Here is a 48,123-nt window from a genome sequence, read left to right on the forward strand (position 1 = left end):
ATGCGGTATTAGCAGTCGTTTCCAACTGTTATCCCCCTCGACTGGGCAGATCCCTAGGCATTACTCACCCGTCCGCCGCTCGCCGGCAAAGATAGCAAGCTATCTTCCCGCGGCCGCTCGACTTGCATGTGTTAGGCCTGCCGCCAGCGTTCAATCTGAGCCATGATCAAACTCTTCAATTAAAGTTTTGTTGTTTGACTTACGTCAAACGGCTCAACGAATTCTGTTCGACTCCTATTTATTCGAAAATAAGTAGTAAGTCTTTGTACATATTGCTATGAACACTCATCACTCTCGTGAAAGAATTGGTTGATTTAAATTTTTGACTGCCAACCCGAAGGTCAAGCAGTTTCGATTAACTCAACACCTGTGAGTGTCCACACAGATTTGCTTGATAAATTGTTAAAGAGCATGGTTAGCAGCTTATTCAGCGTTTAACCGTTGACCCCGCTGGGTCAGTGGATGCGCATTATAGGGATGTCAGATTTTACCGCAACCCCTTTGACGCGAATAATTACGAAAAACGATTCAAGCGCACACTTTTTAAACTAAAAGTGTGTTTTAACGCCAATATTATCGAATTTGTGCTGAGTTATGGGAAAAGATGAGGCTAACCCAGCGCTAGAAATGACAAGAGCCAACCTATTGGTTAGCTCTTTATTCAATGTTGGATCGCTTTTAACGCAAACTCTTATCCAACAAGAGCGGCAACTCGCGCTACTGGTTACTATGATAGTTGCTGCTTGAGATGAACTTATCAGCAAATGTTTATCTGCTTATAAGTAGTAGCGTAGCAACTAGCCTAGGCTTTTTATGTAAGCCGGCACATCGGCAATACTGTCCAGTACCACTGTGGCATCACTGTCATCAGCAATAACCTTACCACTGCGCACTAATATGCGAGTGGTCACGCCCGCCGCTTTCGCTGCCTGCATATCTTCGGCTTTGTCGCCAACCATGACTGAGTACACTAAGTCGATTTTCAAGAATTGCGCCGCATCATTGAGCATACCCGGCTTAGGTTTACGGCAATCACAGTCGACCTTATATTCCCCGATGCCATTTTCAGCATGGTGCGGGCAATAGTAGATACCGTCGAGTTCAACGCCTTTGTCCGCAAAGTTCCAATCCATCCACTCCGTTAAGCTGTGGAATTGATCTTCTGTATACATACCACGGGCAATACCAGATTGATTTGTGACGACAACTAACTTGTAGCCCATTTCCTTCAAAGAGAGGCAAGATTCAAACACACCTTCGATATATTCGAAGTCATCCACTAAGTGGACATAACCATGATCTTTGTTAATCACGCCATCACGGTCTAAAAATACTGCTCGACTCACTGTAATACTCCAAAATCGCCTAAGGCGTTATCGCGCTATTATTCCATTCATTATCAGAAATTGCACCGCGAAGTTGTGCTTTTAGCGCTAAATTGAGCGTTAGTGATGCTTATCGCTAGATGCGGATAACACCTTGCCCCGAGAGTCTCAATGCTGCATAGCCTTTATCCTGCGAAATCAACGCCCTCAGGCAAAATGTTTAACCGGTAAGCCTAATTTAATCGACTAGTCGAAGTACTTCATTGCAGTAGATAAACAGCGCACTTAGGAAAATGATGGCTGTCGCATTAAAGATTGTTTCCAAGAAAGGCGCATAATTGAGAGAGCCAAAACCATCAAAACCCCTGCCGTTTGGGCATTGTTAATCCCTAAGATGCCGCACTCAATCAAGCATTCCCCTTTATTTGTGGTGTTTTTAACGGTAATCTTGGGCAGATAACGAGAAAATACCCGAAATAGACGGAAATAATGAGTCGAACTACGCCTATAGTCCACAAAACCCGCACCCAGTTAGTTGTTGAAGTGCTCAGAGAGAGAATTCTTTCAGGTGACATAGCCGCAGGAGAACCACTCAGACAAAGTGCCTTGGCTGAAGCGTTAAATGTCAGCCGCATTCCGGTGAGAGAAGCCTTATTGCAACTCGAAGCCGAAGGACTCGTTAAGTTTGAGCCTCATAAAGGTGCAACGGCGACCGTGTTATCCGTCGAGCAAGTCACCGAACTTTTTGAATTACGTGCCATGATCGAAACCGATCTGCTCGCTAAGGCGATCCCACTGCTTCAAGAAGCTGATTTAGAAAAAGCAGAACGTGTACTCGAACAATTGGAGTCGGCCTTCAAACATGAAGATGCCGTTGCCAGTTGGAGCGAGTTGAATACGCAATTTCACACTTGCTTATATCAGGCGGCTAATCGCCCACACACCCCTGAGGTTGTTCACGGCCTCAATACTAATTGTGATAGATACATTCGTTTGCAGTTATTGCTCGCGGGGGGGGATTCCTGCTGCAGAGCATGAGCACAGAGCTTTACTCAACCACTGCAAACTGAGAGAAACAGAAAAAGCGACGGCGCTACTGCGTCATCATATTCTGCATGCCGCAATGACAATTCGAGATCTCGTCGCCAAACAGGTGGTCTAGATCACGGACGGCCATTAGAGTTGCCGATAAGCTTTGTTGTCGATTCAAGGCAGCGCTCAGGTTCTGCCTTTTTTATTTGAGAGAAACCACCATGCAGTACGCCACTATCACAGGTTGGGGCAAATGTGTTCCACCAGCCACGCTGACCAACGATGATCTTGCGACCTTTATCGAGACATCCGATGAATGGATTAAATCTCGCACCGGCATCAGCCAGCGCCATATCAGTCATGTTAACACCTCTGAACTCGCTTCAGTTGCAGCACAACGCGCGCTCGCAGCTGCGGGTATCGATGGCAGTGAAATCGACATGATCATTCTGGCTAGCGCCAGCCCAGACACTTTGATCCCGAATATCGCATCAACTGTACAAGCTAATATTGGCGCCAGTTGTGCCGCGTTCGACATCAATGCAGCCTGCAGTGGCTTCTTATATGGCTTAGGTTTAGCCAGCTCACAAATCAAGAGTGGTCAGAGCAAGAAAGTATTGGTGATTGGTGCCGAGCGTCTCTCTTTCTATTTAGATTGGTCACGCCGCGAAACTGCCGTGTTATTCGGTGATGGCGCTGGTGCCGTTGTCGTTGAAGCAACAGATGTTGCCGGTGGCGTGCTTGGTTATGAACTGAATAACGATCCTGAAGGTCGTGACATTCTTAAAGCGGGCTTTGGCACGGCGATGGACAGATTCTCTGCCGAGTCATTGGATTTCTTTATTGAATTCGATGGCCAAGAAATCTTCAAGCGTGCGATTAACGGCATGAACAAGTTGAGCACTAAAGTGCTTGAAAAATGTGGCGTTGATAAAGATGAAGTGGATCTTGTTATCCCGCATCAAGCCAACGAGCGCATTATCGATACCTTAGTCAGTCGGATGAAAATTCCGAAAGAAAAAGCCTTCGTTAACATTGCCAACTATGGCAATACCTCAGCGGCAACTATCCCAATTGCGATTTGTGATGCATTAGAGCAAGGCGTGATTAAGCCGAATCAAACCATACTCTCTTGTGCCTTTGGTGCCGGCTTAACCTCTGCCGCACTCTTGCTGCAATGGGGCGATCGCGTGACGCCTATCAATATCAGTGATGCCGAGTTACCGCCTTGCGATAAAACGGGCATAGAGTTAGTTAAACGCGCTGTGGATTATTTTTGTAAGCCATAAACGGTTTCTGCAAAACAATAACATCTTGTTTTACGAAGAAAAAAAGCCATCTTAATCGATGGCTTTTTTAGTTTATGACGACAGATCTTATTCATTCAGCTTGCTCATGATCATCTCATCCCAATAGATAGCTTGATTAAAATGCTCGGCGAGTTTTTGATTTAACTCATTAAAACCTTTAACCACCTCTTCGCCCTTTTGACTAATACAAGACCAGACAAATCGATGGCAGTTATTGTCAAATAAATCGTACTCACGATATTGATAAATCGCCTGCTCGGCGCGGGTCAACACAGCATCGGCGATGAGCGGTTGATGCAGATGATTACAGGCAAGATAGATTTGGCTGCCAGTTCGCCCCGCCAAGAAACGCTTTACCGACACCGCCCGCACCAACCCTGAACCGTGTAACTCTACTAAGCAATCGTCACCCAGCCAGATACCCGTATGTTCAATCACGCCAAAAACATAACAACAGACGATACTGCCTGGGATTGGCGCAACTTGTTTTAATCCCTTTTGCCATTGACTCGGCGCCGCCACCATAGCGCGATTGGCAACGGGATACTTAGGAGCCTTACCGAGTACTCTGTCGCGCTCAAGTTGCTGACGCTTCTCGCGCTCATCGGCCAACAAAACCGCGCCAATTACGGCACTGCCCATCCAAAGCAAAGGTAACGGCATCATGTTCTCCTACACACTCAGTTTATTAGAGTGAAGTACAAGTTGGTTGGATTGCCAAGTTGGCGGCATTGAATTTAAGCTTTAAAGTCAAGCTTAGGATTGGGTTTCAAGTCTAGCCTGTCAGTGATTAACCTAAGATGAAATCAGAGTGAGATCAGAGTGAGATTAAAGTTAAATCAGCGTAAAACAGCATCACCCCAACTCAATTAACTCATCCACAAAGAGTGAGTTAAAACTGAAACAGCTAAGTCGATTGCCGCAATAAATCTGCCACAGTTAGTTGCCCCGCCCCGCCCATAGCCGCCATTTGTGCCAGTAATAATTCCCCGCAAGCTAAAGCATCGGTCAGCGCGCTATGGGCTGTATAAATGGGTAAACCGTAACGTTCGCGGCAAGCGCCAAGGCGCAAACTGCCCTCTTTAATCACTGAGTGTTCCCGTAGCAAACGATGCCTTTCAAGCATGAGTGTATCAATGGCGGGTAGGATGAGGGCTTGATGATAAATCGCCAATAAATCCTGCTGCAGAAAGCGACAATCTAGCGGAGCATGATGCGCGACCAGCACCCGACCATAGGTTTGATTGATAAACCAGCCCATGGCTTCCTCAATCGTTACCGCCTGCACCAGATGATTATCGAGGATCCCGTGGATCGTCGCGCTTTGGCCAACACTACCGCGAATTTGCACTAATTTTTGCTCGGCGCGCGCTAAAGGGATCTCGCCGCGCTCAATCGGCACTAAGCCAATACTGAGGATTTGATCTTGCTGCGGATTGAGACCTGTCATCTCTAAATCCATCGCCACCAAAGGTGCTTCGGATAACGGCATCGCCAGCAGAGGTAATAGCGAGTGATAATAGCCCTTAAATAACTGATGTTGGCAACGCAGCGCCCGCCAATTAAGTTTCGTTTTCAGCAGCAGTGTATTCATATCAAAAACTTCGCATGAACTTCATCTTCATCCCCGCCTGCGCCTCATGCACCACTTTAAAGGCATCACGTAGCTGATGGCGGACCAGCGAAGATAAATGTGCGGGTAACAGATAATTGCTCACCTCTAGCCCGAGATTATGTTGATAACCTTGGTTCGATAACCGCATATGGGCGATAAACTCGTGGGCATCGGCAAGATTAAGCGCATCTTTACGATTGAGAATGTTTGCGTCCATCAAGGCACGGATACGTTTCGCAGTATTCACTTCCTTGATCCCTGCCGACAGGGCATAAACGCGGGCAATGTCGTTGATTAAAGCATTGCCCTTATGCTTCAAATCTATGCCTTTGACTTCGCTGCCATCACGTTCGAGGACAAATTTGCGGAAAAAGCCCAGCGGTGGCGACTCCACCAGCGAATTACCTGTCATGCCCGCGAGGAAAATATCGTTATCACGGGTTTGAGCCAAGACTTTATCCTGCAGCGCATCAAATAAGGTTTGTGGGCCGTACACCGAGCGCATATCAAAGAAGATACTGGCGTGCAGTAACGCCTTAGGCTCGGGCGTTATTACCCATTTTTCAAATACTTGTTGCCACTGTTTAAGCGACATTCGCCACTGTGGGTTTTGCGCCATAATGTTGCCGGGGCAAAACTCATAACCGCATTGGTCAAGCCCAGCGCACACCGCATGGGTTAAGGCATCGAAATAACCTTTGGCAAAATCATCCATCTCTTCTGCGACTAACAGACCATTATCTTGATCCGAACAAGCTGCTTGATCTTGGCGTCCCTGCGATCCAAACGCCAACCAGCAAAAAGCCATGGGCGGCTCGCCGAGCAATTGTTGATTGAGCACGATTAACCGCCGTGTCAGCGCATCGGTGACTGACGTTAATACTCGGCCAATTTCTTCGGCTCTGGCATCCGCACTGATCAAATTTTGCAGTAACAGCGGAATTTGCTTACTGACGCTAATTAAACTGGCAAGATCCTGCTGACGTTCAATCTCGCCAATCAACAGCAGCGGTTGCGAGCCCTGCCCGCGCAAGATGTCAGTACTGGTCACCATGCCGATAGCTTTATCTTGGTCGATAATGGGTAAGTGATGAATGTTATGTTCGCTCATCAGCAACATGGCTTCAAAAATCAACGCATTGGATGAAATTGAGATCGGCGAAACCGTCATGGCTTGATGCACTGCGATATGGCCGTCGAGCCCCGCCGCTAACACCCGATTACGCAAATCCTTATCGGTTAAAATCCCAACTAGCTTGTGATTATCCGTGACCAACAGGGATGACACTCGGCTGTTTCGCATTAAGAGTGCCGCCTGCGTCACGCTCGCGTGGGCATCGATAACAATAGGCGCGGATGACATTAACGTGCTGATCCGACTAGTAGTCGTCAGATCTTTCGCCTTAAAGCGAGCCTCATGACGTAAACGTTTAGCAAATGCGCGGGTAAAAAACTTATCGAAGTTGCGGCTCTCGCTTCTGAGATGATCGAACAAGCTTTGGGGCAAATGATAAACCAAACCGTCTTCGAGAATAGCGACCTTGTTGACGACTTTCTCCCCCGATAACAAGGTCGAAAAACCAAAAAACTCCCCCTCGCCGACTCTATCGACCAGCACGCCTTCAGGATCGCGCACCTCAAAGGCGCCGCTACGCACCATATACAACTTGGGCGAATTAGCATCGAAATTGACATAACCAGAGGCTTTACTGTAATACCCGACAGTGACAGCCTTAGCACAGCGCACCACAACATCTTCAGGCAGAGTATCAAAAGGCACTAGCCCTTGTAGAAATTGCACTACGGGTTGTAACTCACTGGCATTCATAGGCAACACCTTCTGTTAGGCGAAACTTTTACTTATATGTCATCACTATAGCCTGCATTGTCGCTGCGCTACATTCGACTAAAGTCAGCCTTAGGATGCTCCCGTTAACTCCTCAATAGACTCATTCAACTACAGGGCAAAATACTTTCCAAATGCGCAATAAAAAAGAGCGCCGAAGCGCTCTCTTGTGTTGATGCAATGATTAAGCGATGAGCTTAGTGACCGCTCGCTTCACCCGAACCTTTAGGGAAACGAATAGATTCGACCATCTCCTGAACATGTAATGGCGTTGCCGTAGTCACACGACTCACTAACGCTGCCACACCGAAGTTCACTAACATACCCACCATACCGATACCTTCTGGTGAAATACCGAGGAACCAGTTAGCGGCAACGTTATCCGCTGGATTCACAAACTTAAAGTAGATGATATAAGCCGCAGTAAACAGTAGACCCGTTAACATACCGGCAATCGCGCCTTCTTTGTTCATTGTCTTAGAGAAGATGCCCATGATGATCGCAGGGAACAGTGATGATGCAGCTAACCCGAAGGCGAACGCTACCACTGCGGCCACAAAGCCTGGTGGATTCACCCCAAAGTAACCCGCAATCACAATGCCCACACCCGCCGCTAAACGAGCAAACATCAGCTCTTTTTTATCGGAGATATTTGGCATCAGGTTTTTCTTGAGTAAATCGTGTGAGACCGAGGTTGAAATCACCAACAACAAACCCGCAGAAGTCGACAAGGCCGCCGCTAAACCACCCGCTGCAACCAAGGCGATAACCCACGCTGGCAAGTTAGCGATTTCTGGCGTCGCTAATACTATGATGTCGTTATCGATCTTCATTTCGTTTTTGCTAGCAGGATCTTCCATCTTGCCGGCGGCATAGTAAAGTTTGCCATCGCCGTTTTTGTCGTTCCACTTGATTAAGCCGGTTTTTTCCCAGTTTTTAATCCACTGCGGCGCAGACTCATAAGCCACACCTTGCGAATCAGCACCGTTAATGGTTTCAATCATGTTGACGCGAGAGAACGCTGACAACGCAGGTACTGTGGTATACATGATACCGATGAACACTAACGCCCAACCCGCAGAGATACGCGCATCTTTCACTTTAGGTACAGTAAAGAAACGCACGATAACGTGGGGTAAACCCGCAGTACCCATCATTAACGCGCCAGTAATACAGAACACATCAATCATGCTCTTAGAACCGTCGGTGTAAGGGGCAAAGCCAAGTTCAGTTGACACATTGTTGAGTTTTTCAAGCAAGTAAACACCACTATTATTACCGGCGGCATCGAGCAATTCAGCACCGAAACCCACTTGTGGAATAATGTGGCCTGTCATCATCACAGATAAAAATATGGCTGGCACCATGAATGCGAAAATCAATACACAGTACTGAGCAACCTGAGTGTAAGTAATCCCTTTCATACCACCGAGTACGGCGTAGAAGAACACGACCGCCATACCGATATACACGCCCGTGTCGACTTCCACTTCTAAGAAGCGCGAGAACACCACGCCCACACCGCGCATTTGCCCTGCAATATAGGTAAAACAAATAAAGATGGCACAGATAACTGCGACAGTACGTGCGGCCTGTGAGTAATAACGCTCACCAACGAAATCTGGCACAGTGAACTTACCAAACTTACGTAAATACGGCGCCATACACAGAGCCAACAATACGTAACCGCCCGTCCAGCCCATTAAGTACACGCTACCGTCGTAACCGACGAAAGACACAATACCCGCTAATGAAATAAACGACGCCGCTGACATCCAGTCCGCCGCCGTCGCCATACCGTTAACTACTGGGTGAACACCGCCACCTGCAACATAGAATTCTTTGGTTGAACCCGCTCGGGTCCAGATTGCAATCCCAATGTAGAGCGCAAACGAGAGCCCTACGATAATATACGTTAGTGTTTGAACATCCATCTCAACGCTCCTTAGTCTTCTTGTACGTTATATTTTTTATCTAAGGCGTTGGCTTTTGCCGCATAGACAAAAATAAGCGCAACGAATACATACATAGATCCCTGCTGTGCAAACCAGAAACCTAATTTGAATCCCATGAAATGGACTTCATTGAGTACATCAACCAATAAAATGCCGCATCCAAAAGAGACTGCCGCCCAAATGGCTAGTAAGCTCAGAACGAGACGAATATTCTCGCGCCAATAACCTTTTGCCTTGTCATTGTTTTCAAAACCCATAGTGACTCCCCTGTGCTGTTTTAATTTTAAGTCTTGTTTAATCTAGCAACAGCTGGTGTGAGCACAATCACGACTTTCGTCTAACTCGTGATTCAAAACGCTGTCCATTAATAGTGAATAGAAATAAATTCAACAAGTTAACAATGATTTTACATTTAGATACAGTTTCAACTTTTTCAACAGGTTAGACCAATGTCGAACAAGAATGAGTGGGATTTAGGTAGATAAGGCGGGAAAACAAGCAAGAAACAGGAATAACGTGTTGTCTGAGCAGGAAAAATTAGAAGTTTAATCAGCCTTAAAGATGACTTTAGACTGACTGCACGTCACTTGATTTAGGATTTTCAATGCTGAGGATTGATGAGATATCAGCATTCGTTCTTCAATCAATAGGCGATTTCAAATCACTCATCCAAGTCACGTTAGGCTGGCAGCAAAGCCGTTTCATTTCAGCATTTCACTTAATAGTCATCGCGTAGTTTGATTCACAACTGCTGTTTCAATTTCAGGCAAAAAATAACCCAACCTAGGTTGGGTTATTAACGCTGGATTGGCGAATAGCGGGATAAGTTTCCCAATGCGGCTCGCAAGGCGCTTACTCGTTAGCCGCGATGAGTCTAGTCTCCATTTATTAAACGCGGTTACTTCGCGGCTAAAAACTTAACTAATGCAGCTAACTCTTCTGGCGTGTGCGCGGTCGACGTCAGCATATAACGGCCATTAACCAGTAATGAGGGTACGCCCTTGATCCCCGCAAGCTCAGCTTGAGAGTCATAATTCATTAGGGTGAATTTGGCATCGACGGAATTCATTGCGGCATCAACATCATCCACCTTAGCGCCTTGGGCAACAAAGAAGGCTTTAACCTGTTCAGGTGCTGTAAATTGCTCACCTTTCTCATGGATTTGCTTGAAAATAGCGCCATGGGTTTGCTTAGTCATCTTTAATTTTTGCGCCACATAGTAGGCAAGCTGACTCAGTTCCCAAGCAGGACGGCCGGCGCCCACAGGGGTACGTTCAAAAGCCACATCTTTGCCGAGCAGTTGCACTGTCAGGTCCATAAGCGGTTCTTGCTTATAGCAATGTGGGCAGTTATAGGAGAAAAACTCTCGCAGTACTGGTTTTTGTGCTTCGGTAATCCCCGCCACAGTGACGTAATCTTTGCCTCCTTCGAAACTTGCGGCCTGCAGTGCAAAGCTGGCACTCAGCATTAATCCGCACGCCAATGCGGCTATAGGTCGAACTCGATTAAACACGCTCATTATATTGTCTCTTTTTATTCGTCATTGGTTTAAATAAGGATGACACATTCGCTCAAGCAAAACTTGGAACCCAAAGATAACCTAAAAGTTCGGCTTTTACCTTTAACAATAATTAACCTTTCTCAACATGCCGCTAGCATATCCAGCGGAGAAGCATACTGATATCGAAAGCCTAAATCTGAGACAATTGCGTCACCTTGGATGACTTTACTCGGCATGGATTGTTGATTAAATTCGGGTGCGACTAAACCAAGGGACTCGGCGGCGGCGTGATAAAACTCAGCTTTAGTGGGGTGTGTCGGCGCGCAAAGATTATAAATCGGTGCCACAGATAAACCTGAACCCGTTGCCGCGAGAATCCGACTTACCGCGCTGACGCAATCACTTAAGTGGACTAAATTCACTGCCACATTGGCGCCACTGACATCGGTTTTTCCGGCAAGGAAACGTCCAGGGTGGCGTTTGGGGCCTACGAGTCCAGCAAAGCGGACAATACAGGCATGTGGCAAGGCTTGAAATAAAGCTTCTGCATCTAATAGCACTTGGCTGTCGCTAGATTCTGCCAAGGCATCGGCTTCGGTCATCACTTTATCTTGGGCCGGATACACGCCCGTTGTGCTGATAAACACAATCTGCTGATATTGCCAGCCTTGGGTTAATGCGATGAGTTGTTGCAGTTCTTCAAGATACGCGGCGTTACCGCGCTTTAATCGGGGAGGAATATTGACCACCAGATAATCGGTTTGAAATAAACCGCTTAACGCTTGAGCATCGGGGGCAGAGGGTGCTTCGCTACCCAATTGCAGCGGATAGGCTTCAATCCCGACCTCAGTTAATACCGATAATTCGTCGGCGCTGCGCTTACAGCCTGTGACTCTATAGCCCTCATGGACGAGCTGCTTTGCTAAAGCAAAACCAAACCATCCACAACCGACTAAGGCAACACTGGATTTTACTGCGCCGTTTTCTGCTTTTATATTCGCCATATTAGCCCTAAGGGAATCATATCAGCGGATAGAATACGGAACTTAGCGCATAAGATTCAAGTTTGTAGCGAACTAAAATAAAAACTAACCCCTTTATCGACTTGCAAGGTACGAATAGCGCCCTCGGACAATTCTTCCGCTTTGATGGCTTTTTGCACTGTCACGCCTTCGTCACTTAAGAAACGCAGCGATGCTTCACTCCCGTCCTCTTTACAAGCCCACACTTGGGGCTGACTCACTTCTTTAGTGGTCATCATGACTTTTGCCACGCTATCATCCGATAACCTGACAATTGTCCCAGGGGGGTAGATGCCGAGAATTTTAACCAACACAGAAATCAGTGACTCTGAATGTTTACTCGCACGGTTTTTAAACAAATAACCTAATGCCACTTGAGGAGATGTCACTTGCTGACCACTGAGCTGCTGATCGTAATCATTTGCTAAACTCACGATCTGCGTAATGATTGGGATCTTATGCCCCGTCAATCCATCAGGAAATCCTGAACCATCAACAAACTCATGGTGGTGTAAAATGATATTCAACACCTCTTTGGGGAATAATCCCGACCGATTCAACATGTCAAAACCAAAATTAGGATGCATTTGCAAATAGCTGGCTTCGTGTGTCGTCAGCGCGCCACGCTTTCGGCGGATGACATCGGGCACTTTAAGCTTACCGATATCATGCAGCAAACTGCCAAGAGCGATATCACGCAACTCTCTTGGGGTTAAATCCAGTGCATGACCTATCATCATTGCCAACACAGCCACAGAGACGCCATGTTGGGTCACACTCACATCTTTCTCATCCATCCCAACCAAGGTAAGGAACGGTGTTTCAACTTCCTGCAAATGGCTTAGCAAGTCTTCGACCAGTGCCGCCGATAATCGATAGGCGCCTTCAGGATCGCTGACTATTTTACCAAACACATTACGTGAGTTATTCACATTCATTAGAAAACGTTTCTGACTCAAACGCATCGCCTTACGGGTATCGGCCTTGAGATCCCGTTCGGGTTCGACTGCTATCTCGTCTTCAATGTCTTCGTCTTCTTCAACAATATCCAGTTCTGCATTCGATTCCGATAACAAAAACACATAGGGGACGCCTAGGCCACGGATCATTTCGATTTGAGCGGCACTGCTGATATCAACGCGGTTAAATAAAAAGGGGTGATTCGTCCATGACAAGGGCAACTTGACTCTCATGCCAAGTTGAATTTCTGATAGTGATAATTTTTTTTGAGGTACTTTTGCCACGCAGTATGACTCCTTTCAAATGTGATGCAGGACATAAACAGATGACCTCATCTGCGTATCCAACAGGGCACATTCAAGCTAAGTACATATAACTATAGATGATTCAAAGCGTTCGATGCAGAGTACAAATGAAAAATCCTTATCAAACTGAGGCATAAGACACATTAATTTGTGCCCTGCGCCTCAGAGTTAAATAAAGAGACTAAATAACAATAGGATAGGATCTTAAGGCTGAAGCTCTTTTTGTTCTATTTTTGGCTCTTCTTTTGGCCAGTCACGGAGATAATAACTGAGTCGCTTCGATTTAATGAGATAAATGCCCGACCAGAACAAGACTAACGCGTCTAAAGCGAGGCTCCAATGGAACAAGAACTGACCATGGATCAGCCGCTGCCCCAGCAAGACACCATCAATCATCAGCAGCAACCACAGGCCCCATTTTAAATGCACAAAAATAGGTCTTAACCATTGAGGCGAACGGCGACGTTCTGCAATCACCACAAGATAAATCAAAACCGCGCCAAGTCCCGCCCCAAGTGCTAGCAAAAAATCTGACTTTTCAGGGTAGAAAATCCGCACTAACTCAGAACGGTCACCCATCTGGGTCAGCGAGGCGATAAAAATGCACCAACCGCGCGCAAGATAAGCCAAGAGTGCATATAAAAAGATCGGCGGTTTAATATGGCCTTTATCATCGAGCCAAGTGATGTGACTAAAATTCAAATAGGTTTCCAATTAGCAAAATCTAAAACAGCATATCAAGGAGATGGTGCCAATCGCGGCTAATTCAATAGCCAAAGCAGACTATCTTTCCATGTCGTCATTTTTGCTATGCCACATAAAAATAGCGCCTTGGGCAAGGCGCTATTTAATGCTCACTATTCAGTGGTTTTTAAACTGTAGATGCGAAACGCCAGACAAAAGCCAACGGCCTATTTCAGCCCACAGCAATCAAGCGCTCGCGGCGAGGAGTGCCAATAACTCATCCTCATCCATCACTTTAACGCCAAGCTCCTGCGCTTTCGCAAGTTTTGAACCTGCCGCCTCACCTGCCACTAAGCAATCGGTATTTTTCGACACACTGCCAGCAACTTTTGCACCCAGTGCCTGCAGCTGCGCCTTAGCATCATTACGATTGAGCTGATTTAAGGTCCCGGTCAATACCCAGGTTTGGCCTTTAAGCGGCTGTGCATCTGCACTTGGCGCCTCAATGGCGGGCCAATGCACACCAGCAGCGATTAAGGCATCGATAACCTCAAGGTTATGCGGCTGAGCAAAAAAGTGGGCCACATGCTGGGCCACCACGGCGCCAACATCTTCCACTTCAGTTAACTGCTCCACAGTTGCCACCCGCAGCGCATCTAAACTGGCAAAGTGCGCCGCAAGGTTTGCCGCTGTCGCCTCGCCCACTTCGCGAATGCCCAAGGCATATAAGAAACGCGCAAGTGTTGTGGTTTTGGCCGCTTCAATCGCCGCCGCTAAATTGGTTGCCGACTTCATCCCCATGCGGTCGAGCATAGTCATCATAGAGGCGGTGAGCTTAAACAGATCCGCAGGACTTTGGACGAGTTCTTTATCAATCAATTGCTCGACGACTTTATCGCCCATGCCATCAATATCTAAAGCCTTGCGGGATGCGAAATGCTTAATCGCTTCTTTACGCTGCGCTTCGCAGAATAAACCACCGCTACAGCGCGCTACAGCCTCACCTTCTAGACGCTCGACTAAACTGCCACACACAGGGCAATTATGCGGAAATACAATGTCAGTCGCCGTTTCAGGACGTCTTTCTGGCACTATGGCAACTATTTGTGGGATCACATCGCCAGCGCGGCGGATGATCACAGTGTCACCGACTTTAATGCCTAAGCGGGCAATTTCATCGGCATTGTGCAGCGTCGCATTCGATACCGTCACGCCACCAACAAACACTGGCTTTAAGCGCGCCACTGGCGTTACTGCGCCGGTACGGCCCACTTGAAAATCAACCCCTTCGAGCAGGGTCATTTCTTCCTGCGCAGGGAATTTATAGGCAATCGCCCAGCGGGGAGATTTAGCCACAAAACCTAAACGTTGCTGCTGGTCAATGTCGTTAACTTTCATCACGACGCCATCGATTTCAAAGGCTAAATCGCCGCGACGAGTAAGAATGTCTTTGTAGTAATCATAGACTTGGCTTAATTCAGCGCAGACTTTGATTTCGCTACTAACAGGTAAGCCCCACGACTTAAGCTGCTGTAACTGCTCGAAATGGGTTTTAGCTAACGGATGAGAATCCGGCTCAACAACGCCCAACGCATAAGCATAAAAAGCCAATGAGCGGGCGGCGGTAATTTTACTGTCAAGTTGTCGCAGGCTACCGGCAGCAGCGTTACGTGGATTAACAAAGAGTTTTTCATCCTTGGCGCGCGCCCTGTCGTTCAGCGCTTCAAAGGCGGCTTTCGGCATAAAGGCTTCGCCGCGCACTTCAACGAGTTCAGGGAAATCATTACCGCGTAATTTAAGCGGTATCGATTTAATGGTTTTAACGTTTTCAGTGATGTCTTCACCCACAGCACCATCGCCGCGGGTCGCAGCGCGCTCAAGCACGCCATGGCGATACAAGATACTCACGGCAAGGCCATCAAGTTTAGGCTCGCAGCAAAAACTCACCTCACCGACTTTATCGGTGACACGTTTGTGGAAAGCACTGAAATCAACCTCATCGAAGGCGTTATCCAGACTTAACATAGGCTTAAGATGAGTGATCTGATCAAACTTGGCGAGCGCCAATCCGCCCACCCTTTGAGTCGGTGAATCAGCCACAATCAAATGGGGATATAACGCCTCAAGCTTGAGTAAACGCTGCATCAACCTGTCGTACTCGGAATCGGTAATGCTCGGCGCATCATCCACATAGTAACGAATGTTGTGCTCGTTCAGTGATTGGCTGAGCACCTGCATCACCTGCGATGCGTTTTCTGGGGTAACGTCTTCAGATAGAAGTGTATCGAGTTGAATGTCTTGCATATTCTTTATCCAGAATGCTTTAGATCACAAAAGTAGATCATAAAAAATGAGGCCGCAATTAGCGGCCTCATCAATATATAAACCGCCAAATTGCGGCGTCGACTAAGCGTTAGCGCGAATGCGGTGTAAATAATCTTGCTTAGTAAACTCACCCCAAGGCAGACGTTGACCGTCGAGCACTACGGCATCGATATCGTCTGCAAGTTGGCGCGCAGAGTTAAGCATAATCGAGAAGTTCATTAAGGCATCGCCGTAACAAGGTAAAGTCATAAAAAATACCACACCTTGGGTACTGAACTGCTCCATGTTATCAGGGTCAAATACGCCAGGTTTCAGCATGTTAGCAATAGAGAACAAGACTTTACCATTGCCCGCGTTATCCACATGGCGATGGAAAATGTTCATATCGCCATATTTAAAATTCAAGGTTAAGAAACAAGGAAGCAGTTCGGCGCCGTTCAGCTGTTGGCCATCTTTTGCGACCACATGTAAAACCAGCACGTCGCGTGGCTCACCTAATTCATCTTCAGCGGCATGTTCGACAAAAGCCTCTTCTTGATGGTCTGCTTGATGTTCATTTTCTTCAAACAAGGCGGTTTGCTGCGGCGCGGCACGTAGCGCTTGTTCTTGCTCAGCGGCTTTTTGCGCCACGATAGCAGCATGGGATTGACCCATTTGCGGCGCTGGCGTACTAGTGTGAACATTCGTGAGAGTGTTCGCTTGCGTGCTCAAGACAGGCTCATGGCGCGAAACTTTAGGACCACGGTGTTGCTCTTTTGCCACAGGTGGCTGCAAGCTAAAATCTGGCTGAGCTGGAATAGGTTCGTGTTTCGCTTCTACTTTGAGCTCTGGTTTAAGCCCTTGTTTAAGTTCTGCTTTAAATTCTGGCGATGTCAATTCTTGCGGCTTAGCGTCTAGCTTTACTTCTTGTTTCAAATAAGGATTGGCCGCGGGAGTCTCGTTGTTAGGCGCAAGTTCGCCAGCTTTACGCACTCGCACAGCGCCAATACCGTCGGCATCAAATCCTTCGGCATCAATTCGCTTAGGGCTCGACTCACCTTTCTCTGCCTGTTTCTTATAAAAATTGCCCATTGGACTATCTTTCAATGACTTAGGTTGTTGTCTTCTGATAGACCAAAATCCATGCACCAGCACAGCAACTATGGCTATGGCGCCTAAAACAAACAATACTAGTTGCAAATCTTCCATTGGTTACCCTGTCTTTGTTCTAGTTATCCAGCGTCAGCCATCGCCACCGCTTGCTCTATGTCTACCGCGACTATACGAGACACACCGGGCTCGTGCATAGTCACGCCTATAAGTTGATCAGCCATTTCCATGGTTATTTTGTTATGGCTGATATAAATAAACTGTACGCTCTGTGACATTTCTTTCAGTAATCGACAGAAACGTTCTACGTTGGCATCGTCTAATGGCGCATCCACTTCGTCTAGCATACAGAAGGGAGCAGGATTCAGCCTAAAAATTGCGAATACCAATGATAAAGCGGTTAAGGCTTTTTCACCACCCGAAAGAAGATGGATTGTGCTGTTCTTCTTACCTGGCGGCTGCGCCATGATAGTGACGCCAGTTTCCAGTAAATCATCGTCCGTTAACGCTAAGTAAGCTCGACCGCCACCAAACACCTTTGGAAATAAGCGTCCGAGATCTTCATTGACTGAGTCAAATGTCGTCTTAAAGCGGCTTCGGGTTTCTTTGTCTATCTTACGGATCGCTTCCTCTAAGGTCGCCAGTCCCTTATTTAAATCGTCATCTTGATGATCAAGATAGGATTTTCGCTCACTTTGCTGTTCAAATTCTTCGATAGCCGCAAGGTTAATCGCACCTAAGCGAACAATTTTCTGCCGTATTTGATCTAAATCACTCTGCCACTTGTCAGGCATGCCCTCCGCGGGCAGGTTTCCAAGGATTTCAGACAGAACAATTTGCTGTTCCTGTAAGGCTTCCAGCTGACTATTGGCTTGGCCTTTTATTCCTTCACGACGTAACTTTAACGTGCTCAGGCTTTGAGTCAAGCCCTCAAGCTTACCAAGCTCTTGTTTTTGCTTTATTCCTATACTGTTTAATGTCTCTGTGAGCCCACTTTGCTGCTGACGGACGTTTTTTAAGCCCTGTTGTTGCTCATGTTGTTGCTGCAATAACTGCGTTAACTGCTCAGTCAGCTGCACACTATTTTGTACGCCACTCAATTGGGCGACTTTGGCAAGTTCAGTTAACACTGACTCACGAGTGTGGATAAGTTCATTGACTCGCACTTGCTGTAATTCAATTTGTTCGGTACTGACGGCCATGCGCATCGTTACAGCTTGTAAGGCAGAAGCTGTGGTCGATAACTGACGTTCAACCTCAGTAATACGCGCTTTCAATGCTTGATGGCGCACGCTATCGGCCTGCGTGTCTTGGGTGAGTTGTCGCTGGATATCTAGACTCGCCTGCAACGCATCATCAAGCTCTGTTTCTTGTTCTGCCAATAATTCGAATTGCTCGCTCAAGCGTTCAATGTCAATCAAGCTCGCGCTTAATGCCGCTTCAAGTTTGCTCTGCTGCTCAGCGCGCGCCTTCACTTGCTCAGTTAAGCCTCTGAGCTGCATCGACTTTGTCGCTTTATCCAACTGTAATTGATGCAATTTTTGCGCGCCAGCAGTCAATTGTTGTCTTTGCTGCTGCAAGGTAGCCGCAAGTTCCGTCATCTTATCTTGCTGTAGGTGCAAGGATTGCTGCAAATCGAGGATGTTTTGCGCTAACTGGGCTTGCTCTTTGCTGAGCTGTACCAGTGACTGAGCACCCTCTGTCTTAGTGATTAAAAAACCTTGCCCGAGGAGATACCCGTCAGCGGTGACTATCCGCTCATCGGTCTTTAACTGCCGCAGTAGCTGTTTTGCCGCGTGAATATCTTTTGCCCACTTAAGCCCCGCTAACCAAGGGGCAAGATTCACCTCAGCCTGTAAATACTCACTCTGGGTGGATTGCGACGCTAAAGCTTGAAACCCCACTTCGGTCTCAGTGACGCCAACGGGCAAGGTCAACAAGCCATTGAGGGCGAGTTCGGCCGCGGTTTCCCAACCATTTTCAACGGTTAGACTCTGCCATAACTGCGGTTTATCACTTTGCTGTTCCTGCTTAGTCAACCACTGTTCAACCAGCTCATGGCGCGCTTTAGTCGCGGTTAATTGCTGCTGAATGTGCTCGGCGCTATGGCGGGCGTCATCCAAAGCTTGCGTGCTTGCGCTAACAATTTGTTCTTGCTGATGATTAATCTCGGTTTGTAGCCTAGTGGCGTCAGCAAGAGACGCTATTTCTTGTTGCAGTGGTGTGATGTTTGAGGCGAGGTCGCTGTCCACTAAAGCGACGAGCTGCGCTTGCTGCTCACTGCTTTGCTGCTGTTTATGCTGTAATAATTGCTGCTGATGCGCTAACTGACTGCGGCGCAGTTCAAGCTGTAACTTATGCTGCGAAACATCCACGGCCTGTTGGCGCGCCACTTCGGCCTGCTGCTGACTGCGCTCTATGCTCATTTCCCATTGGGATTGCAGCTCATCCATGATTTCTTGCTGTTCATCATGCTGCGGCCCAAGCTTGGCAAGCTCAAGTTCTAACGCGCTAAGACTCGCTTTATAGCCGTTGAGCTTATCGGTGTTTTGCAGGATCTGCTCTTTCACTTGCGCCAACTGGGTTTCGAGCTGGGCATCACGCTGCTTTTGATTCTGTAACTGTTGTTCTAACTTAGCGATTTCGGTGCCCGTCAGATAATAGGCTTCGACCGCGCGTTGTTCTTGCTCCGCTAATTGGGCGAGTTGCACTTGCAATTCAGTGGTTTGCAATTCATCGGTTTGCGCCAGCGACTGCGCCGCCGCTTGCTGCACTTCGATGGCGCGGATTTGCTCAGACAGACTCGCCATCTGATCTTGCAACTCTTGATAGCGCATCACGAGGAGTTCAGCATGGGTCTTGCGCTCGGCCTGTTTAAGCTCGCGATATTGCTTCGCGGCCTTGGCCTGCTGCGCCAGTTTATCTAACTGTTTGCCGAGTTCACTGCGAATATCGCCTAAACGCTCGAGGTTTTCGCGGGTATGGCGGATACGGTTTTCGGTTTCACGGCGGCGTTCTTTATAGCGAGAAATCCCTGCGGCTTCTTCAATAAAAGTGCGCAAGTCTTGGGGTTTAGATTCGATAAGGCGGGAAATGGTGCCTTGCTCAATAATGGCGTAACTGCGCGGACCAAGGCCTGTGCCCATAAACAAGTCGGTAATGTCTTTACGGCGACACTTTTGGCCATTGAGAAAATACCAAGACTCACCGTCTCGACTCACCTGACGCTTAACGGCGATTTCTTCGTAACTCGCATACTGGCCCGCGAGGCGACCATCTTTGTTTTCAAAAATAAGTTCAACACCCGCCACAGACACAGGTTTTCGCGCGCTTGAGCCGTTAAAGATCACGTCGGCCATCGAATCACCGCGCAGATGTTTCGCCGAACTCTCACCCAATACCCAACGCACGGCATCGATCACATTCGATTTACCGCAGCCATTTGGGCCAATAATGGCGGTTAATGCCTGTAAAAAAGGAATTTTAGTGGGATCGACAAACGACTTAAAGCCGGCAAGTTTTATCTGTTTTAATCTCATGGTGCCAGTTAGCGCGTCTCTGAAGTCTGGCCCGAAAATGAGCCCAGTGGTGCAAATACATTTATCGGCCAACTTTAACAAAGCAGGCAGCATTTTGTAACGCTTTTTATTGAATTCATGCGGCTTTTAGCTTGTCATCTGCCCATGAGTTGATCACAATCGCAGTTATCTTTATATCAGGCTGTCTCTCAAGCTGTAGCCCAACTTTTTGGAAAGACGATATGACACAGAAGAAAACCTTGCCCTTCCCAGCCAAAAGCGGCGTTAATTATTTTCTCGATGGCTTTGGTTTAATTACACGTAAAGGCCTGCGCACTTTCGTGTTTATTCCCTTGATGATCAACCTGCTGCTGTTTGCGGGCGTCATTTATGTAGCAATAGGCCAGTTAGATACGCTATTCACTTGGATGAATGCCCAGTTGCCTGACTACTTAAGCTGGTTAAACTTTTTACTTTGGCCACTCGCCGTCACCACTATGCTGGTGATGCTCGCCTTTGTGTTCAGCTCGGTAATGAACTGGCTCGCCGCCCCCTTTAATGGTCTGTTGGCTGAAAAAGTCGAGCAGCTGTTAACTGGCAAGCCGCTGAATACCGGTTCTGGTATTGATTTAATCAAAGACTTACCGCGTATCCTTGGGCGTGAGTGGATAAAACTCAAATACTATCTGCCCCGCGCATTGGTATTTTTATTGCTGTTTTTAGTGCCTATGGTGGGCCAAACGCTGGCGCCAATCTTATGGTTCCTGTTCAGCGCTTGGATGATGGCAATTCAGTACTGCGATTATCCCTTTGATAACCATAAGGTCAGTTTTAAGGATATGCGCTTTGCCTTGAATCAAACCCGTGGCACGAGTTTTAGCTTTGGCGCCACTGTGACACTGTTTTCGATGATCCCTATCGTCAACTTTATCGTGATGCCTGTGGCGATTTGTGGCGCAACGGCCATGTGGGTCGACAAGTATCGTGAAGCCTACCGCAATCATGTAATAGCCCCAGAATAATCAAAGATACAAATACTTATCTAAAATGATGTGGGTTTGATATTGATTCCTGCAACATAAAAACAGCCTCAATTGAGGCTGTTTTTATTGATAGGCTTTTTATTAAAAAATTTTCTATGGAGAGATTTTTTATTGATAAAGATCGCAGAACAATCTGCGCTGCCAAGTTCAGCTTAGCACTTCTGCAAAATCACACTGCCGATGGAATATCCCGCGCCAAAGGAGCTTAACAAGCCTAAATCACCCGCTTTAAAGTCGCTGGAATACTTGTGAAATGCAATAACAGAGCCCGCGGATGCGGTATTGGCGTACTCGTCTAACACGACAGGCGCTTGTTCCGCTGACACATCATCCCCAAGCAGCTTTCGCACCACGAACTGATTCATGTTGATGTTCGCTTGATGCAACCACAAACGCTTGAAAGACTGCGGCGTTAACGCTTGTTCGGCCAGATATTCATCCAAATGTTGGTAAATCATCGGCAGCAGCTCTTTAAACACTTTGCGCCCTTGTTGGTGGAACAGTTTATCGGCCTGATGGGCAGCACTGGGATCGCAGCGATTCAAGAAACCAAAATTACTGCGAATATTATTCGAATAATCAGTAAAACAGCGGCTTGAGAGGATTTTAAACACATTGTCAGATTGAGCTAGGCTTTGCTCTTCCAGTACCAGTGCGGTCGCGACATCACCAAAGATAAAATGGCTGTCACGGTCGCGATAATTCACTTGCGCCGAACAAATCTCAGGGTTGATGACTAACACTCTTGAAGCTGAGCCCGTCGCAATCGCATTAGCAGCGGCAACAATTGCAAAGGTTGCCGATGAACACGCCACTTGCATGTCGTAACCATAACCGCGCGTTCCGAGTGCACGTTGAATTTCAATCGCCATCGCAGGATAGGCACGCTGAGTATAAGCACAGGCGACAATCACCAGATCAATCTGCTCAGCTTTGAGATTGGCATTGTTAAGTGCCATCAATGCGGCTTCAACCCCAATTTCAGCCTGCATAGATAACTCGTCGCTGCTGCGCTCTGGAATTAACGGCATCATGACTTCGGGATCGAGAATGCCCTCTTTCACCATCACATATCTGTGCTTGATGCCCGAGGCCTTTTCAATAAATTCGCTCGAGGAATAGGACAAAGCCTCGACATGGCCTTGCTCGATTAAGCCTGCATTTTCAAGATTGTAAATATCCACATAGGCATTGAAGCTCTCAACTAAGGCTTCATTAGAAATACTGTGGGGCGGCGTAAATAAGCCACTCCCCGAAATCACGACCTGTTTCATAGGTGCTCCGAACGGGTGCTTGTTGTAAGGTGAGCAGAGGCGGCATCATCACTCGTAAGCGCGGGCGCTAACTCACTTTGCCCCTGTACTTGCTGCTCTAATCGTTGCTTTTTATGCATTTGTGCTAAGTCTATCACGACTGTTGAAGATATTTTATCTTGGATCCCCTGCCGATTGGCATCCCAAAATATTTGCATAAAGCCAAGTAAGCCAGTAGTGAAGCCTGCAGCGTAACCACCATAACGGCCAAAGGCGGACCATAAACTGATTTTAGCGCCATCGAGCTGGATCACCCGAATGCCAAGCATCTTCTTACCTAAGGTTTGACCATCAAACCGCGCGGTAAAGACGGTAAAGTAAAACGCCGCCCAACCAAAGCCCAGCCCCATATCACTCATAAAGCCTTTAACCCAAGCGATAACACTGTGGGTGGTGGATTCCTCTTCATCATCGGTGCTTTTCACTCTTGTGCTTGGCGAAGGTACTTTTTTGGTTGTGTCTGTCGTTTCGGTTACTTTTGCAGTGTTAGCCGCAACACCTTGCGCGGGGTCAGTTGGTTCAATATTTTCAATGGCTTGTGTCGACTTAGGCTCAGACTGAGTATCAGGCATTTGCAACTCAGCTTGGGGCGCGATAACTGGCCACAAGGTGCCATCAAGCACTTCCGTCTGGAGCTTTTCGCTGTCTGCGGCAGACAAACTACTGTTGGCGATGGCGCTAAGGACTATCTCCCGTCGCTCAATCTCTGTCATGCCCTTTGATGCTGAAGCGTTTTCTATCACCTCGCGCAGGGATTGAACTTGAGTTTTACCACAAGCGTAATTATCACAAAGGCTCAACGAAATGATGGCAGGAAGCGAGGTAATAATTTGTTTACCCAAGGCAGACCCCTCAACTGCCTGCTCATTATCGGTATTGTTTGAGCCATTAACATTAAGCAGGTTATCGGCGGTCGTGAGCAACATAAAAGCTAACATTGCGGCATAAAGTCCCCATTTGAGTAAACGACCCAATTGATGACTGCGTTTCTCAATATAAATGATACCGACCACCAGCAATACAAACATCCAATCCATCTGCTCCGCTAACACTGTGATCAGTAAACCATCAATCAACATGGCTAAAGCACGTTTTAAGGGCGCCGCCAATGGCGTATAAAGTACAGTGTCTGCAATGGTAAAAGCATGGGGAGTCACCATAGTTTTTGGGTCTTTGCCCAAATCCGTTTGCTGTTGTTTCATGTTTGCGTCTTGTCCGATACGAGTGATAGGCTTGTTTTACGATTGACACATCAAGAAGTTATCCTTGCGAATGCAACAATCTTTTTTATGTTAGCAAGAGGTTAACACAGTTAAACTGGCTGCCAATCAGGGTTTGCGAATAACAGCACATCCTTTAATAACCAAATCGAATAAAGAAGAACAAACAATCACTTCTAAAAGCGCCACAGCAGATTATGATTCAATAGTGCCAACATAGGAGCAAGCAATCCATGAGCAAAATTTTCGAAGACAATTCATATACTATTGGTAATACCCCGCTAGTACGTTTAAACCGTGTTAGCCAAGGTAAAGTGCTGGCCAAAGTCGAAGCGCGTAACCCAAGTTTCAGTGTTAAATGCCGTATCGGTGCCAATATGATTTGGGATGCCGAGAAAAAGGGTCTACTGACTAAAGATCACGAGCTGATTGAGCCGACGTCTGGTAACACAGGTATTGCGCTGGCGTATGTTGCCGCGGCCCGTGGTTATAAGCTTACCCTGACGATGCCAAATACCATGAGTTTAGAGCGTCGTAAGCTGCTTAAAGCCCTTGGCGCAAATCTCGTGCTAACAGAAGGCGCGAAAGGCATGAAAGGTGCGATTGATAAAGCGGAAGAAATCCGTCAATCGGCTCCTGAAAAATACATTTTATTACAGCAGTTTAATAACCCTGCTAACCCAGAAATCCATGAAAAAACCACAGGTCCAGAAATCTGGAATGATACCGATGGCGAAGTGGATGTGTTTGTTGCCGGTGTAGGTACGGGCGGTACGATTACAGGTGTCAGCCGTTACTTGAAAAAAGTAGCAGGCAAAACCATTACCTCAGTGGCGGTTGAGCCAGCAGATTCTCCTGTGATTGCGCAAACCTTAGCGGGTTTACCGGTACAACCTGGTCCACATAAAATCCAAGGTATTGGCGCAGGCTTTATCCCTGGTAACTTAGATTTAGAGTTGATTGACCGCGTAGAAGCAGTCACCAACGATGAAGCCATCGACATGGCCCGTCGCTTAATGCAAGAAGAAGGCATTTTAGTGGGTATTTCATCGGGTGCCGCCGTTGTTGCCGCAAACCGCATCGCTGAATTACCAGAATTTGCGGGCAAAACCATTGTGGTAATTTTGCCATCGGCTGCCGAACGTTACTTATCTTCAGTCTTGTTCCAAGGCCAATTCGGCGACGAAGAAAACATTCAATAATCGACGTTGGATTCCCCTTTAAAATACCCAGCCCTTTAAATACCCAGCCTCTGCTGGGTATTTTTATTTGTGACATTGCATTAATTAGATCCCGACTGCAGAGCGCAAACAAGTTCCGGCTCAAGTTTGGATGCAGCTCATAGTTCTCAGTATCACCAGTAGCATTAGCGGCTCAGTGAGTTATAAAGAACGGATATTCTCGCCAATTTATTCCTTTTTATGCCTTTTTACCGCACTCCAAGTCATATCAGCGCCTTTAATGCTAAGTTTGAAGCGCAAAAAATCGCCTTTGGCCCCATTAGTTTCCAAGTCGCACACTGTCTGCTCAAATTCGATGTGCTAGCGCAAATAGATAACGCGGCTGAACGTGGGATCACTGCGGCCGAGTTAAGCCAATCGACACCACTGAGTGAGTACGCCCTTGGAGTCTTGCTGGATATGGGGCTCAGCATGGGGCTCGTTTGGCAGCATGAGTCTGGCTATGTACTCGACAAAACGGGGCACTTTTTACTCCATGACGACATGGCCGCCATCAACCTTAACTTTGTGCAGGACGTTTGTTATCAAGGCCTTTTTAGCCTTGATACCGCACTACTCAAAGGAAAGGCCGCAGGACTCAAGGTTTTCGGTGACTGGGATACTATCTACCCTGCCTTGAAGGATTTACCACCCAAAGCGAAACTGAGCTGGTTTGCCTTCGATCATTACTATTCGGATCATGCCTTTCCACAGCTTCTGCCGTTAGTGTTTGCCCATAAGCCAAGCCATTTAGTGGATATAGGTGGCAACACGGGGAAATGGGCGCTGAGCTGCTGCGATTATGACGCCAACATTGAAGTCACGATTATGGATTTTCCAGGGCAACTTGAAGTGGCGACGCAAAATGCCATCGCGCGGGGCGTTGCCGCGCGAGTCCATACCTTTGCCACCGATCTGCTGGACGACACCCTGCCTTTTGTCGATGGCGCGGATACTTACTGGATGAGCCAGTTTCTAGATTGCTTTTCAACAAGCCAGATCCTGAGCATTTTACAACGCACGGCAAAGGCAATGACGCCAAGCAGCCAACTCTTTATCGTCGAAACCTTTTGGGATAGACAGCCATCGGCCGCCTCTGCCTATTGCGTAAATGCCACTAGCCTCTATTTCAGCGCCATGGCCAATGGCAATAGCCGCATGTATCACTCTAAGGATTTATTGGCCCTGCTTCACCAAGCGGGACTGTATGTGGATGAAGATACAGACAATCTTGGCCTAGGGCACACGCTACTGCGCTGTAAACTCAAACCTTAAGTTTAATGGCAACCTTTAAGTAAGAAAAAATTATTATATGAATAAAATTAATCAAATTTATTTACCATTGATACCCGCAGTACACTGAGGACATCAAAACAGCGCCCCAAAAAAGCGATGTTAAGCATTGTCAGTATTGAGAGGTATTCAACATGACTTCAAAACGCAAACGCTGGACATCCCACGCAGCTAAACTTCCCAGCCCTATGGCAGGGCTAGCACTTGCCATTGCCAGCTTAGGTTGGACATGGGAGAACATGACACCTTCACTTAATGGCGCAGGACAACTCACAGGCGCCATCATCGCCTCTGTGTTGCTGTTACTGCTCATGGGTAAGTTTATGCTGCATCCGACTATTCTAAAGGACGAACTCAGCCACCCAGTGATTGGTAGCGTGATCCCCACCTTCGCCATGGGGCTGATGGTGGTGTCTAAAACACTCGGCGATTATTTCCCCCAAGCTGGCTTAACCCTGTGGCTAGTGGCCATAGGTATACATGTGCTCTTCTTAAGCGCGTTTATCTACTACCGCGCCATCGATTTTAAACTCGAGCACATGGTACCAAGTTGGTTTGTGCCACCGATTGGCATCATAGTCGCGGCGGTGTCTTTCCCTGTATCTGACTACCAATGGCTAGCAAACGCCATTTTGGTTTTTGGAATGTTAGCTTACTTAGTCATGCTGCCTTTAATGCTCTATCGCCTCATTTTCTGTCAGGCGATACCCGACGCAGCTAAACCAACCATTGCGATTCTCGCGGCGCCCGCCAGTTTATCACTCGCAGGTTATTTAACCGTTTGCGAGCAGGCGTCAATTCCCTTAGTCGCCTTACTGCTGAGCATCGCCATTTTGATGACGAGCATCATCTACTTGGCCTTCTTTCACCTGTTAAAGCTGCCCTTTAGCCCAGGCTATGCCGCCTTTACCTTCCCTATGGTTATCGGTGCAACCGCGCTCTTTAAAACCGCAGCTTGGTTAACCCAGTTCAATAACATGGGTGAATTAGCGGTATGGATAAAATACCTAGCAGAGTTCGAGCTTGTGATCGCCACCTTAGTGGTTGTCTATGTTGCTCTACGCTATTTAGGACACTATTTTCCAGTACGCTTTAAAGCGATAGAACAAACAAACATACTTGAGAGTAAATAAACAGAATTACAGTTTGTAAAATGTATTAGTTTTACATGAGAGATTATTTTCAAACTAGAACATAAACAAAAGGAAGGTGAATATATATTCACCTTCCTTTTATATTTAAGCGATTACACTTTTGATATTAATTTTAACAAACGATTACTTATTAACCTTTACAAAATTGAGTGCTGTAATTGTTGAATCCATCACTACAAATCGTGAAGAACAAAATTACATCAAATTAAACCGCACAAAAAACCTTATATAGTCCAACACTTAAAGCGTTTAATTCTCAATATATAGAATGGCAAACCCTATATTAATCAGCTTTTATCTTTTTTACATGAAAATAATTAAAAAATATTATTTTCACAACTCAACACTCGATCCAAAATAAAAAACAAAAACAAAATACCTCATTAACAAAGCGCGCAAAAACAAGAAACAAAAAGAAGTATCACAAACAAATTCCTCAGTAAATACACAAAACTCCCATGTTTATTGGCTCAAGACAAATCTACTTACAACCTTTAAATGATTTAAACTAACAAATTAACAACAAGATCCATTAAAGCTCAGTGTTGCACTTGTTATTTTCTTGTGTTTATATCCGGAGCTTAATTAAATGAGTGCTTATTATTTACATAAGTAACCATTTAAGAAAAATAAAAATAAACATACAACATGTGTTAAGGGAGAATAAAATGCGCGCAAATTCTACATTAGCCAAAGCGGTTCGCTTTGCGTTAATAGGCGGAGCTGCTACAGCGGCTTTATCAACGTCAGCAGTATTTGCTGCTGAAGACGGTGCAAAAGTTGAACGTATTGAAGTAACGGGCTCACGTATTAAACGTACCGATATGGAAGGATCATCACCCGTTACAACTATCAGTGCCTCCGATATAGAGAAAACAGGTGAAATGTCTGTTGCTGACGTACTGCGTAGAAGTAACTTAAACAGCTTCGGGTCTACTTCAGAACGTTCAGGTAGTAGTGCTCAGTCACAAGCGACAATTAACCTCCGTGGTGCGGGTTCAGATCGTACTTTAGTGCTATTAAATGGCAAGCGTATGCCAGGCTCGCCAACATTAGGTGGAACCGCTGTCAATCTTAATACTATCCCAACTGCTGCGATTGAAAGAATTGAGGTATTAACAGATGGTGCTTCCGCAGTATATGGCTCAGATGCTGTTGCTGGCGTAGTCAATATTATTCTTAAAAAAGGCTTTGAAGGCCTTGAAGTTTCAGCGACCAGCTCACAACCAGTGCAAGATGGTGGTGAAGAATGGAAGACACAAATTGTGGGTGGCGCTGTTGGTGAAAAAGGCAGTGTCACTTTCTCTTTTGAACACTTAAACCGCGAAATCATTTATCAACGTGATCGCTGGTTTTCAAGTTCTTCCAATGTCCTAGCGCCAAAATTTGACGATACCACTGGCGTTTCATATTCTGCCCGTAATTTCCTTGATGGGAAAACAGGCAAATTCAAACCCATGACGGCTTGTGATAATCCTAAGATGGTGGGTGGCGGGCATACCTACGATGGTGGCAGTGGTAACTATTTCTGTGGTTACGATTTTACTGCAGAAGCTGCAAACCATGCTGCACGCTCTTACACTGCTGGCTATGTAAATACAGAATATGAACTTTCTGATGAAATCGTATTTCAAGGCTTAGGTCTATTCTCTCGCAATGAAACTTTCGGTCGCTATGCTCCGGCCGCAGGCTGGTTTAATGTCGCCCCAGGCCAAGTTGAAGTAAAAAATTATGATGCGGATGGCAAATACACTGGTAACAGTTTGAACGAAAATGCTGGGCGAGCTTATTATCGCTTCACAGATGTTGGTACTCGTGATGCAAAAACTGTCGATTACAGCACTGATATACAATTGGGATTAGTTGGTACACATGACAGCTTTGGCTGGGACTTCACATACCATTACAATTTAGCTGAAAACAGTAACTATGGTACTGGATATGTACACAGACCTACGGTTGAAAGATATGTGAAAGATGGTATTTTCAACTTTGGTCCTGAAGGAAATAGTGCATCTGTTATAGCGGACATGGCTCACGAAACCCTCAAGCAAGACATAATGGAGTTTCAAAGTGTTAATGCTGGTGTAAACTTTGAGGCCATTGAGTTACCTGCTGGTAACATTGGTTTGTACTTAGGAACTGAAGCTCTCCAATATAAATATGACGCTAACGTTGATGCGCAAACTGCTGCTGGTGCCGTTATTGGTTCAGCTGGTAACGGTGCTTCAGGTGATCGTGATGTCTATGCACTGTTCGCCGAATCCATTATCCCTGTAACCGAAGACTTAGAATTAAACTTAGCTTATCGCTATGATAACTACTCTGACTTTGGCTCTGCAACAACACCAAAAGTCGCTCTAAGATATCAAGTCTTAGATGATGTTGTATTCAGAGCATCATGGGGTCAAGGTTTCCGCGCTCCATCATTATCAGACCTAATTGCAGCAGATTCTTTCAGTGCAGATACAGCAACGGATTACCATTACTGTGATGTGCAAGGCACTAATGTTGCTGGCTGTATAGCTAAGCAATATGATGTGACACGCACTGCGAATAGCAAATTACAACCAGAAACATCAGATTTCTACAACTTAGGACTCGTATGGGATATCACTGATAAGCTAAGTAGTAAAGTTGAGTATTACAGCTTAGATATCAAAGATGTTATTACTTTTGTCTCTTTAGACTCACTATTAAAAGAAGAACAAAAAGTTGGTTACGGTAACTTAAGCCGCGGTGAAATCAAACGTATAGGCGATAATCCGAATGGAATGTTGTTGTCAGCAACAACACCTAAAGCAAATGGCAAAGGTTTCGATACTTCTGGTATAGACTTCAATCTAACATATAGTGGATTTGAAACCGCTATTGGTGACTTTAGCAGTTCGTACGATCTAAGCTATATTCTTTCATATAATGAGGAAGAATATTTTGAGGGGCCAGTAAATGATAAAATTGGCCGTAATGGTATGCCTGAATTCAGGTTCACTTGGGTTATCGACTGGAGCTATGGTGATCACTCAGCATCAATATTGACACAATATATTGATGGTCAATCAGAAAAAACAGATCCAAAAACATACGCCCAAGTTGGAAGCTTGTCTTCGCAAACCACATTCGATGTTAGCTATGGCTATGCTACACCGTGGGAAGGAAAAATTAGTTTAGGTATTCGTAACTTAACTAATGAAGATCCGGTTTTAGATTCTAATCTTAAATATGATGCTTCTCTATACAGCCTATATGGCCGTACATTTACGGCAACATATACACAGAAATTCTAATATCGTCTTTATCAATTAGAACCTAATCAAAAAACGGCATCTTCGGATGCCGTTTTTATTTGCTGTATTTGCGAAGCCCAGTGAATAAGCATAAAAATGCCCAGCTATTTGCTGGGCATTTTCTTATCCTTCAACAGGTTATTTAAAACATTCTAGGAATGCTTCGTCAGCTTGATTTCACTCGCATGTTGAGGTTTTTCGGTATGTGAATGGGGCGCAGAAAAGTGCTCATGATGAGCTTTGTGTGGATCGCTTGACGGCGTTTTCCCCTGCTCTACCCACCAATAACCTAAACCCACAATCACACCGCCGCCGACAATATTGCCAAGGGTGACTGGGATTAAGTTGTTGAATATAAAGTTAGTTACAGTTAAATCAGCAAACTGCTCTTGAGTCACACCTAAAGATGTGAAGAATTCTGGGCTGGCGATAGATTGGATCATCATGCCCATAGGCACCATAAACAGGTTAGCGATACTGTGCTCAAAACCGCTGCTGACGAACATGGCCACGGGTAAGATTAACAGTAGGGATTTAGTTAACACATCACGGCTGGCGAAGGTCATCCACACGCCTAAACACACCAACATGTTACATAAGATGCCTAAGCTAAAGGCTTGGATCCAAGTGTGATGCAGTTTGTGTTGCGCAACTTTAAGGGCATTTAATCCCCAGTTACCGCCATCGAGTTCATACATGCCCGCGGCGGTGATTAAGCAAACCATCAGTATAGCACCGACAAAATTGCCCGCATAAACCCGGCACCAACATTTGAGTAATTCAGCGCTAGAGACCTGTTTTTGTGCCCAGGCGACGGTACTCAGTACTGAGCTGGTGAACAGCTCGCCGCCGCAAACAACCACTAAAATTAGGCCTAAACTAAAGGCTATCCCACCAACGAAACGAACTAAGCCCCAAGACGCATCGCCAGCACCTGTGGTCACTGTCAGATAAAATACAAAGGCTAAGGCGATGAAGGCGCCAGCAAACACAGCCAGGCCAAAGGATTGCCAAGGCGCTTTAACCACTTTGCTAGTACCGTAAATTTCCGCCTGATTGTAACAACTAAAGTGCGCTGAAACCTGTGGCGCTTCGTGGGCAGTGTTTGTCACCGTTGGGGTTGATGATGGATTTGGGCTTTTCATTGCATGACTCCAACTTCAGATAAACAGACTTGAATGCGTAGCATATATCTCTCCTGCAGCGCCGTTGCGCAGATAGCACGAATCAAAACCGAGATGTTGATTTGCTGAAAATGATGATTCACTAAAGTCTCGCTTTGTACCATACAACGCGCTAATGCTGTGAAGTAGATATTGCTAAAGCGTGATGTTATTCACACCAAAAATGTGAAAACTTTGAAGCCAAAAACACAAAAGGTTAATTGGTCTTACCAATAGCGGTCAATTTTAGCCACCAGAATGACATGCTATTTAGGTTGTCCATAACACCAAAATGGCTCGTATCCAGCTAATTCAACTCTCAAGTACACTCGTTATCAAACTTGCTATCAAACGGTTCACAAAATCAGCTTCAGTAAACTCAGCTCTACTCAGTCGTGAAGCATTGATTTGGCAGTAAAGCATAGATGTGGCAATAGATTGACTCGCACACTTCAATATCGACTGGATTGACTCCGCCAGCGCTCCACGCCTCAGTATTGACAGTTTAGCCCAGCAGCAAGCGACAACATGCCTGATGAGTGGTAAAAGCCTTGCTCAGCCACTCTTTTATGTTTTTTAGCGGAATTCAGGCATTACCGTTTGGCCAGAGGGGGAAACCCTATGCCATTCCCTAAGCATCAACGAGATTAGCGAATAAACTACAATTAATACAAATAGCTAACAAGGAGCTTGTTTCTAAGTCACGAACACAACAGCCACTGTCATACCCTATTTATCCGGCCATCACCAACCCAGCAAAAATCAATCTATACGAGGATAGATTTCTCCCAGATAAAGGGGGACAGTAAATGACAACAACCATAGGTTTATTGATCTAGGAAGTCATAGGTTTGAATGTCACACCAAGTTGAAAAGCGTGCTGTATTCCTAATTGTGGTAAAAAAATGCTACCTAGCTAGCAAATTTGGGATTAAGCGAGCACAAACCAATCCGTTTAAGATGCGATAGCGGCAGACCTATGTTAATATGCTTGTGGGCAATTGGTCTTACCAATTACAAAAGAGATTGATCGGTAGCCGATAATCAAAGTAAGCGAATATTTGTCATCTTATCGGGTATCAATAGACAGACTTTTGGAGTGACAGCACTTCAAAATCCAGTTCCCATCATAGGGCGTCATCATGAAGGGAGCTTTATTTCAGGAATTAGCTATTGGCTTATACTCAGCATCGCTTCACGCTGATCGCCAATAACCTTTATCTCAACCAGAAGGTATTAGTACGATGACCGAAAAAACTGAACTGTTTGCCAACGCATGGGAAGGCTTTACCCCTGGCGATTGGAAATCTGAAGTCAATGTACGTGACTTTATCCAACAAAACTACGCGCCTTTTGAAGGCGACGAATCATTCCTTGCCGGTGCCACCGAAGCGACCACAACCCTGTGGGATAAAGTCATGGAAGGCATCAAACAGGAAAACCGTACCCACGCGCCTGTTGATTTCGATACTAAGATGGTCTCTACCATCACTTCCCACGACGCTGGCTACATCAACAAAGAATTAGAAACTATCGTTGGCTTACAAACAGATGCACCGCTAAAACGCGCTATGTTGCCTAACGGTGGTATTCGTATGGTGGAAAGCTCATGCGCTGCCTACGACCGTGTGCTAGATGAAGACGTTAAATACATCTATTCAGAACTGCGTAAAACCCATAACCAAGGTGTATTCGATGTTTACACCCCAGAAATTATGGCTTGCCGTAAATCAGGTATTTTAACAGGTTTACCTGATGCTTATGGCCGTGGCCGTATCATTGGTGACTATCGCCGTGTGGCACTTTACGGTATCGATTACCTGATGAAAGATAAGTTTGCCCAATTCACTTCACTGCAAGCGCAGTTCGAAGCGGGTGAAGAATTATCAAATGTTATCCAATTACGTGAAGAAATCGCTGAGCAACACCGTGCACTAGGTCAAATGAAGAAAATGGCTGCCAAATATGGCTGCGATATTTCTCGCCCAGCGACCACTGCACAAGAAGCTATTCAATGGACTTACTTCGGTTACTTAGCCGCAGTGAAAAGCCAAAACGGCGCGGCGATGTCATTAGGCCGTACCTCTTCATTCCTCGACATCTATATTGAACGCGATCTGAAAAATGGCACCTTAACTGAGCAACAAGCTCAGGAAATGATTGACCATTTCGTGATGAAACTGCGTATGGTACGTTTCCTACGTACTCCAGAATACGATGAATTGTTCTCTGGCGACCCAATTTGGGCGACTGAGTCAATCGGCGGTATGGGCTTAGATGGCCGTACGTTAGTGACTAAATCAAGCTTCCGTTTCTTGAACACCCTTTACACTATGGGTCCAAGTCCAGAGCCAAACATCACAGTATTGTGGTCAGATAAACTGCCCATCGGCTTCAAAAAATATTGCGCCAAAGTGTCTATTGACACTAGCTCAATCCAATATGAAAACGATGACCTAATGCGTCCAGATTTCCAATCAGACGACTATGCTATCGCCTGTTGTGTAAGCCCAATGGTTGTGGGTAAACACATGCAGTTCTTCGGTGCCCGCGCCAACTTAGCTAAAACTATGTTGTATGCGATTAACGGCGGCGTTGACGAAAAGCTGAAAATCCAAGTTGCCCCTAAAGCCGACCCTATCACTGACGCCGTATTAAACTACGACGACGTGATGAATCGCTTAGACGGTTTAATGGATTGGTTAGCGACTCAATATGTCACTGCACTGAACTCAATCCACTTCATGCACGACAAGTACTCTTACGAAGCGGCGCTAATGGCACTGCACGACAGAGACGTACGTCGCACTATGGCTTGTGGTATTGCGGGTCTGTCTATCGCAGCCGACTCACTGTCAGCCATCAAATTCGCCACAGTAAAACCTGTTCGTGATGAAAACGGCATTGCAGTTGATTTCGAAATCAGCGGTGACTATCCAAAATTTGGTAACAACGACCCACGTGTTGATGATATCGCCTGTGACTTAGTTGAACGTTTTATGGCGAAAATTCGCGACCGTAAAATGTATCGCAATGCGATCCCAACGCAGTCAATTCTGACCATCACCTCAAACGTGGTTTATGGTAAGAAAACCGGTAACACCCCAGATGGTCGTCGTTCAGGTGCGCCATTTGCACCGGGTGCAAACCCTATGCATGGCCGTGATGAAAAAGGCGCAATCGCTTCTTTAACCTCAGTGGCAAAACTCCCATTTGCCCACGCTCAAGATGGTATCTCTTATACCTTCTCAATCGTGCCAAATGCGCTGGGTAAAGATGATGATGCTCGCCGTACCAACTTAGCGGCATTGATGGACGGATACTTCGACCACAATGACAAAAAAGAAGGTGGCCAACACTTGAACGTCAACGTGATGAACCGCGAGATGCTCGAAGATGCCGTTAAGCATCCAGAAAAGTATCCACAGCTGACCATCCGTGTTTCTGGCTACGCTGTGCGCTTCAATTCACTGACGCCAGAGCAGCAACAAGATGTGATCACGCGTACATTCACCAAAGGTCTGTAAGCTAAATTAGTCAAGGCTGTAGTACACTGTGCTACAGCCTCACTTATTTTAACAGGAGTCACAATGGCAGTTATCGGTCGGATCCACTCAGTGGAATCCTTTGGCACAGTCGATGGTCCAGGCATACGGTTTATCACCTTTATGCAAGGCTGTTTAATGCGCTGCCAGTATTGCCACAACCGTGACACTTGGGATCTTGATGGCGGAAAAGAAGTTCTGGTCGATGAGTTAATGAGTCAAATCATCAGCTATCGGCCTTTTCTCGATGCCAGCAATGGTGGTGTTACGGCCAGTGGTGGTGAAGCCATTTTACAGGCAGAATTCGTCGCCGAATTATTCACAGCCTGTCAGCAAGAAGGTATTCATACCTGTTTAGATACCAATGGTTTTGTACGTAAGTACACGCCAGTAATTGATGAGTTACTCGACCACACTGACTTGGTCCTGCTCGACATCAAGCACATGGACGATGAAAAACATATTGAGTTAACTAAAGTCAGCAACCATAGAACATTGCAATTTGCGCAGTATTTGGCAGAGCGTAATCAAGCAACTTGGATACGGTATGTGGTGGTGGGCGGATTTACCGACGATGAAGCATCGGCATTACAACTGGCCGAGTTTATCAAGCCCATGAAAAACATTGAAAAGGTAGAATTGCTACCCTATCACGAATTAGGTAAACACAAGTGGGAAGCCATGGGCGAAAGCTATCAACTCGATGGCATATCACCACCGAGCCGAGAAACCATGGAAAAGATCAAAGCCGTATTTGTTGGGCAAGGGATTAACGCGATTTATTAATCCACAGTAATAGAAAAGCCAACACGGATAACAGCAGCAACGGCCTAAAGTTCTTCCCAATAACTGGCATCTAAACGCTCAAAGGCTATTTTTAAAATCAGGGCCATATCGAGATAACAGGCTTTAGCGCCTAAAGTTTGGCAATTGATACCCATGGACGACAACTTCGCACTCAACTGGTTACTCCAGTCGAACAGCGTTAACGGTAATGGATGGCGCGCTCGCCAACCTAACCACAGCAGCCCCTGTAACGGTAAGCTGATGAAAAATAAACCGAGAGTGACAGCTTGGGGCAGAAATGCCCAACCGTGAATATACAGCTGGCTCATACTCACAAAAAACGCCAACACTGGCATCACCAGTATGGCTAACTGAGTAGCTCGGACGACCCGATACTCAGGGAAATAAAAACCCAGTTGTCTAACCATAGGCCAAGTCTTCATATATTGATGACCATCACCTAAGGTTTTGAGGATCTTAATGCTCAATTTTAGACACCAACTACAATGGAATACTGCTTTTACCATAGCACAATCTGGCGAATCGCCCCAAGACTGTTATGGTAAAAACACCGCAGATCCTAATTTTTTTGAATCGTTATATTAAACACAATGGCAAAGGGTTTACACATGTCAAATAATCTGGTTTTAGTTCTCAATTGCGGTAGCTCTTCTCTCAAATTTGCCGTCATTGACGCGCAAACAGGTGACGATCAAATTTCTGGCTTAGCCGAATGTTTTGGTTTAGAAGACTCGCGCATTAAATGGAAAATCAACGGCGAAAAACATGAAGCGGCCTTAGGCGCATTTACGGCTCACCGTGAAGCAGTTGAATACATTGTTAATAAAATCCTTGCGGAACAGCCTGAATTAGCAGCAAAAATTCAAGCCGTTGGCCACCGTATCGTTCACGGCGGTGAAAAGTTCACTCGCTCTGTGATCATCGACGAAAGCGTGATCAAAGGTATCGAAGATTGTGCTTCACTAGCCCCCCTGCACAATCCTGCTCACCTTATCGGCATCCGTGCAGCCATTGCCTCTTTCCCTAAATTGCCACAGATTGCTGTATTTGATACCGCTTTCCACCAAAGCATGCCAGACAGAGCTTATGTCTACGCCCTGCCTTACAAGTTATACCGTGAACACGGTATCCGTCGTTATGGCATGCATGGCACGAGTCATTTATTCGTTAGCCGTGAAGCGGCAAAAATGCTCAACAAGCCCATTGAAGAAACCAACGTTATCTGTGCTCACCTGGGCAACGGCGCGTCGGTCACGGCCATCAAAGGCGGCAAAAGTGTCGACACGTCTATGGGCTTAACCCCATTAGAAGGTTTGGTCATGGGCACACGTTGTGGCGATATTGACCCTTCAATCATCTATCACTTAGTTCACCAACTGGGTTACACCTTAGAAGAAGTGAATAACCTGATGAACAAGCAAAGTGGTCTGCTGGGGATTTCCGAGCTGACTAACGATTGCCGCGGCATCGAAGAAGGTTATGCCGACGGTCATAAAGGCGCGACCTTAGCCTTAGAAATCTTCTGCTACCGTTTAGCCAAATACATCGCCTCTTACACTGTGCCACTGGGCCGTTTAGATGCAGTCGTCTTCACCGGCGGCATTGGTGAAAACTCAGACTTAATCCGTGAAAAAGTACTCAACATGCTGGAAATCTTCAATTTCCATGTTGATAGCGAACGCAACAAAGCGGCACGTTTCGGTAAGAAAGGCATCATCACTCAAGATAAAGGCACGATTGCCATGGTGATCCCAACGAACGAAGAATGGGTTATCGCCGAAGATTCAATTAAACTGATCAACAAATAAAAAATGACCTTAGCCGTTTGCTCACCCAAACGGCTTTACGCTTTACATAGCCATACTCACAAGCAAATTTGCAGAAACTCTTCTGCCAAAAACCATCGAAACTAGAGGTTTTTATGTCTCGTAATATTATGTTAATCCCCATAGGTACCGGAGTCGGCCTGACCTCCTTAAGCCTTGGGATGGTTCGCGCACTGGAGCGCCACGGAGTTAAAGTTCAGTTCTTTAAGCCGATTTCCCAACTTAGACCTAATGATAACGGCCCAGAACGCTCAACCACTATTCTGAGCAAATCGCCGACAGTGAATCCGTTAGAGCCCTTCGACATGGCCCATGCCGAAGCCTTAATTCGTGCTGACCAAACCGACGTACTAATGGAGCAAATCATTGCCCGTGCGTCCGATTGCGCCAGCAACACTGAGACCTTAATTGTTGAAGGTTTAGTGCCAACCCGTAACCATCCCTTTGCCGACGATGTGAACTATGCCATCGCTAAAGCTATGGATGCAGACGTGATTTTTATTGCCACGCCGGGTAGCGATACTTCAACTGGGTTGATGAACCGCCTTGAAATCGCCTACAACTCTTGGGGCGGAAAAAAGAACAAACGCCTGATTGGCGCTGTGATCAACAAGATTGGTGCTCCCGTTGACGACGAAGGTCGCGCGCGCCCTGATCTCTCTGAAGTCTTTGATCACCAAGGTGTTCAACGCTCAGATGCGGCCAGCATGTTCCAAATGCCAGGTAAAAGCCCACTGCGTATTTTAGGCAGCGTGCCATACAACCTTGATCTTGTTGCACCACGTGCCTCGGATCTGGCGAAGCATTTAAGCGCACGCATTCTTAATGCCGGCGAAATGCATACCCGTCGTCTGCGTAAAGTGACGTTCTGTGCCCGCAGTATCCCTAATATGGTGACCCATATTAAGACTGATTCACTACTTGTGACCTCAGGCGATCGCTCAGATGTCATCGTTTCAGCCTGTCTTGCGGCCATGAACGGCGTGAAAATTGGTGCCCTGCTGTTGACGGGTAGCTACGAGCCAGAGCCAGAAATTCTTAAGCTGTGTGAACAGGCCTTTGAAACCGGTTTACCTGTGTTCTTAATCGACAGCAACACTTGGCAAACCTCGCTCAACATTCAACGTTTCGACCATGAAGTACCCGTAGATGACGCGGTTCGTATCGATCTTGTGCAGGATTATGTGGCCAGCCACATCGACCAAACTTGGATTGAAAGCGTCACTAAAAACTCGCCCCGTGAGCATCGCCTGTCACCACCCGCTTTCCGTTACAAACTCACGGAATTGGCGCGCGCCGCCCACAAGACTGTGGTGCTGCCAGAAGGTGATGAGCCACGTACCATTAAAGCGGCGGCCATTTGTGCCGAACGCGGTATCGCTCGCTGTGTACTTTTAGGTAAAAAAGATGAAATCCTGCGTATCGCCGCACAGCAAGATGTGGTTCTGGGCGAAGGCGTGATCATTATCGATCCAGAAGAGGTGCGCGACCGTTACGTAGAACCTATGTTGGAACTGCGTCGCAGCAAAGGCTTAACGGAAGTCGTTGCCCGTGAACAGTTAGAAGACAACATGGTGCTTGGCACTATGATGCTGGCGCAAAACGAAGTTGACGGTATTGTATCTGGCGCGGTTAACACCACAGCCAATACCATCCGCCCACCACTGCAATTGATCAAAACGGCACCGGGCTCAAGCCTTGTTTCGTCCATCTTCTTTATGTTGATGCCAGATCAAGTGCTTGTTTACGGTGACTGCGCAATTAACCCAGATCCCAATGCAGAGCAATTAGCCGATATCGCCATCCAATCAGCGGAATCAGCAAAAGCCTTCGGTATTGAGCCAAGAGTGGCGATGATCAGCTACTCAACCGGTAACTCAGGCACAGGTTCAGATGTGGATAAAGTGCGTGAAGCAACGCGTATCGCCAAAGAAAAACGTCCAGATCTGATTATTGATGGTCCATTGCAATACGATGCGGCGGTTATGCCAAATGTTGCTCGCTCTAAGGCACCTGATAGTCCTGTCGCTGGCCAAGCCACCGTTTTCGTGTTCCCAGACCTCAATACCGGCAACACGACTTACAAGGCTGTACAGCGAAGCGCGGACCTGATCAGTATCGGTCCTATGCTGCAAGGTATGCGCAAACCTGTGAACGACTTATCTCGCGGCGCGTTAGTCGATGATATCGTCTACACTATCGCCCTAACGGCAATTCAAGCAGCACAAAACGACGCGGCTAAAGGCTAACACAGCGAAATCTGCATAGCGTTACGCGCAAAAAGCACTGGTACTTACCGGTGCTTTTTTTATGCTCAAATTTTGCTTAAGCAAGGCTATCGCGCTGCGACAATGGCTCAATAGCAAAGTCAATATGGCAAAATAAGCAGACTAAATACGAGGAGAAACGAATTAAGCGGTGTGAATAAGGTGAGTAAACGGCGAAAAATATCCACAAGTGAAAGTGGAACATGGCGGAAAACTGAAAAGCGTCACTTTTTAACCAGCAGATAAAGCAAGACAATATCAGTAACTTACAAAGTATCACTGAAGTCTTCAACATAGTTTTCCACAGTTTCTGTGGATAACCTTTTTATATGCCTTCTAACTATATGCCACACTCAATAGGCTTGAGTCAACGCATTTTCCCAATAGATCGCAAATAACGACAAAACTTGTGCATTAGAGCTAAAATCGCGATACTCAGAACAAATTCCAATAACTAAAATTTATGCGAACTCTATTATTTATCTCCCTGCTGTTCCTCTTTGGTTGTGGCGATCCATCGACGGAAAATCAACGCCAGTTATCGCCCGAAGAAGTGAGCTTAGGCTTTTTTAAAGCGATTTATGTCGATCGCGATGTTGAACAAGCCAAGCAATTTGTCGATGAGCCAATTAAACAAGTGCTCACCCATTACTATATTGCCGCCGCAGTGCAGCGCAATATGCTCGGCCTGTCGATGACCAATGTTGAAATGGAAATTGATGATATCGATATCGACTTCTTCCGTAAATTTACCAAAGATGTCATTGTCGTGATCAAAATGAAAGGGCTTAAAGGCGGTCAGCCGTGGATTGATGACAGGACCATACGTCTTCACAAGATTGGCAGTAAGTGGACTATCGTCGAGCTGATGCCAGAAAAGCGCAAAGTAAACGGTTAATCTCCCTTCCCGCTCGCCACTTTTATTGTGCATGTCTTGTCATGTGCTCAATCCTAGCGCCGATTTCAGCTAAAAAAATAGCAACCCTAAGGTTGCTATTTCAATGTGCTTGTTTTGTTACGTCCGACTCATAAGTACCGTCAGTCTAATCGTTATCGATTAGGCCTGGATCACTTCTTCTTCGCTTTCAGCAGGTAAAGACGTCAGTACATCGTCTTTCACTTGATAATAAGCATTTTCGTATTCATGAACTTCCATAACAACTCCTGCTTGATTGGGTAAGGTCGCAGAGGCATGTCATTCTATGCTGACATTTTGCCTATGAGGAAAGGGATATATTCCGTGGGCAGGAGTATAACAAAGCCAAAACTATAATTACAGAAAACTTTCAGTTTTGTTTCTTCCTCGATGACATTTAAGGCGTGTTATCACTTATAAAGCTTAAAATCTGTACCGAAAGCTGAAAGCCTTTCATCTTTGACGATGATATTTAGCCGCCCATGACGCCATTTAAATGCTGCCCTATATGCACAAACGCTATTAACAGAAATCGCTTACAAACAATGAATCTAGGGAAGTGTGACGCTAGCTGCTATCAATTAAGTAATGACGCGAGTAGGAGGTAAGATATGAACGCACTTATTGAGCTTGAAGCCACCACACTAACGACATTATTTAGCCACGGCGATATATTAGGGATCCGCATGTTTATGGAACACATGAATATGCCATTAGATGTTCAGGACAGGCTTTATGATGAAATTTCCGCCCTCAAACACTTAGACCAACATCAAGTCTGTAAAGTGATTGAAACCTTTGGACAATCGCAGCTCTCTGAGCGATTAAGCTACTGACGGAGCGTTTAAGCGAATGATTGGGCGATTATATAACTGAGAGATAATTTACTGAGTAGCCATTTGCTCAGTAACAATTTGCTCATAAACAAGTGACCGCGTAAAAAGCTAAACACTCAAGCTAGTTTGACAGCAAGGTTGCCTTGAGTTTGCACATCCATATTTGTTGCATTTTTAAAATCAGCAATTAAATTTTCCATTTAGCTTCATTAAAAACCGACAAAAAAGGCCAGTTAATACTGGCCTGTTAAGCTAAATCAAGACTAGGTTTGAGTCGATAAACGGTAACGCAGCACCTTAAGCGACTTCTCTTCCGACACATCCATAAACGCTGGCGGATTGGCTAAGCGCTCTATGTATTCGAGTGCTGGCGCCGCATCTGCGACCTGCTGGCGTAGGAAAGAGGTATCGAGCTCGGGGGCATTTAGACAGAGTAACACTTCGCCATTCTCGGCAAGTAACTCAGGTAAACGCCTGATTAAACGTACATAATCTTTAGTCGCGACAAAACTGCCCTTTTGATTGCTCGGTGGATCGGCCACAATAATGTCGTAGGGACCGAGCTTTTTCAGTTTGCCCCAAGATTTAAAAATATCATGGCCTAAAAAACGTGCTCCCGCACTAAAGTCATTCAGCAAATGATTCTGTTTGCCTATGCCTAATGCGCCTTTGCTCATGTCCATATTGACCACTTCATCGGCGCCGCCTTGCAATGCCGCCACCGAGAAACCACAGGTATAGGCAAATAAATTAAGCACTTTTTTATAGCGGGCATTTGCTCTCACCCACTCGCGGCCGTTGGCCATATCGAGGAATAAACCGTGGTTTTGTCCGCGCATTAAATGCACCTGAAAGCGTGCGCCATTTTCACTAACAATATGCGGCTCAGGCACTTCGCCTTGCAGCACTTGAGTAAAGGTCTCGCCCGCACTGCGGTATTGGTAGACTAAATTCAGTTGGCTATCAGCACGAATGACCTGCCAACGCGCCGCAATGGCCTGCTGGCATGTGGCTAAATCGTCATCGGCTAAGGGAGTGAAACTGGTCAGCAATAGCACTGGCGCAAACCAATCTAAACATAGGTGTTCACAACCCGCGTAGTGTCCTCCGCGGCCGTGAAATAACCGCACTGCATCATCACCTAATTCAATTGTCGCTAGCGCTTGTATAAAACTTTGCATCTTCTATTACTTACTCTCTGTTGTACTTATATCGGCGTCATCGCCATCGGAACTTGAGTTTTCCGTGTTGCTGGCCACGAACTTATCTTCAACATCGTCCGATAATAATATGGCTAACCAGTTACCACTCTTACTCGATTCGAGGGCAATTTTAACCACCATAGTCAGCGGCACCGACAGCAACATGCCCACAGAACCTAGCAACCAGCCCCAAAAAATTAACGATAAAAACACCACTAAGGTCGATAAGCCTAAGCCGCGGCCCATAAATTTAGGTTCAATCATATTGCCCATCACCATATTGGCACCGACATATAAAAGTGCAGTACCGCCCGCTGCCGCAGGGCCAAGCTGAATAAAGGCTAATAACACCGCAGGAATGGCGGCGATGATAGAACCGATATTGGGAATGTAATTAAATAGGAAGGCGATCACCGCCCATAGCATGGCGTAATCCACACCAATAATGGTTAAACCGACACCGACGATAACCCCGGTCGCTAAACTCACTAGCGTCTTGATCACCATGTACTGATTAACCGATTGCAAAAAGCGGTCAATCTGCTTGAGGCGCATATCGGGATCGTCCAGCGCCAGATGCAATTTCTTTGGCAACGATTGTGCTTCAAACAGCATAAATACGATGGTTAAGATGATCAGAAATAAATTCGCCATCACATTGCCAACACCCGACAGCATATTCGTGGTCATAGACAAGGCCATGCCAGGATCAAAATACGCTAACACTTGATCCTTCGAAATCTGAATATTGAAGGAATGTAACTTATTTAATATCCAAGCAAATTGCTCGACTAACTGCACCCGATATTGGGGTAATTGCTTGGAGAACTCATTGACTGAACTGCCGACAACCGAGGCTAACCAGAGGCCCATCAACACAATAAAGCCCATCAAGAGGATCACCGCAAGCCATTTAGGCACACGGAATTTGGTCATTAAACCAATCGCGGGATTACAAATCACCGCCAAAAAACTGGACAGCACAAACGGCACCACAATCGGGCTCGCCGCCTTAATCCCTGCCAAAATAATCACTACAAAGGCCATAACCGCAAAGCCACGGTAAGCAGCGGAGGGCGCATTAGGTCGCGTCATTTATTAAAAATCCTTCTTGATCTTAGATAAAATTGTTAGGCTAACCCGAGAACACACTTAACCTCAGAAACCTTAGCTTAAGATAGCCATTTGCCATTATGAAACCAGAAACCGCGATTATACGCATTAAAAACTTAAGACTTCGTACTTTTATCGGCATTAAAGAAGATGAAATTCAAAATCGCCAAGACGTGATCATCAATGTCGTGATCCATTATTGTGCCGAGCGTGCCCGTAACAGTGATAATGTTGAGGATGCACTCAATTACCGCACTATCACCAAAAAGATCATTGAGCTGATTGAGAATAACCGTTTCTCATTACTCGAAAATCTCACCAGCCAAACGCTGGCCATCGCCAGTGAGCATCCTTGGGTTGAATTTGCAAGTGTTGAAATCGACAAACCCCATGCCCTGCGCTTTGCCGATTCAGTCTCTATGGAGTTGTGTTATCAGAAATAATCTCGCTAGAAATACCCAGACTAAGTGATCGTTGCACACCGTATTTCGGTATATATCCTCAGAGCTCAACCGATAAGAGAGGTTCCATGAATATACTGATCACTGGCGCAAGCGGCTTTATTGGCCGCCAATTAGTCGAACGATTGGCGCCCCATCATCAACTGACGTTATTAACGCGTTCAGTGCAACAAACGCAAAGAATTCTCGGTAATCAGCACCATTACCTTGAGAGCCTCGATGCGCTGAGCGACCTGAATCATATCGACGCCATAGTGAATCTTGCGGGCGAGCCGATCGTCGCTAAGCGCTGGAGCAAAAACCAGAAACAGCGGATTTGTGATAGTCGTTGGGATATCACGGCAAGATTAACTCAGCTCATACAGCAGAGTAGTAATCCGCCTAAGATCATGGTGAGTGGTTCGGCCGTGGGTTATTACGGTCGTCATGATGATAAATTGCTTGATGAATCCAGTGGTGCCCATGTTGAGTTTAGCCATGACATCTGCCGAAAATGGGAGCAAGAAGCGCTTAATGCAAACACTGAGCAAACCCGCGTCTGCATTATCCGTATCGGGATTGTGTTAGGAAAAGGCGGCGCATTAGAGAAAATGCTACCGCCCTTTAAGCTCGGACTCGGTGGCCCAATTGGTCATGGACGTCAAGGCATGAGCTGGATCCATGTGCAAGATCTCATCTCCCTTATCGACTTTTTACTCAGCCAAGAACATTGCAAAGGCGTATTCAACGCCACAGCCCCCAACCCAGTCAGTAACGCTGTGTTTACCAAAGCGCTTGGAAAAGCACTCAATCGCCCTGCCCTTATCACGACCCCTCCGCTTGCATTACGCTTGGCTATGGGTGAAATGTCAGAGCTGCTGACCGAAGGACAGTTTGTTTATCCTAAACGCGCCCTCGAAGCCGGTTTTCAGTTTCAATTCAGTGACCTCGACAATGCCTTAACCGACGTGTTAGCCAAATAGGCTAGCACGCTGATGCTAACAATCTTGCGGAATCTTGCATAAAACATCGACTATTCGGGCGCTAATGCGCACGAATTTCGGTGCTAAGGCTGGCTAGATGTTGACGTAAGCACAAGCGCCACTTTAGTAACACCAGAAAAACAATATAGTAACATCATGATTTGTAATGTGATTTAGCGACAGCGCGGCACTTTTCTGCTAAACTCGCCTCCATTCGGTCATAGGAGGCACGCATTAATCGCCTCAACCTTGACCACAGATAGACTCAGCAACACCTCATAAATAGACAGTTATTTATGCTCAAGAACAGGCTATTTAATCTGCTGTTCTTGGCCTGTAAACCATAAAACGAAACACACTCGCGCTCACTCATCCTTTAAATTTTTATCGGATTGACACTGATCTGTCCTCGACATCAAGCGCTTAACATCCAGCATTAGCAGGTACTTAATAACAAGATGGGTGACTCCTCAATGGGCATTGTGCTCACTGAAATGCCCACACTAAGACAGTTTGTAAGGAATTTTCATGCACACGACCTATACGATTGGCGAGCTAGAATCATTTTTAATTGCCATTTTCGTGCTGTTTATCGGCCACTCCATCAATCGCCATGTACGTGTCTTTAGGCAATATAATATCCCCGAACCCATAGTGGGTGGCCTCGTTGTCGCCGCGGGTGTTGCATTTCTTCACTTTCAAAATATCAGTCTCGACTTCAGCTTATCGCTGCAAAATACCTTAATGCTGATGTTTTTCAGCACAATTGGCCTCTCAGCAAACTACAAGCTGTTACTTAGCGGTGGTAAAAAAGTCTTTATCTTTCTGGGTGTTGCCTCGATTTATATTGTTATCCAAAACGCCGTCGGCGTCAGTTTAGCCAATCTGTTAGGACTAGACCCGATTATGGGCCTTATCGCAGGGTCAATTACCCTGTCGGGTGGCCATGGAACGGGCGTCGCTTGGTCACAAACCTTTGCGGAAAACTACGGTATCAATACTTTAGAGTTTGCCATGGCCGCTGCGACCTTTGGTTTAATCATGGGCGGGATCATAGGTGGCCCCGTTGCGCAGCGATTAATCGGTAAACATAATCTTGTCTCTCGCTATGGGATTGGTCGCAAGCATCACAGTGAACATCCGCATTTAGTGACTTACGATCAGTTAGAAGAAGATCAAGTCACAGCCAAAACCATATTAGAAACCCTGTTTGTACTGCTGCTGTGTGTTGCAGGCTCAAAATGGCTCACGCTGTGGATCAGCCAATCGGGCATAGCTTGGCTCAAAATGCCCGACTTTGTTTATGCTCTCTTCCTTGGCGTTATCATCGCCAATATCACTGAACTCACCCGCGGCTATAAGCCCCATACTGAAAGTATCGATGTCATAGGCACAGTCGCCCTGTCACTGTTCCTTTCTATGGCTTTGATGACCTTAAAGCTATGGGAGATTTTTGATTTAGCCATCCCGCTGCTCGTCATCTTACTGGTGCAAACCGCAGTACTGGCGGTGTTCGCCTATTTCGTGACATTCAAAGTGATGGGCAGTAATTACGATGCGGCGGTGATCACTGGCGGCCACTGCGGCTTTGGTATGGGCGCAACACCAACGGCGGTAATGAACATGGGCGCGCTCGTCTCGCGCACAGGGCCGTCGCCCCAAGCCTTTATGGTTGTGCCTATCGTCGGTGCTTTCTTTATCGACATCGTTAACTTGATTGTCTTGCAGGGCTATCTGAGCTTTATGAAGTAGTCGCTTTTGAAGAAGTTACTTAATGTAAAGCATCGTTGAATCAACCTGTCCCGTCCTAAGATAGGTTGACAGTTTCTAGGCCAGCTCCAGTAGCTGGCCTTTTCTATTATGCACCTGATTGGGTGTTTCCATATCCAAACTCAGGTGCGGTCTCATTTCGTTGTATATCGCTATCGATTCTCTAACAAGTCTCTTCAGCTCTTCCAGCGTTTTACATCGGTAGAGTAAAAACTCCTGCTTCAGGATCCCGTTTACT

35 protein-coding genes, 1 rRNA gene and 1 pseudogene are annotated in these 48,123 nt (G+C 46.2%); 16 read left to right on the forward strand and 21 right to left on the reverse strand.

The features are described 5' to 3' along the window. Together KV201_RS19925 and gmhB are read right to left on the reverse strand one after the other, a co-directional pair. Positions 1-182, reverse strand: a 16S ribosomal RNA gene (locus KV201_RS19925); the annotation flags it as partial. A gap of 615 nt (positions 183-797) precedes the next feature. Further along, a complete protein-coding gene (gmhB, locus tag KV201_RS19930) occupies positions 798-1,346 on the reverse strand; it encodes a D-glycero-beta-D-manno-heptose 1,7-bisphosphate 7-phosphatase (protein WP_226060346.1) in 549 nt (182 codons plus the stop codon). Positions 1,347-1,814: 468 nt separating this feature from the next. Between gmhB and KV201_RS19935 the strand changes: the two are divergent. After that, a pseudogene (locus tag KV201_RS19935) lies at positions 1,815-2,487 on the forward strand (GntR family transcriptional regulator). Positions 2,488-2,578: 91 nt separating this feature from the next. Continuing rightward, complete coding sequence (locus tag KV201_RS19940) at positions 2,579-3,646, forward strand: ketoacyl-ACP synthase III (protein WP_006082137.1); 1,068 nt, start codon at positions 2,579-2,581, stop codon at positions 3,644-3,646. 87 nt (positions 3,647-3,733) lie between these two features. On the opposite strand, the gene KV201_RS19945 is transcribed toward KV201_RS19940, so the two are convergent. The 12 genes from KV201_RS19945 to smc all read right to left on the reverse strand — a co-directional run bounded on the left by KV201_RS19945 (position 3,734) and on the right by smc (position 20,508). Then, positions 3,734-4,330, reverse strand: coding sequence for a lecithin retinol acyltransferase family protein (locus tag KV201_RS19945; protein ID WP_226060348.1), 597 nt, complete (start codon positions 4,328-4,330; stop codon positions 3,734-3,736). A 244-nt stretch (positions 4,331-4,574) separates the two neighbouring features. Then, positions 4,575-5,261 carry an exonuclease domain-containing protein gene (locus KV201_RS19950; protein WP_226060349.1) on the reverse strand — a complete coding sequence of 229 codons (687 nt, stop codon included), beginning with the start codon at positions 5,259-5,261 and terminating at the stop codon, positions 4,575-4,577. A gap of 1 nt (position 5,262) precedes the next feature. Beyond that, positions 5,263-7,110 carry a DUF294 nucleotidyltransferase-like domain-containing protein gene (locus KV201_RS19955; RefSeq protein WP_006082140.1) on the reverse strand — a complete coding sequence of 616 codons (1,848 nt, stop codon included), beginning with the start codon at positions 7,108-7,110 and terminating at the stop codon, positions 5,263-5,265. A 215-nt stretch (positions 7,111-7,325) separates the two neighbouring features. Beyond that, positions 7,326-9,062, reverse strand: coding sequence for a sodium:solute symporter family protein (locus tag KV201_RS19960; RefSeq protein WP_226060350.1), 1,737 nt, complete (start codon positions 9,060-9,062; stop codon positions 7,326-7,328). 11 nt (positions 9,063-9,073) lie between these two features. Further along, on the reverse strand, positions 9,074-9,340 hold the full coding sequence (locus KV201_RS19965) for a DUF4212 domain-containing protein (RefSeq protein ID WP_006082142.1): 267 nt from the start codon (positions 9,338-9,340) through the stop codon (positions 9,074-9,076). Between the two features lie 641 nt (positions 9,341-9,981). After that, the gene (locus KV201_RS19970) at positions 9,982-10,602 is read right to left on the reverse strand and encodes a thiol:disulfide interchange protein DsbA/DsbL (RefSeq protein ID WP_226060351.1); all 621 of its coding nucleotides are present in this window, start codon (positions 10,600-10,602) and stop codon (positions 9,982-9,984) included. A gap of 122 nt (positions 10,603-10,724) precedes the next feature. Next, positions 10,725-11,588, reverse strand: coding sequence for an SDR family oxidoreductase (locus KV201_RS19975; protein ID WP_226060352.1), 864 nt, complete (start codon positions 11,586-11,588; stop codon positions 10,725-10,727). A gap of 56 nt (positions 11,589-11,644) precedes the next feature. After that, the gene (locus KV201_RS19980; RefSeq protein WP_012587387.1) at positions 11,645-12,850 is read right to left on the reverse strand and encodes an HD-GYP domain-containing protein; all 1,206 of its coding nucleotides are present in this window, start codon (positions 12,848-12,850) and stop codon (positions 11,645-11,647) included. A gap of 225 nt (positions 12,851-13,075) precedes the next feature. Next, positions 13,076-13,573: a DUF2919 domain-containing protein gene (locus KV201_RS19985; RefSeq protein WP_012587386.1), complete on the reverse strand. Its 498-nt coding sequence runs from the start codon at positions 13,571-13,573 to the stop codon at positions 13,076-13,078. A 228-nt stretch (positions 13,574-13,801) separates the two neighbouring features. Further along, positions 13,802-15,859: an NAD-dependent DNA ligase LigA gene (gene ligA / locus KV201_RS19990; protein WP_226060353.1), complete on the reverse strand. Its 2,058-nt coding sequence runs from the start codon at positions 15,857-15,859 to the stop codon at positions 13,802-13,804. 102 nt (positions 15,860-15,961) lie between these two features. Next, positions 15,962-17,068, reverse strand: a complete 1,107-nt coding sequence (zipA, locus tag KV201_RS19995; protein ID WP_226060354.1) for a cell division protein ZipA — start codon at positions 17,066-17,068, stop codon at positions 15,962-15,964. 23 nt (positions 17,069-17,091) lie between these two features. Next, complete coding sequence (gene smc, locus KV201_RS20000) at positions 17,092-20,508, reverse strand: chromosome segregation protein SMC (protein WP_226060356.1); 3,417 nt, start codon at positions 20,506-20,508, stop codon at positions 17,092-17,094. 221 nt (positions 20,509-20,729) lie between these two features. Between smc and cysZ the strand changes: the two genes are divergently transcribed. Continuing rightward, positions 20,730-21,509, forward strand: a complete 780-nt coding sequence (cysZ, locus tag KV201_RS20005; RefSeq protein ID WP_226060357.1) for a sulfate transporter CysZ — start codon at positions 20,730-20,732, stop codon at positions 21,507-21,509. Positions 21,510-21,682: 173 nt separating this feature from the next. Here cysZ and KV201_RS20010 read toward each other — a convergent pair whose 3' ends face one another. Together KV201_RS20010 and KV201_RS20015 are read right to left on the reverse strand one after the other, a co-directional pair. Next, on the reverse strand, positions 21,683-22,804 hold the full coding sequence (locus KV201_RS20010; protein ID WP_226060358.1) for a beta-ketoacyl-ACP synthase III: 1,122 nt from the start codon (positions 22,802-22,804) through the stop codon (positions 21,683-21,685). Further along, the gene (locus KV201_RS20015) at positions 22,801-24,045 is read right to left on the reverse strand and encodes an RDD family protein (protein ID WP_226060360.1); all 1,245 of its coding nucleotides are present in this window, start codon (positions 24,043-24,045) and stop codon (positions 22,801-22,803) included. Before KV201_RS20015 ends, KV201_RS20010 begins: the two co-directional genes overlap by 4 nt. A 251-nt stretch (positions 24,046-24,296) precedes the next feature. Here KV201_RS20015 and cysK point away from each other — a divergent pair, with 251 nt between their 5' ends. The 4 genes from cysK to KV201_RS20035 all read left to right on the forward strand — a co-directional run bounded on the left by cysK (position 24,297) and on the right by KV201_RS20035 (position 31,017). Continuing rightward, positions 24,297-25,265, forward strand: coding sequence for a cysteine synthase A (gene cysK, locus KV201_RS20020; protein WP_006085400.1), 969 nt, complete (start codon positions 24,297-24,299; stop codon positions 25,263-25,265). A 219-nt stretch (positions 25,266-25,484) separates the two neighbouring features. Continuing rightward, positions 25,485-26,558, forward strand: a complete 1,074-nt coding sequence (locus tag KV201_RS20025) for a methyltransferase (RefSeq protein WP_226060362.1) — start codon at positions 25,485-25,487, stop codon at positions 26,556-26,558. Between the two features lie 152 nt (positions 26,559-26,710). Beyond that, positions 26,711-27,709, forward strand: a complete 999-nt coding sequence (locus tag KV201_RS20030; RefSeq protein ID WP_226060363.1) for a TDT family transporter — start codon at positions 26,711-26,713, stop codon at positions 27,707-27,709. Between the two features lie 689 nt (positions 27,710-28,398). Continuing rightward, a complete protein-coding gene (locus KV201_RS20035; protein ID WP_226060364.1) occupies positions 28,399-31,017 on the forward strand; it encodes a TonB-dependent siderophore receptor in 2,619 nt (872 codons plus the stop codon). Between the two features lie 152 nt (positions 31,018-31,169). On the opposite strand, the gene focA is transcribed toward KV201_RS20035, so the two are convergent. After that, on the reverse strand, positions 31,170-32,162 hold the full coding sequence (gene focA, locus KV201_RS20040) for a formate transporter FocA (protein ID WP_226060365.1): 993 nt from the start codon (positions 32,160-32,162) through the stop codon (positions 31,170-31,172). 1,262 nt (positions 32,163-33,424) lie between these two features. On the opposite strand from focA, the gene pflB reads away from it, so the two are divergent. Further along, a complete protein-coding gene (gene pflB / locus KV201_RS20045; protein WP_115334347.1) occupies positions 33,425-35,707 on the forward strand; it encodes a formate C-acetyltransferase in 2,283 nt (760 codons plus the stop codon). A gap of 63 nt (positions 35,708-35,770) precedes the next feature. After that, positions 35,771-36,511, forward strand: coding sequence for a pyruvate formate lyase 1-activating protein (pflA, locus tag KV201_RS20050; protein WP_063884797.1), 741 nt, complete (start codon positions 35,771-35,773; stop codon positions 36,509-36,511). A gap of 44 nt (positions 36,512-36,555) precedes the next feature. Here the strand turns inward: pflA and yfbV are convergent, their stop codons facing one another. Further along, positions 36,556-36,999: a terminus macrodomain insulation protein YfbV gene (gene yfbV, locus KV201_RS20055; protein ID WP_086010619.1), complete on the reverse strand. Its 444-nt coding sequence runs from the start codon at positions 36,997-36,999 to the stop codon at positions 36,556-36,558. Positions 37,000-37,140: 141 nt separating this feature from the next. On the opposite strand from yfbV, the gene ackA reads away from it, so the two are divergent. The 4 genes from ackA to KV201_RS20075 all read left to right on the forward strand — a co-directional run bounded on the left by ackA (position 37,141) and on the right by KV201_RS20075 (position 42,377). Next, on the forward strand, positions 37,141-38,340 hold the full coding sequence (ackA, locus tag KV201_RS20060; protein ID WP_063884796.1) for an acetate kinase: 1,200 nt from the start codon (positions 37,141-37,143) through the stop codon (positions 38,338-38,340). A gap of 113 nt (positions 38,341-38,453) precedes the next feature. Continuing rightward, positions 38,454-40,607 carry a phosphate acetyltransferase gene (gene pta, locus KV201_RS20065; RefSeq protein WP_006082162.1) on the forward strand — a complete coding sequence of 718 codons (2,154 nt, stop codon included), beginning with the start codon at positions 38,454-38,456 and terminating at the stop codon, positions 40,605-40,607. Positions 40,608-41,088: 481 nt separating this feature from the next. Continuing rightward, complete coding sequence (locus KV201_RS20070; RefSeq protein WP_226060367.1) at positions 41,089-41,523, forward strand: hypothetical protein; 435 nt, start codon at positions 41,089-41,091, stop codon at positions 41,521-41,523. A gap of 629 nt (positions 41,524-42,152) precedes the next feature. Then, complete coding sequence (locus tag KV201_RS20075) at positions 42,153-42,377, forward strand: hypothetical protein (RefSeq protein WP_107404295.1); 225 nt, start codon at positions 42,153-42,155, stop codon at positions 42,375-42,377. A 263-nt stretch (positions 42,378-42,640) separates the two neighbouring features. Here KV201_RS20075 and KV201_RS20080 read toward each other — a convergent pair whose 3' ends face one another. Next, the gene (locus KV201_RS20080; RefSeq protein WP_226060368.1) at positions 42,641-43,558 is read right to left on the reverse strand and encodes a class I SAM-dependent methyltransferase; all 918 of its coding nucleotides are present in this window, start codon (positions 43,556-43,558) and stop codon (positions 42,641-42,643) included. Positions 43,559-43,564: 6 nt separating this feature from the next. Continuing rightward, the gene (locus KV201_RS20085; protein WP_011847129.1) at positions 43,565-44,674 is read right to left on the reverse strand and encodes an AI-2E family transporter; all 1,110 of its coding nucleotides are present in this window, start codon (positions 44,672-44,674) and stop codon (positions 43,565-43,567) included. A 98-nt stretch (positions 44,675-44,772) separates the two neighbouring features. Here KV201_RS20085 and folX point away from each other — a divergent pair, with 98 nt between their 5' ends. The 3 genes from folX (at position 44,773) to gltS (ending at position 47,867) form a co-directional block, all read left to right on the forward strand. Next, positions 44,773-45,135 (forward strand): dihydroneopterin triphosphate 2'-epimerase, encoded by a 363-nt coding sequence (gene folX / locus KV201_RS20090; protein ID WP_006082167.1) that lies wholly within the window; start codon positions 44,773-44,775, stop codon positions 45,133-45,135. A gap of 86 nt (positions 45,136-45,221) precedes the next feature. After that, a complete protein-coding gene (locus KV201_RS20095; RefSeq protein ID WP_006085415.1) occupies positions 45,222-46,115 on the forward strand; it encodes a TIGR01777 family oxidoreductase in 894 nt (297 codons plus the stop codon). Positions 46,116-46,643: 528 nt separating this feature from the next. Continuing rightward, the gene (gltS, locus tag KV201_RS20100) at positions 46,644-47,867 is read left to right on the forward strand and encodes a sodium/glutamate symporter (protein ID WP_006082169.1); all 1,224 of its coding nucleotides are present in this window, start codon (positions 46,644-46,646) and stop codon (positions 47,865-47,867) included. 75 nt (positions 47,868-47,942) lie between these two features. Here gltS and KV201_RS20105 read toward each other — a convergent pair. Then, positions 47,943-48,123, reverse strand: a 181-nt coding sequence (locus KV201_RS20105; protein ID WP_226060369.1) for an IS3 family transposase, incomplete at its 5' end; no start/stop codon positions are given.

It is taken from the genome of Shewanella sp. SR1 (assembly GCF_020447145.1).
Lineage (GTDB): Bacteria > Pseudomonadota > Gammaproteobacteria > Enterobacterales > Shewanellaceae > Shewanella > Shewanella baltica.

What these genes read in the sequence shown, in the direction of transcription:
- KV201_RS19940 (WP_006082137.1), top strand. Translation starts at nt 2,579, where the DNA reads ATGCAGTACGCCACTATCACAGGTTGGGGCAAATGTGTTCCACCAGCC.
- KV201_RS19945 (WP_226060348.1), bottom strand. Translation starts at nt 4,330, where the DNA reads ATGCCGTTACCTTTGCTTTGGATGGGCAGTGCCGTAATTGGCGCGGTT.
- KV201_RS19950 (WP_226060349.1), bottom strand. Translation starts at nt 5,261, where the DNA reads ATGAATACACTGCTGCTGAAAACGAAACTTAATTGGCGGGCGCTGCGT.
- KV201_RS19955 (WP_006082140.1), bottom strand. Translation starts at nt 7,110, where the DNA reads ATGAATGCCAGTGAGTTACAACCCGTAGTGCAATTTCTACAAGGGCTA.
- KV201_RS19960 (WP_226060350.1), bottom strand. Translation starts at nt 9,062, where the DNA reads ATGGATGTTCAAACACTAACGTATATTATCGTAGGGCTCTCGTTTGCG.
- KV201_RS19965 (WP_006082142.1), bottom strand. Translation starts at nt 9,340, where the DNA reads ATGGGTTTTGAAAACAATGACAAGGCAAAAGGTTATTGGCGCGAGAAT.
- KV201_RS19970 (WP_226060351.1), bottom strand. Translation starts at nt 10,602, where the DNA reads ATGAGCGTGTTTAATCGAGTTCGACCTATAGCCGCATTGGCGTGCGGA.
- KV201_RS19975 (WP_226060352.1), bottom strand. Translation starts at nt 11,588, where the DNA reads ATGGCGAATATAAAAGCAGAAAACGGCGCAGTAAAATCCAGTGTTGCC.
- ligA (WP_226060353.1), bottom strand. Translation starts at nt 15,859, where the DNA reads ATGCAAGACATTCAACTCGATACACTTCTATCTGAAGACGTTACCCCA.
- zipA (WP_226060354.1), bottom strand. Translation starts at nt 17,068, where the DNA reads ATGGAAGATTTGCAACTAGTATTGTTTGTTTTAGGCGCCATAGCCATA.
- smc (WP_226060356.1), bottom strand. Translation starts at nt 20,508, where the DNA reads ATGAGATTAAAACAGATAAAACTTGCCGGCTTTAAGTCGTTTGTCGAT.
- cysZ (WP_226060357.1), top strand. Translation starts at nt 20,730, where the DNA reads ATGACACAGAAGAAAACCTTGCCCTTCCCAGCCAAAAGCGGCGTTAAT.
- KV201_RS20010 (WP_226060358.1), bottom strand. Translation starts at nt 22,804, where the DNA reads ATGAAACAGGTCGTGATTTCGGGGAGTGGCTTATTTACGCCGCCCCAC.
- KV201_RS20015 (WP_226060360.1), bottom strand. Translation starts at nt 24,045, where the DNA reads ATGAAACAACAGCAAACGGATTTGGGCAAAGACCCAAAAACTATGGTG.
- cysK (WP_006085400.1), top strand. Translation starts at nt 24,297, where the DNA reads ATGAGCAAAATTTTCGAAGACAATTCATATACTATTGGTAATACCCCG.
- KV201_RS20025 (WP_226060362.1), top strand. Translation starts at nt 25,485, where the DNA reads ATGCCTTTTTACCGCACTCCAAGTCATATCAGCGCCTTTAATGCTAAG.
- KV201_RS20030 (WP_226060363.1), top strand. Translation starts at nt 26,711, where the DNA reads ATGACTTCAAAACGCAAACGCTGGACATCCCACGCAGCTAAACTTCCC.
- KV201_RS20035 (WP_226060364.1), top strand. Translation starts at nt 28,399, where the DNA reads ATGCGCGCAAATTCTACATTAGCCAAAGCGGTTCGCTTTGCGTTAATA.
- focA (WP_226060365.1), bottom strand. Translation starts at nt 32,162, where the DNA reads ATGAAAAGCCCAAATCCATCATCAACCCCAACGGTGACAAACACTGCC.
- pflB (WP_115334347.1), top strand. Translation starts at nt 33,425, where the DNA reads ATGACCGAAAAAACTGAACTGTTTGCCAACGCATGGGAAGGCTTTACC.
- pflA (WP_063884797.1), top strand. Translation starts at nt 35,771, where the DNA reads ATGGCAGTTATCGGTCGGATCCACTCAGTGGAATCCTTTGGCACAGTC.
- ackA (WP_063884796.1), top strand. Translation starts at nt 37,141, where the DNA reads ATGTCAAATAATCTGGTTTTAGTTCTCAATTGCGGTAGCTCTTCTCTC.
- pta (WP_006082162.1), top strand. Translation starts at nt 38,454, where the DNA reads ATGTCTCGTAATATTATGTTAATCCCCATAGGTACCGGAGTCGGCCTG.
- KV201_RS20070 (WP_226060367.1), top strand. Translation starts at nt 41,089, where the DNA reads ATGCGAACTCTATTATTTATCTCCCTGCTGTTCCTCTTTGGTTGTGGC.
- KV201_RS20075 (WP_107404295.1), top strand. Translation starts at nt 42,153, where the DNA reads ATGAACGCACTTATTGAGCTTGAAGCCACCACACTAACGACATTATTT.
- KV201_RS20080 (WP_226060368.1), bottom strand. Translation starts at nt 43,558, where the DNA reads ATGCAAAGTTTTATACAAGCGCTAGCGACAATTGAATTAGGTGATGAT.
- KV201_RS20085 (WP_011847129.1), bottom strand. Translation starts at nt 44,674, where the DNA reads ATGACGCGACCTAATGCGCCCTCCGCTGCTTACCGTGGCTTTGCGGTT.
- folX (WP_006082167.1), top strand. Translation starts at nt 44,773, where the DNA reads ATGAAACCAGAAACCGCGATTATACGCATTAAAAACTTAAGACTTCGT.
- KV201_RS20095 (WP_006085415.1), top strand. Translation starts at nt 45,222, where the DNA reads ATGAATATACTGATCACTGGCGCAAGCGGCTTTATTGGCCGCCAATTA.
- gltS (WP_006082169.1), top strand. Translation starts at nt 46,644, where the DNA reads ATGCACACGACCTATACGATTGGCGAGCTAGAATCATTTTTAATTGCC.